We start from the raw sequence: 57,671 nt of genomic DNA, 5'->3' as shown, positions 1-57,671 counted from the left end.
ATGCTAAAATCATTGTAATTATCCTGGGTGATCAATACAGATTTTGGAATTGGAATGTGATGCTTTGTAAGGAGTAAATTGGTTTGCCACTTGTCATCAAACCTTTCTGCATCTGCGGGAATTTGCCCGACAATGGAAATCCCTTCTGCAATTACCTTTTCGATCGGATGTCCTGTAAAAAGAACAGTGTTCAGCCACAGTACATTCGCTCCCTTTTCCATTGCGTTTTGAATGCCTTCCTTTGTATCAGGAAAAACCCAATCGAGATCGTTCTCTACCGCAGGAATTTCTATAGGTGTTATGACTTCAATGCTTTGCTGATGTAACGAGTAAGCGATATCTGCACCGCTGTCGGAATATCCGCCCGGTTTCATCGGCTTTTTAATGCCATCTACTAAAGGTGGTTCTTGCGCCTGATACAAAATTGCAACACTCTTACTCATTTTTGATCTTTATTAATTATCAATTCTTCTGCAAACTTATAAACTCTTATCCTAATAACAGTTGACTTGTGTAAAATTTAAGGCATTTTTAAGATGTCATTATGCTTTTGTAATTTAATTAATGTTCTGATTATTAAATGATTGTTCGCTGTTCCTAAGTCTCGATCTCATTATTTTATAAATATAATAGGAATGCAGAAGCACACCTATCGAACATCCGATAAATACAGGAGGAGCATTCATCAAAACACCATATACAATATATATCGCATTGGCGATGAGCGAGCAAACCCTTAGATAGAGAACACTCTTCATCGACATCGAAATGAGATTTAAAGTTAAAGCGGCGTAACCAATTATCTGTACCATAAACCAAACTATTTTTTAACAGCGATCATCGTGGCGGTCATTTTAGAGATCAGTTTTTCTTCGGAACTGTCATAAACGTAGCCTTCGCAAATGGTCAAGGTTCTTCCGGACTTCAAAACCTTTCCAATGGCGATCAGTTTGTCAGTTTTAGCAGGTTTTATAAAATTGATCTTAAATTCTACTGACAATACCTCCATATCATCGGGCATCATCGTCAATGCAGCATAGCCACAGGCACTGTCTACAATGCTTGTGGCAACTCCGGCGTGGAAAAAACCGTGTTGCTGCGTCAAAGCTTCCGAGAATTCGCTGGAGATCTTCACTTCACCTTTTTCTACGCTCACTAGTTTGGCATTCAGGGTTTTCATCAAACCTTGTTTATCGAAGCTTTCTTTAATTCTGTCGTACATATCAGTCTTTCAGTTTTAGTTCCATTTGAATGTTGCAGCGTTGGTAAGGTGTCTGTCTTCCGGTTATCTTTTCAAAACCCAATTTGTGATACAAGTTGATGGCAGGTTTAAGGATCGTGTTGCTTTCCAGATACAGTTTTGATGCTCCCAATTCCTTGGCAGAATCAATGACCGCATTTCCCAACAGAGAAGCTAAACTTTTCCCCTGTGCTTTCGGAGAAACAGCCATTTTTGCCATTTCATAATCATATTCCGGGTCGTTCATTTTAATTAAAGCGCAAACGCCCAAAGGTTCATCTTTGTACAAAGCGACAAAAATTTTCCCGCCCTTATTTAAAATATATTCCTCAGGATTATTCAGTGCTTTGTAATCGGATTCCTCCATTTCAAAATAATTGGAGATCCATTCTTCATTCAGAGACCTAAATGCGGATTGATATTTTGGCTCGTATGGAACGATCATTACATCTTTACTTTCACGAAGTTTCTTCTGTTCCTGCACTCTCTTCAAAAGTGATTTCTGCTCAAGTAAAAATTCCCATTCTGCCAAGGCTTCCCAAAGATTATGGTTGGCTTCACTGATCATTCCGTCAATCGCCAGATCGATGTCTGCACATTGTACCTTAATAATTTGATGTGAGATCTGAACGCCTTTTTCAGTCAGACCCACTACATTTCTGCGTTTATCGGTGGATTCAAGGTTGTTTTCGATGATTCCTGCTGCTGCCATTTCTTTTACTATTTTGGTGACAGAAGGTTGAGAATGCCCGATCTGTTCAGCGATCTCTGAGATTGTTTTTTCGCCGTCCTCAGAAAGAATAAAGAAGACGGGAAACCATTTTGGTGAAAAATCGATATTATACAACTCGTAGATCTTTGCGGCATCTTCTGTCACTTTTGAGGTCAATAAGCGGAGTCTGCTTCCTAAAGCCATTTTGCCTGTTCTATTAAAAAAATCCATTTTAGAATATATTTATTTGATTAGTAACTTTCATTTTCATTAGGGAATTTCTGTGCTTTCACATCAGAAATATAATGTTGCGTCGCTTCGGTCATTATGGTGTGAAGGTCTGCATATCTTCGTAAAAATTTGGGAGAGAATTCTTTGTTCATTCCCATCACATCCTGGATGACCAAAACCTGTCCGTCCGTTCCTGAGCCTGCACCGATCCCGATGGTTGGGATTTTTATCTTTTCCGAAATTTCAGTTGCAAGTTTAGCCGGAATTTTCTCCAGCAAAATACCGAATGCACCGAGTTCCTCCATCAGAAGACAATCCTGCATCAACTTCTCCGCTTCCTTTTCATCTTTTCCACGGATGGCATACGTTCCGTATTTATTGATCGATTGAGGCATCAAACCTAAATGAGCCATCACAGGAATTCCTGCATCAATGATCTTCTTTACATCGTCTTTGATCTCCGATCCGCCTTCAACCTTTATCGCATCAGCACCGGTTTCACGCATCATTTTGATAGCAGATTCCAAAGATCTCAGCGGGTCACCGGAACAGGTTCCAAAGGGCATATCGACGATGACCAATGCACGCTTCGTCCCGTTTACCACTGACTTTGCGTAAAAGATCATCTGTTCAATCGTGATGGAAAGGGTAGTGGCGTTCCCTACCATTGTATTGGAAGCGGAATCGCCTACAAGGATCACATCAATTCCTGCATTATCGATGATCTGTGCCATTGTAAAATCGTAAGCGGTGAGAACACTGATCTTTTCTCGGTTTTGCTTCATTTTAGTTAACTGAACCGTGGTTACCTTTTTCTTATTTTCTGTATGGATAGACATCTCAATTATTTTTTTGTTTTATTTATGGATTTTCATCAAAGTCACCAGTGAAGTCGCAACGAGTTTTTTTGAGCCAGCATTAATGGTGAAGCAATCGGCCTTACAAATAATCAAGGTCTTTCCGTTTTTCATTACCTCACCTGCTGTTACAAGTAATTCACCTTGAGCAGGATTCAGATAATTTATTTTTAAATCGACCGTAACAAAATAAGCGTCTTCTTCCTGAAGTGTAGCAGCAGAAAAGTAGGCAGCCGTATCAACCGCCGCTGCCAAGACACCTCCATAAAAAAATCCGGCACCTCTGATCAAAGATTGCTGACGTGGAATGATAACTTCCACAAAACCATCTTCAATTTCCCCTGCATAGGCATTGTATAATTTCATCAGATTTTGTTTCTGAATTCCTTCCCTGATATATTCTGTGTGAGATGCTAGCATATCAAAATTTTTATTATAATCAATTACATAACTGATTATGCAAATATCGAAAAAAAATGATTCCCATCAAAATTTATTTTATTTGGAAACATTTTAAATAAAGATGAAGTTCAATACGAGGCTTTGATGGCGTTGAACTACAAGCTGCGAATGGATATTTGCCCAATCAGTTTTTGGCGGAAAGTTCCAACCAACGAACTGACGAATATGGAGGAAGTTTCGAGAACAAATCTCGTTTTGTGATTGAGGTAATGCAGGAATTGATCAATGCTGTTGGAGGAGAAAGAGTAGGGATCAAGCTTTCACCACTTCATCCGTATGGAGATATGATTTTGAATGATCCGGAGGGAACCTATACTTATTTGATTTCTGAACTGAACCAACTGGACTTCAATTATGTGGAATTGATGAACGCAGCCCACATTTTCCTTCTCCAGAGCATTATCCCACTGGTGATGAAATGGATCTGTTCGGGCAAAAAATTAAGCAAACGGTGATTGCCAATGCGGGTTATGACAAAATATCAGGAGAAGCAGAATTGGAAAGAGGTATTGCAAAATTAATTTCCTTTGGAACTTTGTTCCTTGCTAATCCGGATCTGCCCGAGCGTTTTGAAAATGATGCTGCTTTGAACGAACCTGACCGTACGACCATGTTCGGAGGTGGAAAAGACAGATATATTGATTATCCATTTCTAACCAAATAATATATTAACGGCTGTTTGGCTTATCATTCATCCTCAATTTGGCTTCAAATAGTCTCAATTTGGCTACAAATGCCGATAAATGAATGACCAATTTTGCAGTAGTAAATTAAATCAATTTAAAATTATGCAGACAAATGAAAATAAAGTAGCACTGGTAAGTGGTGCGAATAAAGGAGTAGGTTTTCAGATCGCTAAAGCTTTGGCAGAAAATGGATATACAGTCTATGCAGGTTCACGTGATCTTCAAAGCGGGATAACTGCTGTTGCGGAAATGGGAGGCAATGCAAAAGCCATTCAACTGGACATTACGAACATGCATTCTGTGAATAATGCAGTTCAAACAATTGAAAGTGAATCAGGATATTTAACATTGTTGGTCAATAATGCTGCGGTCTCCCATGTAGGAAAATCAGGACGTACAATGGAAGAAGTTTTGGGCGCACAACGTGCCAGTATCGTCCCGATTGATGACCTAAAAGGTGTGTGGGAAACCAATGTTTTTGCGACACTTGCCGTCACTCAGGCATTTTTACCACTATTGCGAAAAGCACCTTCTGCACGGATTGTGACAGTTTCCAGCTCTTTGGGTTCTCTCACGATCAATTCGAATCCTCATAATCCTTACCGGTCAGCGTTCGATGCGGCCTATGGTGCTTCTAAAACGGCGCTGAATGGCATTTTTATTTCGCTGGCAATCGATCTGGAAAATACAAATATCAAGGTTCATTTGGTGAGTCCAGGCTTTACAGCAACAGCCCTTAATAACTTTCAGGGAACCGACACTGTGGAAGAAGGATCTAGAGAACCCATCAGAGTAGCTTTGGCAGAAGATCTACCAAACGGAAGTTTTACAGGCCCAACGAATTCCAATGGATCAGACCATACAGTTCCCTGGTAATATCCACCTAAAAAAAACCTATGATAGTCAAATGACCATAGGTTTTTTATAAATTTATAATATGAAAAGTAAAGAAGACAAATTGATAAGGTTCATTTCCATATCTGAAAGTCATAAGGCTTTTGGATTGCCTGCACCACAGCATCCACTGATCAGTCTCGTTCACTTCTATGAAGAAAATCCATTCAATACGGAGATGGCGCCGATCTATGATGTGCTAAGTTTCTACAAAATAACTTTTATTACAAAAAACAGCGGAAAGCTGAAGTATGGTCAGAATTACTATGATTATAACGAAGGCAGTATGCTTTTTTTAGCACCCAATCAGTTGGTGGGCACGGTGGAATATAATAAAAATACGCATTGCTATATTTTGCTTATTCATCCAGATCTTCTTTTAGGACATCCTTTATCAAAAAAAATCAAGCAGTATGGCTACTTTTCTTACTCTTCCAACGAAGCTTTGCATTTATCGGAAACAGAAAGACAGATTATTCTTTCCGTTTACCAGATAATGGAACAGGAGTTGAACAGCCGTGTTGATGAATTCAGTCAGGAAGTGATCATTGCACAGTTGGAGCTGATGCTGAGCTATGTCAACAGATTTTACAAGCGGCAGTTCATTACCAGAAAAGCAGTCAATAAGGACATTCTTCAAAATACAGAACGTATCCTGGATGAATATCTTGGTCAGAAAACCTTGGAGTTAGGTGTTCCGACAGTGCAATATGTCGCGGATCAATTACATATATCATCGGGTTATTTGAGCGATATGTTACGCTCTCTCATTGGAAAAAGCGGGAAACAATATATTCACGAGAAGCTCATTGATAAAGCAAAAGAAAAACTGAGTACCACCGAATTGACCATTAGTGAGATTGCATACGAATTGGGCTTTGAACATCCGCAGTCTTTCAGTAAATTGTTCAAGACAAAAACGAATGTTTCTCCATTGGAATTTAGAAAATCTTTCAATTGAGATCTATTTGACAATTACATCGGTGATATGAAGGAAAAAAAATTCCTAAAATAAAAGATAGATTCAACGAGATAAGAAGCTGCAATTTAGTATTCATATTTTTCAATTCATCTTAATCTTTGGTAAGCTAATCTCATGTTGGTCAGGATATGGCTCTCTAAATGTTAGATTTATTTTTTCCCGAAGACCTCTCTCCATCTCCCGGGTTGTATGCTAATCCATTGAATACCGCGGATCGGCAATCAGTGGCATCTTCGCCATCTATGTAATGGTGACCGTCGGAAAGTTTAAATTTCTGCAGATCTCAAATATATTATTTACTCCGGCTGAATAATAACAAAATGAACCAAAGGAAATTCCCTTTTTATATCCTCACGAATACGCTTTATGGCTTCAGTGATCTCCTCGGTATCAAGATGGTCTTCAAAATCGATGATGAGCATCAGTACAACTTCCTCGGGTGACTGGTAGGTAGATAATATATTTTTTGTTCTGACCACGGCGACATCTTTTTCAGCCAGTTTCGCAATCTTATCTTTAGTTTCAGGGGCGATTCCTTCACCCATCAATAAGCTTCTGCTTTCCCTTGCCAGAATAAAAGAAACAAACACCAGTATCAATCCTACAATAATCGAGGCAAGCCCATCAAGTTCAGGGATCTGGAAGGTATGGCTGATTCCCATCAATACCATCACTACAATTAGACCTGCCACTGCGGCACCATCTTCAAAGACTACGAGAAAGCTTGCGGGGTCTTTGCTTTTGATGATCGCATCCCACCATTTCAGACCATTACGAGTTTTGTTGAATTCTTTAACTGCAATATATAGAGAAGTACCCTCGAAAATTAGTGAGAGCACCAATACGATGTAGTTCCAGAAAGGGTCTTTCATCACTTCTGGTTCCAGAATATGTAAGATCCCCTGATAAATGGATAATGCACCACCAAGACCAAATATCAGTATCGAAACGACAAAAGACCAGAAATACAATTCTTTGCCATAGCCAAAAGGATGATATTCATCTGCGGGCTTTTTGCTCCTTTTCAATCCATACAATAACAATAGCTGATTAGTAGTATCCACAGTGGAATGGATTCCCTCAGAGATCATAGAAGAGCTGTTGGTGAATGCTCCTGCAATAAACTTAGTCAAAGCGATGAGCAGGTTGGCGGCAAGTGCACTATAAATTGATTTTCGATTGTTGGCCATTTATGGATTTAAGATATTAGAAAGACTATTAGAACTCTTCAGAGTATGTAGAGCATTTTACAATTTTTTGTCCATTTCCCTCTTCATTCCAGAAATAATGCGTTTTCTATGTAGAAATCCCCAATCTGCTATGGTGTTTGTGAGCTGTTTAAGTGATTCTCCGTACTCGGTTATTTGATATTCCACAGCAACCGGCGCGGTGTTCAGGACTTGACGATTGATCAGTTCATTGATCTCCAGATCTTTCAACTCACGGCTGAGCATCTTGCCGGAAATGCCTTTGACTTCTTTAAGCAATTCAGAATACCGCATCGGCTTGTAGCACAAACATGCGATAATGGACATTTTCCATTTCCCGTTTAAAATTTCCATTGTATCACTGATTGCCAATATTTTTTGACTGCAATCCTTTACCAGATCAAATTCTTGTTCCATACCATTCACTTGGTTACCCGTTTGTCACTGTAACTTTTTGTCACTTGGTTACAAATATACACATTGAAGAGATAACTTTGCCATTCAATTTATAAATAACAAAATGGAATTAATTAAAAACCTGAAATGGCGTTATGCCGTCAAGAAATACTCAGAGAAGAAGGTCAGCGAAGACAAGGTGGACCAAATTGTTGAATCCATCAATCTTACCGCCTCTTCATGCGGAATACAGCCATACAGACTGTTTGTCATCACCAATCCCGAGATCAGAAAAAGATTGGGAGAAGGGTCATTCAATGCACAGATCCACGCTTCTTCCCACTTACTGGTCTTTGCAGGATTCAATGAAATCACTTCTGAATATATTGAAAGCTATATCAATATGATGGAGCAGCAAAGAAATATGGAAAAAGGAGGGTTGAAGATACTAGAAGATACCTTGATAGAATATTTCTCACCGCAAACGCCGGAACAAAATACAGTGTGGTCGGACAAACAAGCTTATATCGGTCTGGGAACAGCCTTAATCGCTGCTGCAGAGTTAAAGGTGGATGCAACGCCTATGGAAGGCTTTGACCCGAAATTGTTTGATGAGGTATTAGGCTTATCGGAAAAAGGTCTTCACGCATCGGTGATCATATCTTTAGGCTATCGGGATGCTGAAAACGACTACCTCGCATCGGCTCTGAAATCTCGTCTGCCGGTCAGTAAGTTTTCTACTAAGATCAATTAATTCTTAAAAATGGTAAACACGTTTAGCAAACAGGTTTTCAAGAATTATAATAAAAATAGAAGCTTCAACTTTTGTCGAGGCTTCTATTTTTTGTCGTAATAAATATTTCCCAACAGTGTATCTTATCACTCCAATTCTTTTGGGTTTTACAGCCAGATTGCAATATTAATCCAGCTATAAAATGGATGAATAAAAATTCAAAATAGATTGTTATTTTTAGTTATTCACATATTCCAGGCCCCATTTGTAAAGCTCATTAATGATGGGTTCCAACTTTCTGCCTTTAACTGTCAATGAATATTCAACTGTCGGCGGCACGGTTGCATAAGCTTTGCGATTCACAATATCATTTTCTTCCATATTCTTTAATTCCTTTACCAGCATTCTTGTGCTTATTCCGGGTATCATTCTTTCCAGTTCCTTGAAACGTTTCTTTTCAGGAATTAGCGCATAAATAATCGACATGGACCATTTACCTCCAATAATGTCAAGGATCATTTGGAGCTCACATTTATTTTCAGGTTTTTTAATTTTTTCTTTTTCCATAAGAATCTGATTTATAGCAAAGGTCACACTCAGGTTATTAGTTCACATTCGTGTAACTACTTGCAAAAGTAAAGTAATGGAAATAGATTTACAACTTAATTCATAAAATACAACAAATTATGTATGATTCTTTAAAAGGAAAAGTGGCTTTGGTGACCGGTGGCACAAAGGGAATAGGAAGATCCATTGCCGACAAACTTAGTTCAAGTGGAGCAATAGTCGTAACAGCTGCCCGAACAGAAGCCAAGGGTGATCACAACGGGCATCACTTTATTGCCGCTGATCTTACCCAGGCAGATAGCGCAGAAAAAATTACAAAAGAGATATTGGAAAAATACGGCAGAATAGATATCATCGTTAACAATGCCGGCGCCAATTTAGGACCTGGGGGAGGCTACAGCACGTTGGAAGATGAAAATTGGTTTAATGACTGGGAACTTAATTTTTTATCAGTCGTGCGGATCAACAAAGCATTATTACCTTCTATGCTTGAACGGAAAGAGGGTTCGATCATTAACATATCCACAGGAGCTGCCAAACAGCCGATCTGGAATATGACAATGTCCTATTCATCGGCCAAGGCGGCATTGAATGCGTACAGCAAAGCACTGGCAAGCGAGGTAGGATCAAAAGGAGTCAGAGTAAATGTAGTGTCTCCAGGAATCATTCAGACACCATTGATGAATGAGTTTGTTGAAAATATAGCCCAGCAGTCAGGAGCTAGTTTTGAAGAGACCTTTCAAAATATCATTGATACGGTTGGCGTGCCAATCGGAAGAATGGGTGAGCCCGCTGAAGTTGCTAACATTGTTGCTTTTTTAGCATCATCAGAATCTCAATATATGACCGGAGCTAACATCTCTATAGATGGTGGCGCTTCACCAACGGTCTGATGAGCTTATATTGTAAAATCTGCTAAAAATTAGCATATGTTTATTTTTAAACCAGAGAAGCATTGGAAGGATCACGGAACGATTCGACATCCTTAAAGAATAACTACGCAGATCAGTGCTTTTAGCGAATAGTATAACAAGCTGGCCGTAATTAAGAATGTAATAATTACCAAAAGTAATTTTACCAGGGGAACTTTTAGTTGTTAGAAATGGAAGGGTAGCGGTAGTTATTTATATATGGGTTTCCCAACCAAGTTCCCGTGGGGTCAGGTCTGATATCGAGATCACTGCACGAACCTTAGCCACTTCCTTTACAAATGGAGATGTAAGCTTTTCAGAAAATAAAAAGAGCTGTCTAAATTTTAGACAGCTCTTAATAAAAAAGAATTTCAATAATTCTATTTCTTAATGAATTTCGATGAAGTTATTTTAGCCTTGGATTCAACGGAGATGATATATGTTCCCTTGCTTAATTTTGAAATGTCAATTAGCGAAGTTTTTCCGCCTGAATCTGTAACGATTGCTCGTTTTCCAGTAGAGTCATAAATTGATATTTTATCCATTTTCTGATCCGATGTAATCGTAATTTTTGATGATGCCGGATTGGGGAAAATACTCAATGGTTTATTCTTTTCTCCTGACATTACAGATAAAGCACTGGTAGCAGATAAATAAATGTTGTCAACTTGAAAATTGTTAGATGAACCAACGACTGTAGAGATGGTATTCTCGCTTCTTAGTACAAAAATTTCTGAAACATTGGAAAGACTAAAGCTGGATGACTCGGGAATAAATGCAGAAAGCGGAATAGACATAAAGTGCCACTGATTGTCATTAGTGAAATTGTAACTGTTGGAGGATGGATTAATCAGTACTTTAGCAATAACATTGTTCCCACGCATCCTGATGTAAAAAGGATGAGGCGACGCAGTCTTAATGGCCAGATTGTAATAACTGTAAGCTGACAGATCCAGCACCACATCCGAAGTATTGGCTGCGTTGCGTGGAAACATAATGGCGTGGAAATATGAGCTGGTTCCATTGTAGGTCAGCAGCAGATTTTTATTTCCTTCATATGTTGCAGTGCCAGGTTCTGAAAGTGTAAATCCCGATCCATTGCTGAAGCGTAAGGAGTTGACACCTGCTCCAATAGTAGAATTCTCTGTATAGATCGAGAATGTTTGGGCATAAGTTACTGCTGAAATAAACAGCATGACCATGAGATTAATTTTTTTCATAGTGTATGATTTTTTAATGTTAACTGGTTCGAAATTAATTTTGTTTTAAAATGTAGAGGAATCAAAATGTTCTTTAATAGGGGTAGAAATGTTTGGACAATTAGTCCGTTAACTCAAATTTTACCTTCTCATTATTGATGATGATATAGAAATCCCCTGACTCTAAGTGTTTTTCACCAATGCTGTCTACGTAGGCCAGATCTTTTTCAGGATCGATTTCAAAGCGATAAATCTCCTTTTTTCCTGCTTTGATCATTTTTTTTTCGAAAAATTTGAGTTCTTTCATTGGTCGGGAAATATTTGCAACAGGATCATTGATATACCAAAGTACCGCTTCCTTCCCATCCACAGTTCCTTTGTTGGTAATTTCTATCTCTGCCACAATTTTTTCACCTTTCTGAATTTTGTTTTTCGACAGTTTTATTTTTCCATACTCAAAGTTACTATAGCTGAGTCCGTGACCGAACCAATACAATGCATCTCTTGGTATATCCTGGTAATGTCCAGCGTCTGGCCTTGCTGACTGTCGCATATTATAATAGATTGGAATTTGACCCGTCGTTTGCGGAAAAGTGGCTGAGAGTTTCCCGGATGGATTGTGTCTTCCTGACAGTATGCCCGATACAGCAGCTCCAGCCATCGTTCCGGGTTGCCAGATTTCCAATACTGCATCAGCCAGTTTGTTTAATCGAATTAATTCTAAAGGTCTTCCGCTGGAAAGCACTAGAATAATAGGTTTACCCGTTTTGGATAGTTCTTCAACAAGATCTTCTTGGATTTTTGGTAATGCAATAGTGGAGCGGGAACCATTTTCGCCACTCCAATTTCTTTTTTCACCCAGAAAAACAAGTATGATATCTGATCGATCTGCAACTTCCAATGCTTTGGAAAAACCACTTCTGTCCTCGCCTTCAAAATCGCAGCCTATAGCATAATTAATTTTTGATAGCTTACCGAATTCTTTGGTCAAACCATCAAAAATGGTATTTACATCTTTAGGATCACCCATTCCTTCCCAAAATCCCATGATGTGCACAGAATCTTTTACCATGGGACCAATAGCAGCAATGCTTTTATATTTTGAATCCAATGGAAGGAGATGGTTATCATTTTTCAATAAAACCATAGATTCCTGAGCCAATTCTTCCGCGATCTCCAGATAGTCCGGCAGCAAATATCTCTCAGCCTCCGGCACCATATCGACGTAAGGATTTTCAAACAGACCGAGATTCATTTTGACCCGCAGGATCCTTCTCACTGCATCATCAATGGTCTGCATCTTAATTTTTCCTGTAGCTACCAATTCCGGAAGATATTCCAGGTAAAGGTTATCGACCATATCCATTTCCACACCGGCAAGCAATGCTTTTTCTGCTGCTTCTCTGTGATCTTTGGCGACGCCCTGCACTACGAGATTTTTTACTGATCCCCAATCTGAGATCACAAAACCGTCGTGCTTCCATTTTTTCTTGAGAATTTCCGTAAGGGTGTAATGATTGGCTGATGCAGGAACACCGGAAATATCATTGAAACCACTCATCACAGTGGCTGCTCCTGCTTTTATGCCAGCTTCGAAAGGTGGGAGGAAGGTTTCCCAAAGGGTCTGTTGTGATACGTCACTGTAGTGATAATCCCGGCCACCCTCAGACATACTGTAACCGATGTAATGTTTCAAGCTAGCGGCAATGGTATATTTGTCTTTCAGATCCTTCCCTTGATAACCTTGGATGGCAGCAACACCAAAAGCTGAATTGGCGTAAGTGTCTTCTCCGTAACCTTCTGAGATCCTTCCCCAGCGGGCATCCCTGGCAACATCTACCATTGGCGAAAAAGTCCAGTCCAATCCAGACAGCCAGCTTTCTTTTGCGGTAATCGTACTGGATCTTTTTACCAGATCAATATTCCATGAGCAGGCTTGAGCCAGCGGAATTGGAAAAATCGTTTTGTATCCGTGTATGGCATCAAATCCAAATATAATAGGAATTCCCAGGCGTGTTTCGGTAACAGCCTTTTTCTGGATTTGGTTGCGGTATTCTGGGTTCGTACTTCGGTATAGCAAAGAACCAATTTCTGGTTTTACGGCTTTCATCTGCTCACCAATATTGTTGGGGTTGGCATTTTTCCCATACGTCCATTGGTTCATTTGCATTATTTTTTCCTCCAGGGTCATCTGACTTATCAGATCATCGATCCGTCTCTCTACAGGAGCATCTTTGTTCTTGTAAAGTGGCTGTTTTTGAGCACTGGCCGATGAGCAACTCATTACAAGAATGCTTGCTGCGTAAAAGATATTTTTCATATCGAATATTATATTTCTTTGCTAATTCCATTCTGAGGAAAAGTTTTCAGTAAATTCCAGAACGAGAAGATCAGATTGCTTTGAAAGAATATTATTTGGAGTCTAAGTATTGAGTTAAACCGTAGACATTATCGTTTATGATCTTCATATTTTCGATGAGAGGCGTATAATATTGAAAGGCACTATTTATAATACCTTTGTTAGAATCACGGTTTGAGTAGTCTGTTTTTAAATTGTCCGGGTCATTATCCTGATACCGAAACCAATGCCATCCCACACAACCTTTGCTTTTCAACAATTCAATAACGAAATTCTGGTAAAAATAGCCTCTTTCTTTTTGAGTGTGGACATTCCATCCGGCGCCAGTTTTATTGGGCAAACCTGAATCTTCACCTTTGGTGTACCATTCTGTGATGATGAATGGTTTCCCTGACCAGGCCATCCAGTTGGATAGAATAGGCTGTTCGGGTTCCCATTTTCTGTAATGATTGATGGAAATGATGTCCATATATTTTCCCGCCACCTCAAATATTTTTGGATTGTCCAATTCATCCAGCTCTTGATTGAAACGGCAGCCCAAATAGAGGTGCTTTGGATCATATTTTTTAATCGCGGCAGTCACTTTTTTCATATAGGTTTCAAAATAAAAACCTGTGAAATCCTGTCTGTCAGCATCTGTAATATCTTCTAAAGATGCATTCTTTTGTTTGCGATCGTCCAGCCATCTTTTTGCGACGATATATCCTTCCTCATCTTTGTTAAGAAATTTCAAATGTCTGTCCAAAGCATCATCTACCCAAGGCAGTTCATTGTCTGTAAAATAACCAAGAAGAAATGGATCATCTTTGTATTTTACGATTTTGGAAATTTCCTGATCCACATAACGGTCAAATGCTTTATCGAATACCATCACCAGATCATAACGATAGCCTTGCCAGCCCGCTTCTTCATATTTACCACCGTATTTTTTTATATGTTCGGCTTTGTAAGCTCCCATTGGGCTTATGATGACGGTATAGACTAAAGGTTTTGCAGATGAACGGATCAAGTCGACATTCGACCAGGCACCTGCACCGTTGAAACCATTTTTTTTAAGGAATCTTGTTTCTTTGGCAATCCAATTTTTACCGGTTTTATATTTTTTATTAAATGCAATTGCTTGATTTTCAGAGTTTCCAGGGTTGAGCACAGCAACACCTTTGTGTATAAAAGGATTACCCAAAGGATCTACGATCCACCATCTGCCATCTTTTTTCTCTGTTCTGAAGAAACCAGTTGCCTCAAGCTGAAATGTTTTGTACCCGCCAAATCTATTGATAGCCGGATCTTTTGATGATTGATATCCCGGTAGCCGGTCGATGGTTTTTGCAACATAAGGCTTCCACAAAGGATCTTCTGCATTCTGTCTGGCCAATACACTATGGTAATGATTTGCTGAAATTTCAGGTGTTGCAGCTTCCTGTGCTTTGATCTCAGAATACAGATTAATAATCAGCGCAATAAGCGCAAGGACACTTTTTTGCGTACAGTTTATTTTAATTTTCACAATTGACAGATTATAAGATTATTATTGATAAAAGAAAAATTTGAAAATATTATTTAAGCTGATCAGCTCTTGATTCTAACCAGCAATGTGGTGGATAATATCATAAGTTATACACTCCAATATTTTTATTGGATGGAATTCTACACTTTTGCGATAGGTCAGTATATTATTTTAATTCGAATTCTGTTTCTAGCAGCTCATCAGAATTAGTTCCAACAAATACTTTGAACATACCCGATTCCAAAAGATAATTGCCGTCATTGTCGTAATAACCCAGATCTTCCTTATTTAAAGTGAATCGTATGGTTTTTTGTTCGCCCTTTTTGAGAGATATCAACTCGAATCCCTTCAGCTCTTTCACCGGTCTGGAAATACTTCCGCTCACATCTCTTATGTAAAGCTGAACCACTTCCTTACCATCAACACTGCCTATATTGTTAACAGAAACTGATACGTTTACAGGCTCTCCGATAGAGAATGTCTTTTTATTGATTGTCATCCCTGTATAATCAAATTTGGTATAACTTAATCCGTGACCAAAAGGAAAAAGCGGCGTCTTGTCTACATCGGAATAGTGCGACCAGAAAACATTATTCTCTGAATTGGTAGGTCTTCCAGTGTTATAGTGGTTATAATAAATGGGAACCTGTCCAACGTTACGAGGGAATGAAATTGGTAATTTGCCACTAGGATTATAATCACCATAAAGAACTTGAGCGATAGCGTTTCCGCTCTGACTGCCTAGTTGCCAAGCTTCTACAATAGCAGGAATATGATCTGCTGCCCATTGGATAGCGAGCGGTCTTCCGTTATTCAGAACCAAAACTATATTTTTGTTGACATTAAAAACCTCTTCCAGCAACTCTTGCTGATTGCCTGGCAGATCGAGGTTTGTTCTGCTTCTCCCTTCACCACTTTGGAAACCGTGTTCGCCCAGGACCATCACTACTACATCTGCCTGTTTTGCTGTTGCGATGGCCTTTTCAAAACCGCTCTTATCATTATTGTTAATCACTAATTCTTTCGTAAAAGTTGGCTTCCCTGCAAAGACTGCTGTTCCTGGAGTGTAGGTAACGGAACTGTTTTTGTATTTTTTCATCCCTTCCAAAACGGAAACTGCTGTATCATCTTCTGCCGCAATTCGCCAGCTTCCCAAAGGACTTGTCTTATCGCTTGCCAAAGCACCAATTAATGCGATCTTTTGCCCGGACTTTTTGAGTGGCAGCAGATCATTGTCATTTTTTAAAAGGACAATAGATTTTTTGGCCATATCCAGAACACCATCGTGATTAGATATACTGCCAATCACTTCTTTTTCCCTTTTTTTGTTGCAATATTTGTAAGGATCCTCAAATAAACCCATTTCAAATTTTAACCTTAGAATTCTCCTTACTGCGTCGTTAATGACCTCAATGTCTACTTTCTTTTCCCTAACCAGGTTCGCCAGTTCGTTCACATATAAGTAAGATTCCATATCCATATCAGAGCCTGCTTCTGCTGCTTTGTGAGCTGCTTCTGCACCGTCTTTCGCATATCCGTGAGAGATCATCTCCCGTATAGACGCCCAGTCGGATACTACGAATCCTTGGAAATTCCATTTTGTTTTGAGAATATCTCTGAGAAGAAAACGATTGGCGGTGGCCGGGATTCCGTTCAATGTATTGAAAGCATTCATAAATGTCTTGACACCAGCATCATTAGCCGCTTTGAAAGGAGGCAAGACGGAGTTGTACAACCGGGATAAGCTCATATCCACGTTGTTGTACTCTTTACCGGATTCTACAAATCCATATCCTGCAAAATGTTTTGCACAAGCTGCGATAGTGTTGGTCCCGGAAAAATTATCACCTTGAAATCCCTCCACCCTGGCCACTGCGATCTTACTGGCGAGAAACGGATCCTCACCAGCGCCTTCCATCACTCGCCCCCAGCGGGCATCAGTTGTAACATCTACATTGGGAGCAAATGTCCAGTTGATGCCGCTTGCAGCAGCTTCGCTTGCAGCTATGGCAGCTGATCTTTTTATAGCTTCCATATCCCAACTGGCAGCTTCGGCTAAAGGAATTGGGCTTAGTGTTTTGTAACCGTGTATTACATCAAAACCAATGATCAGAGGGATCCCCAATCTTGTTTTTTCAACGGCTATTTTTTGCACTTCGCGCACTTTTTGAACACCCCGCACATTGAGTAATGATCCAACCAGACCTCTGTTGAGATGATCATATTTTATCTTGGATGAGCCTCCTTGAGGAGCAGGACCTGTCACTTCCCAGAAGCCATTGTACTGATTCATCTGGCCGACCTTTTCTTCGAGTGTCATTTGATCCATCAGTAATGTAATTCGCTCCTCCAGAGGTTTTTTTATATCCAGGTGCGATCTGTTCTGCGCAGTAAGATTTGTAGCACCGAAGACAGCAAAACAGAATAAAGTGGTTTTGATCATTTCTAATTTTTAATATTGATGAGTATGGGCATTTCGATACTACTTCTTTAATTTTTTGCAAAAGTTAGTTTGGCGTAAAGTAAATATCGTCAATATAATAATCGAAAGAGTTCGGCACAATACTGTAATCGCTGTCATCAGTACGTATTGTAAATTGCTTGATGCTCGACTTGGCTGCAGGAACAGTAGAAAGCGCTGCACCATTGCCATCTCTCAGAATTTGGGAAAAAGGGATTGTCAATTCATGCCATTGCCCGTCCCACAACATCCCATAAGCAGGATTTCCAGGATTAAGTGTTACCCAATAATTTCCGGAGTTGGTGTTCAATCTTATTCTTACTTTTTTTGGGGTGCTGGATTTTACAGCAACATTCAAATTGTTGTAAGCTGTTGCGTTATAAGGAGAAACAGTCAGATCCATATGAGAAAGGGCAAATCCGTTCTGTGGGCTGCCATTTCCTGCAGGATCAAAATGATACCATAAGGCCTTTGTACCGTGATTCGTATTGGTGGTAACAATTGTGATCGCCATATTTCCGCCATTCGGTGGTGGTGCTATGCCGGGATTTGAACTCACAATATCTTTTTCTGTAAAAATTCCAACGCCATCGATCGGTGGTGCAGGAACGCTGACCTTAATGTTGATCTTATCAAGATTGGTGTTAGAACCTGTAAATAATACACGAAATGTGTTTTGACCCTCAGTCAGATTAATTCCGGTAACGTTTTTGGAAATGTAGGTATTATAGCTACCTGTATTTTGGAAATTACCTGTCTGTCCTAGATCAGTCGCAACCCCTGTATTAGGATTGACCAGCTGAAGTTTAATTGATTTTCCACCAGAAGCATCACCAGACGCCACCCGGAAATCGAAATCATATATACCCGTAGCAGGAACAGTGATTGTATAGTTGCTCCATTCTCCAGCTTGTGTGTAGCTGATATTATTGATGTTATTGCCCATTTGAACATCCACACCATCGTCTGTTCTGTAACGTGGACTTCCGTTTAGCACAGCAAGATTTTGCTCTTCGGTATCGTGATAAGCTATGCCTTCACCACCAAGATTATAATTCTCTGCTTCAATTGTACCAGGGATAATCACTGCAGTTCCACCATACGGCAAAGGCGGATCAATACCTTTAACAATAATTTTAAACAGTTTTGTCTCAATTGTATTATCTATATATTTTATGACCAATTTTGCATCATAGGTGCCTGGGTTATTGTAAACAACTGTAGCATCAGGATTGACGGATGAAGCAGGACTGCCTCCAGCAAATGTCCATGTTGTAGTAAGATGTTTGAACGAGGTACTTTTGAAATCTACAGTTTCTCCAAATTTAATATCAGTACGAGAAGCACTGGCTTCTGTATGAGGCTTGTCGTAAAGGGTGACCTCTCTTATCTCTTCCTCAACACAGGAAAATAAAAGTGCAGAAAACAAAAGTAAAAGTATGCTTTTCAAAAAGTCTGTATTTTTTAAATTCATAACTCTAATGGTTTTTAATTTTGATTATATTTTATCTGCCACAAATTTTATATAAATAATAAATAAAACGGGTCTTAAACATTTTAGATTGGGGTAAGAAATGTACATTTTGGCAGACGTACCGTATAATGAATGGTTGACAGGGATATTCTACTTGGATAGATTCATTACAATAATTGGTAGTGACAAATATTCTTAACGGTTAAAAAAACCTGATGAGATTGCAATACTCAAATTTTTATATCCAAAATTTAGCGTGTAAATCTTATTATAGTGCTGTCTGAATTTGTTTGATGATATTTATGATAAAGCCCCATATTTCAAACAGATTCTTAATGATTCTACGGTCAAATGAATTTAAATTTAGACATATAATATTTTTTTTATATTTTTAATTCGGACGTCTTTACCCCTAAAAAAAGATATTTGAACTGCATCAGATTGTGGTGATAAATTACTTTTGTGAGTCTGATTATCAAAAAAATATGAAAAACAAAGTCGTTGTTATCACAGGCTCCACTGGAGTTTTGTGCAGTGTCATAGCAAAATCTTTAGCAAAGGAAGGTTGTAGAATTGCTCTGTTGGCAAGAGAAATGGGGAAAGCAGAAAGTCTGAAAAATGAGATTGAACAGGATGGTGGCATTGCTTACATTTTTGAAGCAGATGTATTAAACAAAGAGGCCTTAGAAAAAGCAAAATCGCAGATCACAGAAAAGTTTGGAACCTGCGATATTCTGATCAATGGGGCGGGAGGCAATCATCCTCTTGGAACTACATCTGAGCCTTACCTTTCACAAACAGATCTGGATCGTAATGATCCTGAATTTAGAACGATCTTCGATCTCGGATCTGAGGGCATAAGATCGGTTTTCGATCTGAATTTCTTGGGAACATTTCTTCCAACACAAGTATTTGCAAAAGATATGGTGGGTAAAACTGGCTGCAGCATTCTCAACATCTCATCTTTGAGTGCTGTAACTCCATTAACCAAAATTCCTGCTTACAGCGCTGCAAAAGCTGCTACCGCGAACTTGACTCAATGGCTTGCTGTTCATTTTTCCAAGGTTGGTATCCGTGTTAATGCTATTGCACCAGGATTTTTCCTGACAAATCAAAACAGAAGCCTGCTAACATCAGACGATGGCAGTCTGACGGAAAGAGGAAAGTCTATTATCTCGCATACACCTGCGGGAAGATTTGGAAACCCGGAAGATCTGATCAGTTCTGTATTGTTTCTATGTGATGAAAGATCTTCTTTCGTTACTGGAATTGTGATCCCTGTGGATGGTGGTTTTAGCGCATTTAGTGGTGTTTAAATATAAAAAATAAAAAAATGGAACAATCTTGGCGCTGGTATGGACCGAAGGATCCAGTTTCCTTAGCAGATATAAAACAGGCTGGAGCAGTTGGTATTGTAACCGCACTTCATCACATTCCAAACGGTTCTGTATGGACTGTAGAGGAAATCAATATAAGAAAAAAAATAATCGAAGATGAAGGACTTCGATGGAATGTTGTAGAAAGCATTCCCGTTCACGAAGATATAAAAACCCGTACTGGGAATTTTCAGAAATTTATCGAAAATTATAAGCAAAGCATTGAAAATCTGGCGCATTGCGGGATCAACATCATTTGCTATAATTTTATGCCTGTTCTGGATTGGACCCGTACAGATCTTGAATTTGAATTGCAGGATGGCTCCAAAGCCCTGCGGTTCGATCAGACAGCATTTGCTGCGTTTGACCTGTATTTGCTTCAAAGAACCGGTGCATTGTCACAATACTCACAGCAGGAAAAAGAACAAGCCAAAATATATCTTGAAAAACTATCCCAAACAGAGAAAACAAAACTGGTCAACAATATAATTGCGGGTTTACCAGGCGCGGAAGAAGGCTATAGTTTGGAGAGTTTCCAGGCAATTTTGGACAACTATGCAGGAATTGATGCAGACCAACTGAGACAAAATCTGATTCTCTTTCTCCAGGAAATTGTTGTCGTTGCCTCCAAAAATAATGCAATGATGTGCATCCATCCAGACGATCCGCCATATTCTATATTGGGGCTGCCAAGAGTAGTAAGTACAGAGGAAGATTATGCTTTGCTATTTTCAGCAGTTCCGGATCTTGCAAACGGAATGACTTTCTGTTCAGGATCACTGGGAGTTCGAGAGGATAATGACCTTGTAAAAATATTTCAGCGCTTTGCAAATAGAGTCCATTTTTTACATCTTCGAAGTACGAAGAGAGATGATAAGGGAAATTTCTATGAAGCCAATCATCTAGAAGGTGACGTCGATATGTACGGGTTGGTAAAAGAGGTGATCTTAGAAGAACGTAAAAGAGAACAGCAGGGAAGGGGTGACCGAGTGATCCCAATGCGTCCGGACCACGGGCATCAGATGCTCGATGATCTGCAAAAGAAGACCAATCCCGGATATTCTGCGATAGGAAGACTTAGAGGATTAGCCGAATTACGAGGTTTGGAATTGGGTATCGTCCGCAGCTTTGATACAAATTAGAATTGATAATAATCATTTGAGGTAATTATGAATCTGTTGAAAAAAGTAACCGATGTATTAATCTATATTGTTTTTGTTTTTATTTCTGGCATTTCACCTGCTCAGGAAGCATCACTTCATTTCGATCAGATCAATTATGACGATGACTTTTCGCCCAGTATGATCTCCAGTATGATCCAGAATAAATCCGGATTTGTGTGGATTGGGACTGAAAACGGACTATTCCGTTATGATGGTTACAGCTACAAGAAGTATGCAAGAGATAAACAAACGAATGGCAACCTGAGCAACAATCACATCAATGTGATTTTTGAAGACCGCGATCAGAACCTGTGGATCGGTACAAACCACGGACTCAATTTTTATAATAAAAATGCCAATAATTTTATATCGCTGGATGTAACCAAAGAGAAAGGTGGAAGTAATTATATCGCTGCATTTGCCGAAGATGGACAAAGCAATCTTTGGGTGGGAACGTTTGGCGGTGTCAAAAAACTTAAAAGGTCTACCAAGAAGCTGGAAAAATTCAACAAAAATTCCGAATTGTTCAAAAGCAGGGTTCTTTCTTTATTTTATGATTCAAATTATGGGATGTTTGTAGGAACTTCAAAAGGTCTGAAATGCTTTGATCCGAAAACTGGCCATCAGAAACCATTACCTGTAGAATTGTCCTCAAATCTAGAGCTTATCAATAGCAAGGTGAGAAAAATTATAAAGACCGGCAAAGGCGATCTTTGGTTTGCTACGGAAAGTTCTGGAGCGTTTTTATTTTCCTCAGGACAAAAAATCCTCTCACATTTCAAGCACGATCCTGGGAACACAGCTTCTATATCATCCAACTGGATCAATGATATCATCCAGTGGGACCAAAATACCGTTTGGTTTGCAACAAAAGGAGGATTAAGTCTCTTCAGTAATTATAATAAAACATTTAAAAGAATAAAACATAATCCAGATAATCTTTTCAGCCTAAGTGATAATGATCTGAAATGTTTTCTGAAAGATCATACTGGTTCTGTGTGGATAGGAACCTCGGGAGGAGCGATTAATATCTACAACAGATCCAATCTCAATTTTACCAAGATCTCAGAGGTTACAAAAGCAGGATTTGGTCTCAACAATGCTGCTACAAGCGCGATCCTAAAGGAAAATGATCAAAGCATCTGGGTAGGAACTTCTGGCGGAGGATTGAACTATCTTAACCTTCAAAACAAAACCTCTAATTATTTCGCAATAGATAACAATGATGAGAAAAATATTAAAAATATCATCACATCATTGGCTGCAAAAGATGCCAATACGCTTCTGTGTGGCACCTTCAATGGACTATATGAATTTAATAAAACCTCAAAAAAATTCACTCAGATTTTTCTAAATTCTGCTGAAAGAGGGGAGAGACCGATTACATCCATTCTTGTCGATGGAAGCTATATTTGGATAGGAACAGATGGCAATGGGTTAACGAAAATTCTGCCAAACGGTACAGTTTTAAACTATAAAAATGATGGGTCTGCGAATGGATTGTCCGATAATTTTGTAATGGATTTAGAAAACAGGAGCGATGGTGTTTGGATCACTACACAAAACGGGCTTAATTTTTTTGATAAGAAACTCAACAGAATTTCAAAGATTTATCGGGCAAACAATGCGAAGCCTCTGGATAATAACAGTCTGACAGTCATGTATACAGATTCAAAAAAAAGACTTTGGATTGGAGCAGATTATGATGGCCTATATTACCTCAATGAGAACAAGCAAAAGTTTTTTGCGCTTAATAAGGAAAAAGGCTTTACGGATGCCTCTGTTAAAAGTATTACCGAAGATGCCCAGGGCAATTTATGGGTAGGAGCAGAAGATTTTCTTTTTAAGATCAAAATTAAAAACGATGGAAGCAATTTGAAAGCGTCCGACTTTCAAATTACACGTTTTTCATCTGCGGACGGTCTTTCTGTAAAACAATTTTTATACAATTCTGCTGCAAAGATCAATCACAATATGATAGCTTTCGGAGCTTCCAAAGGTCTCTTGCTTTTTGATCCTCAGAAATTAATAAAAACTTCTAATAACACACCAATAGTCCTTACGAAGCTGATAGTAAATAACGAGATCGTAGAGGCAGATCAAGCAGACGGGATTTTAAAGCAGCCTATCTCTGAAACTTCGGAGATCACGATCAACTATGACCAAGGTTATATAGGATTGGAATTTACGGGTCTTAATTTTATCAATCCGCAAAAGAGTAAGTATGCCTACAAGTTGGACAATGCACTTTCTGAGGATCAATGGCATTTTATAGGTACCCAAAACAGGATCAATCTTTCCAATCTGGATCCGGGAAATTATACGTTATCCATAAAATCTACCAATGAAGACCAAAGCTGGAACAAGAATATTAAAAAACTGAAAATTGTAATACTGCCACCTTGGTATAGGACATGGTGGGCATATCTGTTGTATTTGATCATTTTTGTTGGAGCCAATTACACTGTTTATCGTTTCATAAAATACCGTCTAAAACTTAGAAGGGAAATATTTATGGAACAGGTCGAAAATGAAAGAAAAGAAGAGATTCTTACAACACAGATCAATTTTTTCACAAATATTTCACACGAGATAAGAACCCCGCTCACGCTCATCAAAGGGCCAGTGGAAGAATTGTTGTCTTATGAAAAAGATCCACAGACCAATGCTAAACTCAAAACAATAAAGCAGAATTCTGACCGTCTTCTTAAACTTGTCAACGAACTGCTGGATTTCAGGAAAGCTGAAAAGGGCTATATGAAAATCTACTGCCAAAGACAAGATGTAGTGTCCTTCTGTTTTGAAATATTTGAATCCTATAAAGGATTGGCGGCTGAAAAGAATATCGATTTCAAATTCGTACTCAACTCCAATGTCATCATTGCTTATTTTGACAAAAATCAGATGGAAAAGGTTGTTTACAACCTGCTTTCCAACGCTTTCAAATTCACTAAAAAAAATGGTAAAATAGTTTTTGCAGTGGAAAAAGGTACTCCTGATGAGAATGCTGTATTCATCAAAGTTAAAGATAACGGAATTGGCATCCCAGAGAACAATCGCACAAGTGTTTTCGAAAGATTTTTTCAAGTGGATGACAGAGGGGTACAAAATATGGGAAGCGGCGTGGGGCTGGCACTTTCGAAAAGTATTGTAGAATTGCATAAAGGTGAAATTTCTACACCGGATGAAGAAGGCACCTGGGCCAAGACTGTTTTCCTAATCAAATTGCAATTAGGTAACAAACATTTGTCCGAAGATCAGATCATTGAAAGTAATGGCGAGGATTTCCAGCAGATGATCATAGATTCTCCGACCATTGGAACCAATGATAAAATTGCATTTGCTGATTTCCCTGACAAGGATAAGAAGACTTTAATGGTTGTCGAAGACAATGAAGATGTACGCAAATTTATTGTCGATATTTTGTCCGGCGATTACAATACAGTCGAATTTGCCAACGGTAAGGAGGCCGCAAACTATTTGGAGACCGAGATCTTAGATCTTATCATCAGTGATATTATGATGCCTGAGATGGATGGCATAGAACTTTGTCGCATCGTAAAAACCAATGAAAGTACCAGTCACATACCAGTATTGCTTCTTACCGCTAAAGCATCTATAGATCATAAAATAGAAGGGCTTTCTACAGGTGCAGATGCTTATATCACTAAACCTTTTAATACGCAGGAACTTAAACTGAGTATTGCCAATTTACTGTCTGCCCAGGAGATTTTCAGAAAGAAATACAGTGGTAATTTTATAATAGACTCAGACTTGAGCAGTCTTACCACGCCCGAAGAAGCATTCATCAAAAAACTGATGCGCGTGATAGAAGAAAATCTGGAGAATTCTGAATTCGACGTCAATATGCTGGTTGATAAGATCGGTATGAGCAGAACCATACTGTACAAAAAAGTCACTGCACTTACCAACCATTCTGTGGCGAGTCTTATTAAACAGCTTAGAATGAAAAAGGCAGCTGATATTATTCTGAATACAACCCATCCAATTTCAGAAGTTGCTTTTATGGTCGGATTCAATGATCGTAAACATTTTAGCCGTGAGTTCAAAAAAGTGTACAAAGTTTCTCCTACATCTTATAAAAGTAATCCGAATTCCGGGGTATAATTGATCTACAACCTCACATATTTGTACATCTTCACCATCATTTTAGTTTTAACAAATTCAAAGCATTAAGTTAATGTATTGTTTTTCAGCACGTTGTGTTGATTCATACATTATGACCCCGCAAAAAGCATATTTATACACCCAAATAAATATGATTATCAGACATATTTGTAAAAAACAAAGCTATTAAACTAAAGAATATGAAAAAATTCGACAAGAATACTATTCCTTCCAAACACTACAATGGCAAAAAAATAGGACTCATAGCAGTTGCATTTCTACTCTCAGGGCACGTAGCTGTTCAGGCTCAGACCACTCCAAAATCTGATAAAGACACTTTGGTTGGAGCCTCCAAAGAAATAGAGCAGGTCGTGATCATTGGGTACGGCGCAAAAAAGAAAAGTGATGTCATCAGTTCTGTGGTCAAAGTCAATGCGGAGGATCTTACAAAAGTAGCTACATCGGACGTCGGTGAAATGTTACGTGGAAAGGCTGCAGGAGTGCAGGTGACACTTGCCAATGGTGCACCTGGCAGCTCATCAAATATTCAGATCCGTGGTCAGCGATCGATCTCTGGAGGAAATAATCCAATCGTCATTGCTGATGGAGTAAGGGTTGGGAGCATCAATGATGTCAATGCAAATGATATAGAATCTTTGGAGGTTTTAAAAGATGCCGCTGCACAATCCATCTATGGTGCGAGAGCATCGAATGGTGTCATACTTATTACCACAAAAAGAGGAAAAACTGGTAAAGCCAAAGTGACTTATAATGGATTTTCGGGCTTTCAAACAATCAACAGAAATTTTGATATCTACAGTGGTGAGGAATTTGCCCAATTAAAGAGAGAGGCTTTCAGAACCAACAACGCAGGCGTATACAGGCCAGACAGTGAGATTTTTTCTGCATTAGAATTGGAAAGTGTACAGACCGGGAAATATATTGACTGGGAAAAACTTATGCTCAGAACAGGTGAAACACAAAACCACGCGATCAATTTTTCATCAGGCAGTGACAAATTCAGTATATTCAGCAGTGTGAATTACATTGGAACCAAAGGTGTGATTCCCAATTCCGATTTTAACAAAACAGGAATCAGATTGAATGCTGATCAAAAAATCAGCAACACCCTGAAAGTGGGCTTGAACACTTCCTTTCAATTTTCAGAGACCAATAATCCAAATAATGAAGGCGTCATTTTAAGTTCTATTACGACATCGCCTCTTGGACGCGTTTATAACGATGATGGTTCACTCAGACTATTGCCCGGAGGTTTTGCCGAAAATAAAAATCCACTCATCGATCTATACCAGACGACCAATTTTGTACAGAACAGAAATGACATTCTCAACCTCTTTGTAGACTTTACACCTTTTAGGGGTTTTAAATATAGAATGAATGCCAGCAGAAGATCCTGGAATTACAAGAGAAAATCATATAATACGACGCAGTCCGTTGCTGGGATTGCCAATAACAACCAAGGGAGCGGCAGTATTCAATTCCAGGATGAGGTAGAATGGCAGTTGGAAAATATCTTTACCTACAATTTCAAATTGGCAGAAAAAAACCATTTCGCTGCTACCGTTGTCCAGAGTATTTCCAAAACTAACCGAAATGATTTTGAGAATGCTTCTAAAAACATCCCGAATGATATCTTAGGAATCAATGGATTGCAATCTGCATTACTCAATACACCAACCATTACAGAATATAACAGAGGAATTGTATCTGCTGTCGGACGCCTGGAGTATGATTATGATAACAAATATTATGTAACAATTGCAGGAAGAATTGATGGCTCCACAGTATTTGGTAAAAATAACAAATGGGCCTCTTTTCCGTCAGCCAATATTGGATGGAATATTCACAGGGAAAATTTTATGGAAAATTTAAATTTCCTCAATAATTTAAAACTTAGATTCAGCTACGGAAGTGTGGGCAATGAAGCCATCTCGCCTGGATTGAGTCAGAGTACAGCAGACCAGAGCAATTATGTCATAGGTGGTAATCAGGTCTCCGGATATATCCCTGGGCCAACTTTGCCCAATCCCAATTTGAAATGGGAAACTTCTACAACATTCAACTCCGCATTGGATTTTGGTTTTTTCAGAGACAGGATCACGGCAACGGTTGAGTATTACAACACAAGAACAAAAGACCTACTTGTTCAGGAGCAGTTAGATCTTTCATCCGGATACAGCAACAGGTGGAACAACCTTGGCGAAGTAGAGAACAAAGGTCTTGAAGTATCATTGAATGCGGATGTGATCAAAACTTCAGATTTTAAATTTAAAATCGGTTTAGCTTATACGAAAAACAAAAATAAGATCATCAGCTTGTATGGCAGAGATGCAGACGGTGATGGTAGGGAAGATGATGATATTCTCAACAGACGTTTCATTGGTAAGCCGATCAATGTGTACTACCAGTACGATGTCATAGGTATTTTTCAACAGGGTGAAGATATTGTGAACTCTGCGCAGCCTCTTGCTTTGCCAGGTGACATCAAGCTAAGAGATGTAAACGGCGATGGGATCATAAATGATAAAGATCGCGTGATCACATCACAGATGCCGGACTGGTATGGTACCTTATCAGTTGGATTCGAGTATAAAGGATTTGACATCAATGCAGATTTTTACACTGTGCAAGGTGTTGTGAAAAATAATCCTTTTCTATACAGCTATCTGGAAGGCGGATCCTTGAGAGGAATAAAAAATGGTATAAAGCAAGATTATTGGACGCCGGAAAATCCTGGTGGAAACTATCCAAGACCAAATGAGGGGAATGACCCGTCCAATATTTTCAATATGGGGCTTCAGGATGCTTCTTACTTCAGACTGCAAAATATCACTTGCGGTTATTCATTCAAACCTGACACAGTGGCGAAGATCGGTCTTACCAACCTCAGGATCTTTTTGACCGGTAGCAATCTATTTACCATTACAGATTATCAGTCTTACAGCCCGGAAAAAAATCCAAACGAATATCCGGAAGCGAGAACCATTGTTGCGGGAATTAAATTCGGATTTTAAAAAAAAATAATATTTAAATTTTAAGTCATTACACCATGAAAAAATTACAATGTTTATTCATTTCAATCATATCTCTGGCAGCAATTTGCATCTCCTGTGACGATTTTTTGGAAGAGCAGATCATAGATCAGGTATCTGTAGATTATATCTATACAACACCGGAAGGTCTTGATGTGGGCGTCAATGCTTTATACAACAGGATGCGACAGTATAATGCGCCTGCTGGAGATAATAGCAATCTACAGGCAAATGTGTTTTTTATGGCCGCTACAGATCTTGGCCTTCACAGAACTTGGTTTACGCCCTATGGAGCTACCACTCACACACCACAAAATTTTCCAAAGGACAAATGGGTCAATGCTTATAAAATTATAGACAGAGCTTCGGCAATTATCAGCAGTGCACGTACAGTTTCTATGGATAATAATGCTAAAAGGAAATTGGTAGCACAGGCACGCGTGATCAGAGGTGAACTTTATCTGGATCTGATAAGAATGTATGGTCATATATTATTAGATACTGTGGCAACCAATGCACAAAATATAGATGATGCAGTAATTTACAAAGCAGCTACAGAAGAAGAGATTTTCGGGGTCATCAATCAAGATCTGGATTATGCTGTTGCAAACTTGGATTGGCAGGTGCCAACAGGCAGATACGGTCAAGGAGTTGCGAGACATCTGCGTGGTAAAGCGGCGATGTGGCGCAAAGACTGGCAGAAAGCTGCAGAAGAATTTGATGCAATTATTGTCAACCCCACCCACGATTTGGTAGATATTAATCAGGTTTTCGGAGCTGATGTCAACCATAAAGAATCACTGTTTGTATACCAGCGCAACCAAAGCCTCGGACAAGGTGATGATCTTGCAGGTGGTGGTGGATTTTGGCTGGGAAGTGTTTTTACCCAAAGAATTTATGAAAAAGCATCGGGAGCATCGGCCAGTGCAGGAAATGAGATGGTTTTAGATGTTAATTACGGTGGGCAATCGTTAGGGTGGTTTTACCCTAATAATTATTTAAAATCCCTTTATGACAAGACCAATGACAAGAGGTTTTCAACTTATTACTGGCCGGATAATTATACGGCTTACATTGTTAATAATCCTGCTCACCCACGCTTTGGACAGCCTATTACGCAGCCGGAAGATAATTACAGAAGATACCACTGGAGCCTTAAAAAATATGCAGATTTCCAAACAAAGCTGGTTGGGACAGAAAACAGTTTTAAAAATTATATGTATTACCGATATGCGGAAACCTTGCTTCTTGCGTCGGAAGCGCATCATAATCTTGGAAATGATGCCTTGGCTTTATCGTACATCAATAAAGTTCGCAGAAGAGGGTATGGGCTGAATCCTAATGCAGTATCGTCATTTGATTTTACAAGCTGGACGCAGGAAACTTATCTGGAAGAATCAGCAAGGGAATTGGCCTTTGAAAATGAACGTTGGTTTTTGCTGAAGAGATTAGGCATTCTGGGTGAAAGAATTACTCTGCATTACAGAAATGGCGACAACACAAGCTCAGAAGCCTCCGATGCCATTAATAGTCTTACCCCTTGGAGAGCGCAGTATGTCAATTGCCCGGTTCCCCAAAGTCAGATCGACATTATGGGTGCTGCAGCTTCACAATTTAATATCGGATATTAGGATCATAACTTAATATTTGAATCAATCATTAATCTAAATTTTATGTTTAAAAAAAATATTACCCCGTTGCTGTTGATAGTCTTTATGTTAAATTCATTTTGCATATCGATTATGGGACAAAAAACGATTCAACACGCTTTTGCCAGAGATCATATCAACCTGAATGGTTCTTGGAAGTATATAATAGATCCGTACCAAATGGGCTACTTGGATTATAGACAAAAACCTTTCGATCAAAGTAAATCTGGAAAGGGAGGCTTTTATGACAATATTACATCCCCGGACAAAAAAACAAGAGTTGAATATAATTTTGATTTTGAGCCTTCTTTACAAGTTCCTGGTGATTGGAACTCTCAAGATCAAAGACTTCTGTTTTATGAAGGTACTGTTTGGTACAAAAGAGATTTTGTTGCAGATCCGCAAGCCAACAAGAATTACTATTTGTATTTCGCAGCGGTGAATTATGAAAGTCACGTTTATCTGAATGGCGAAAAGGTGGGCACACACAAAGGCGGATTTACGCCATTTCAATTTGATGTGACATCGAAACTAAAAAAGGGCAATAACTATGTAGTGGTGATGGTCGATAATGTGCGCAAAAAAGATGAGGTGCCAACTATTAATACAGATTGGTGGAACTATGGCGGAATCACACGTGATGTTTTATTAATAAACACACCAAAATCATACATAGAAGATTATAAAGTGCAGTTGGCTAAAAATGATGCTACTACATTAGAAGGTTTTGTAAAATTAAGTGGCAATACAGGCAAAGAGAAACTGATCATAGAAATTGCTGAACTGAAGATAAAAACCACCATTGAAACTGATGCAGATGGTTATGCGAAAATTATAATTCCTGCAAAAGATATTGCTTATTGGTCGCCGGAAAATCCTAAGCTATACGATGTCAAGATCAGTTCAAAATCAGATAAAATTAATGATAAAATTGGTTTTAGAACAATCAAAACTGTTGGAAAAGATATTTTGCTGAATAATCAATCTCTGTTTTTGAAAGGTATTTCTGTGCATGACGAAAATCCTTTGGTCGGAGGACGTTTGCGGTCGGAAGGTGATATGCGGATGATACTTGGATGGGCGAAGCAGTTGGGTTGCAATTATATCCGCTTGGCACATTACACACACAACGAAACGATGCTGCGTCTTGCAGATGAGATTGGATTATTGGTTTGGGCAGAGGTTCCTGTTTACTGGACTATCTCATGGAGCAATGCTGATACTTACAAAAACGCAGAAGATCAGTTGACCGTAGGAATCGAAAGAGATAAAAACAGAGCTTCAGTGATTATTTGGTCAGTAGGGAATGAGACGCCTATCAGTAAGGAACGTAATGTTTTTATAGGAAAATTAATTGACAAAGTTCGCAGCTTAGACGACACAAGACTTGTTGCAGCCGCACTGGAAATTGAACGTAATGGCTATGACGTAACGGTCGAAGATCCTTTAGGTGAAAAACTTGACCTTGCCAGTTTTAATGAATATGGAGGCTGGTACTGGTCTGAGCCAAAAGAATTGCCAAAATATAAATGGGAGATAAAATTCAACAAACCAGTGGTGATCTCTGAATTTGGAGCCGATGCATTAGCTGGATATCACGCAGATGAGGACACCGTCTGGAGTGAGGAGCACCAGCAGTTGTTCTATGAAAAACAATTGGAGATGCTTGAAAAAATAGATGGACTGCGGGGAATGACCCCCTGGATCCTCGTCGATTTCAAATCACCTAGACGTCAAAATCCAATTTATCAGAATTTTTGGAACAGAAAAGGTCTTATTTCGGAAACTGGAGTTAAAAAGAAAGCTTTTTATACGCTTCAGAATTATTATAAAAGTAAATCATTAAATAATAAATAAAACCTCATTCTATATGAAAAAAATATTTAGAGTACTAAGATTAAGCATGCTTTTCTTTTTAGTCTCTTGTACACACGAGGACAAAGTAGAGTTTGTTAATGGGGAAACAGGCCAAGTAGAAAATCCGGATCCATTTTCTGCTAAAAAGATAATTGCGGATATGGGACCAGGTTTTAATTTGGGTAATACCTTTGATAACGGTATCCATCCGACCAACCTGGCAGCGGTCAAACCGGTTATCGATCTGTACAAGAATGCAGGAATGAAGCATATAAGAATACCAACAACCTGGATGGATAGATTTGCATCTACTCTTGCAGATAGTAATGGCAATATCAATGTCAATCATCCAAGATTTCTGGAGCTAAAGGCAGTTATAGATTATGCACTGTCTCAGGATTTATATGTTATACTAAATACCCATCACGAGTCTTGGCTTAAGGATCATTATGATGGATCCGAGTTGTATGATAGTAAGTTTCGGACTTTGTGGACAGGTATTGCTACATATTTTAAAGATTATCCCCAAAAATTGATTTTTGAAGTTCTGAATGAGCCGGAAGGTAATTTGGGAGAAGTAGACGGAAATGGCCCGTTTCCCGAACCCACAGATGCTTTGGCTTTACAATATACTCGAAAAGTTAATCAGATCGGATATGACGCCATACGTGCAACGCGTGGCAATAATGAAAAAAGATTAATTATGGTAGGCACCAACGGTCAAGGAAATGCGCTATATATCAGTAACGTCTATCCAACTAAATCGTCTTTGCCGGGTGGCGGCAACGATGATTATTTATCCATACAGGTTCACACTTATTCTCCTTGGGCATTCTGCGGAGAGACCGGAAGTAATGCTGCTTTTCCTGGAACTGCCAGTTTTGAGACGGGCATTCAAAATGTGAAAGCACATTCGATAAAATTGAATGTTCCTGTTCATTACGGCGAATTTGGAGTAGGAAGAAGTAGCAATTCTGCGGAGAGAAATACCGATCTTGTCAGAAATTATTACCGTACAATGGCAAGAACAACGCTGGCTCAATCTATGTCATACAGTGTTTGGGATGACAGAGGTTGGTTTGCACTCATCAATACAAACGGTACATCTTTCGTAAATAATATAGTACCGTACATGTTAGAATAAAATCAAATCACATTATTATTTTCTTAATTGCTGTTTCACTATTTAATATAATTTGTGGAACAGCTTTTTTAATTTTTGGTTGGTAATACCTTTAGAGCTGTTTTCTATAGATATTGATTATTTTAATTAAGAGGGTTTTTTAGAGGTTTAAGAATCTGCGAATAATGATAATCGATTTTGATGGAGTAAGCAATGATCAAATTTTAGCTATATAAATAGAGGGTTTTAAATAGTACTGAGTTCGTAAAGAAATATTTTTTCACTATAATTATAAAATATTTTTCAATAGATATTTACAAGAATAGCAACCTAACAAGATGCCGTAAAATAACTAAAAAAACTTAATTTTTCGTTATTTAGTCATATTTGATTAGCTTTGAGGAAGTTATTATGGGTTTGATACCCTATGTCCCTCGCTTGTCCCTCAAACTTTGCTTTCTGCTTTAATCAGGGAATTCATAAGTTTTGTATCGGGAAATAAATTTGCTTTTATTTCTTTTAGTTGATTATCATTTGTTTATAGAAATTTAAAATCTTACTTGAAGCCAGATTTAAAACCATAACATTATAGTAAAGAATTTAGGAGCATTCAGTGATATCAATTAAATGACTTTCTGAACTCGATTGGTGAAAGGTTTGTTTTAGATTTAAATAATTTACTGAATGACTGTGGATAGTCGAATCCCAGATGATAGGCGATTTCTGTGGCTGTGAGATTCGTATTCAAAAGAATATTTTTAGCTCTCTGTATTATTTTTTCGTGAATGTAAAATTGGGTAGTTTGTCCTGTCGTAACTCTGAGCAGATCGCTTAAATAGTTTGCTGAGACATTTAATTTTGACGACACATAGGCAACAGTAGGCAGCCCCTGCATTTGTGGGAGATCCTCTGCGAAATACTGATCAAGTAATTTTTCTAGTTTGACCAGCAAATCGTTGTTCGATAATTTTCTGGTGATAAATTGTCGGTTATAATACCTATTAACATAATTGAGAAGCAGTTCAATATGTGAGACAATGACATCCTGACTGAAATTATCAATCGATGACATATATTCGTTCTGAATATTTTTTATAATTCCTGCAATCATCATTTCTTCATCTTCTGATAAGTGCAGTGCCTCATTCATTTCGTATTTTAAAAATCCATATTCCAGAATTTTAGAAGCTAAGGGATAAGTCTGTAAAAAATCCGGATGGAAAAGTAGCCACCAACCCTTAGGTTTGTTATTTCCTGTATCTTCCACAGAAATCAACTGTCCCGGACTGCAGAAAATCATAACGCCGTTATCAAAGTCATAAAACTGTTGTCCATATCTCATCTTTCCTTCAAAATCTTTTTTGATAAAAATAGAGTAGAATTCATTGACAAAACTACCGGGCACAGCTTGATTTGAGTGAGTTAAAGTACTCAGGTCAATTACGCTGACCAAAGGATGTTTGGGAGATGGTATTTCCAGAATGCGATGTACCTGACTGACAGAATTTACATGTTGTGGGGCATTTTTACCTTTCATAAATTGCAATTGAAGAAAAGGAGGCAGAAAATTCCGCCTCCCAAAATTAATAAATTTTTATTGATCAATACTTTCCATTCCGTGCTCATCGTATCGTGCACCAGTGTCTGTTCCCGGAGGAATGATTTCTTCGAGTCTTTTTATTTCGGAATCACTTAACTGAATGTCGGCCGAAGCATAATTTTTTTCCAGATTCGTTCTCTTAGACGTTCCCGGAATAGGAATAATCCCTTTGGAGATTACCCACGCCAATGCGATTTGCGCAGTTGTGACTTCCTTTTTGGATGCCAACCTTCCGATCTCATTAACCAGTTCAATGTTCTTTTGCAAATATTCGCCCTGAAAACGGGGAATATTTAATCTCCAGTCACCTTCAGACAGATCTTCTGCACTTTTAATGTCACCTGTAAGAAATCCCCGTCCCAATGGTGAATAAGATACAAAACCAATCCCCATGTCATTGACGGCTTTCAAGATTCCGGTGTTCTCAACTGATCTTTCAAAAAGTGAAAATTCGCTTTGAAGCGCAGATATCGGATGTACTGCATGAGCTTTTTTAATGGTGCTGACTGAAACTTCTGAAAGTCCCAAATATTTCACCTTACCTTCCTGTACCAGATCTGCCATTGCACCAATAGTTTCTTCAATGGGAACATTAGGATCCAATCTGTGAAGGTAGTACAGATCGATGCAGTCGGTTTTTAAATTTCTCAAAGAACGTTCAGCAGCTTTTTTTACATATTGTGGCGTTGCATTGATACCCCATGTCAATTCACCATTGTCATCAATTTCATGTCCGAACTTTGTTGCAATGATGTATTTATCCCGCTTGCCGTGAATTGCTTTGGCAATAAAACGTTCATTTTCCCAAGGTCCGTATTGATCTGCAGTGTCCAGAAAATTACCTCCTAATTCTAATGATCGCTCGATGGTTAACAAAGCTTCTTTTTCGTCTGCTGTTTTATAAACATCATGACCTGCAAATTTTGTCATGCCCATACATCCTAAGCCAACCTGTGAAACTTCCAGACCTTGCGATCCTAATTTTACTTTTTTCATAATACATACATTTTAATATTACAAAGTTGATCAATACAATATGCACGGTAGTGTTCTAATCTCTTGACTTTGTGTTCTAATATGGGCATTGATGATTACTATGGTTTAGGTGTGAGGCGGTTTTTTGTTAAGAAGCGCACATTCTATGATGGCGTCGATTCTTTTGATTCTCGTTTCAGAAAGTTTTGCCATTACCATCCAAAGCAGAATATTTTTTTTAGGCGTTTTACTCAGTGCACTGTAAAATTCAAAGGCCTGAGGCTCTTTTTCGAAAGCTATTTGTAAATCCGTTGGAATAATTAAGGCTTCAACATCATCAAGCAGATTCCATGATCCGTTTTTTTTGGCCTCCTGTACAGATTCTAGTCCTTGCGAAGTCATTCTGTTTTCCAACATTAGTTTTTCAATCTTATCTTTATTAATTTTAGACCACGTACCGTTTGCTTTTCTTTTACTGAAATAGTGATGAGATTTCTGGTCATCTATTTTAATTTTCTTGCTGTCAATCCAGCCAAAACATAAAGCTTCATCTACAGCATCACTCCATGAAATACTGGGAATATCACAACCTTTTTTATAAAATACAACCCAAACCGCATGCTTCATACTGCTGTTTTCAGACAGCCATTTCCTCCAGTCATTAAGCGTTTCCGGATGATAGATGTCGATTTCTGATTTCATTATTTATTTCATTAGAACCAATATAAAGCTGACAAGTATGATGCTTAACAAAAAATAACCACCACTTATTAAACTGTATAAAAATGGTTTTGGGATATTGGGATTTATGGCAATATTGGTCGTGTTTGTCACTAAATAACCAATTCCGACAATTAAAGCGAACTCCAAAGCAGTCAATAAGCTTGTTATGTTCAGAGCATATATTAAAATTGCACTTGTTACAATGTACATTATACAGCAGACAGCAGGACCAATGATATACAGAGATTTTTTCGGCAGCTCCTCGTTCTCTTTCCCCAAAGCGACTTTGTAAGCTTTGACAAACAGAAGTTGATACCATACATATCCTAGCATAAAGAATACAAAAAACGCTACCAGAATTGCAAGCCAGTTGACATTAGAAAGTTGATTTAAGATCATAATTGAGTATTTAAATTAAGTTTAATTGATTAGGTTCGATTTTGAAGCAAAAAATTACTGTTGTATCAAATGAAGAAGTGTAATTTCTGATGTTGTTCCCAATCTGAAAGGTGGTCCCCAATAACCCGTTCCCGAATTAGTATATACCCACATCTTATCACATTTTTTCAAGCCTTTTGCGAAAGGTTGAGTTAGGCTTATAAAAATATTCCACGGAAAAAACTGTCCGGCATGAGTGTGCCCGGATAATTGCAGGTCAAAGTGTGTTGAAGCTTCTTTCGCAATATTGGGTTGGTGTGCAAGCAATATCTTAAAATCTGCCTTATAATTTCCTGCTAACGATTTTTGAATGTCAGGTCCTGAACTGGGTTTTAACTCTTTCGCAGCAGGATCTATAATTCCGGCAATGAGAATAGATTTTCCTTTAAAATTTATGGTTGTATTTTCGTTCATCAAAACTTTGATACCAATGCTTTTAAAATAGCAAATCCAAAGGTCACTGTCCCGTAAGTACTCGTGATTTCCTGTAACATAGAAAACCTGAAATCTTTCGGTTAACTTTGACAATGACTGCAGATTGTGCTGATATTTTTCAAAACTGCCATCCGCGATGTCTCCTGTGAGAACAATGATGTCTGCATTTAAGTAGAGCGCTTTTTCGACAACACGATCAACATATTGCTTGTCAATCCCTGCGCCTGCGTGAAGATCACTGATCTGTAATATTGAGAAATTATGAAGTTCACCCAGAAGATCTTTTACAGGCACTTGTATATCAACCAACTCAGGACCTTTACTTGCACGTAAAAAACCGATGAGTAACAGGAAGGCAGATGAAAAAATCAGAATATACGTTCCATAGTTCGAAATAGCAAAATCTGACCAGGATGGCTTAAAATAAGAAACAGGAAAGAACAGCAAGTCTCTGATTATTATAAAAGCAAGCAATAAACTGAGCATTCCCATATCAATATGGACGATGAATCTGACAGTTCTGTCAATCTTTTCTGGTAAAACACCGTACCAGACGAGCGGATATAATAAAATCAGACCAATGCTGATCCCGGAAATGATCCACGAATAATTTCCAATCCCGGTTATTCTATATCCTAGAAAAATTAGTAAGATGATACATATTGAAATCGCTGTTACTAAAAACCAATTCATAATTGTTGTTTGATGTAAATGCAAATTTCATCTAATGCTATCGATCATTTGTATGCTAATCTCTTTTTTTTGTGTTCAGATTATTTGATGCGAAATCTGATTTTAACGTTTTGCAGTGAAGTTTTAGATATGTTTTTCGACAATTTCTCCCTGGATTCGAAAAAGAATTACTTTATCTGTTCTTCGCCTTTTTTTGTTTCAAATGTATAAATGTAATTTTCCGAAATCCATGCAATAAAACCTTCTTTTGTGATTGGATATTTATTTCCTTCATTGCAGGATTTTTCAAAATCTGTTAATAAATCAATGATTTCTCTGATAAGATTATAGTCCATTGTTGCTCTGTTATTAATTATAAAATTGTTATTGTCACTGTAAGTAACTAAGAGCCAAATTTCACAGAAATCATAAATTATTTTGTGGTTAAATCTCTGTCGTTTGTGTTCAAAAAATAAAAGAAAGTAACAGATTTTACCACTTCATCACAAATATTCTGGATGCAGGATTGATTTTCATAGTTGTTAGTTTTCAGTTTTTGATTTTAATTTTTTCATCCCAGTTTACATCAATTGGTGGTCTTAAAAATGCATTGTTCATCATCAGATCCTCCAGAATTTACGGCTAGAATCATTAATGTGTTAAATGGTTAATAATCAAATACATATACAAGAGATGGATTTGATCCACAAATTAAGCTTTAGTAATTTTGGTAGCTGTATATTTCGTAATCCCCTGTATATTGTAAAACTATAAATATATTTTCTCCGTCTGTCATTTTAAAACCAAAGTAGGTTTCGTTGTCAATGCTTGCTTTAAAACCTCCAATGCCAAATTCATAGTAGCTTCCGGTACTGTTAGGATGTTGTCCTGATAAAAAAGTATTATCGGCATTAAAGCGAATGATTGTTGAGCCGTTAACCTCTTTATAAGTAGTTCCCTTTACCGAAGAAAATTTAGATAAAGGCAAGATGCCAGCACCATCTCCTAACTTATCATTGGGATGGTTGATGTCGTAATATTTGGCAGATTTCACCAGTACAGTACCATCATTGTTTTTCTCCAGTTCGAAGGTGTACATTACCGATCCATTATTGTTGAGGTCTATTGAAAGGATGTTATTTTCTACTTTCACATTTTGTACGATTCTTCGGTTGTTAACACCATCTATCGTCGCATTAATGGTATTTCCTGCCTTCTCAAAATACATAAAACGCAGGTATGGATCTCCTCCTCCGTCAAATTGGAGTGCCCAATACATTTGATGCCCCAGCAGATCTTCTGCAGAGACATTGGTATTGATAGTTTCAGGTTCATTATTTTCTCTGTTACAAGCTGGTAAGCTTAAAATGAGTATTAAAAAAGAAATTAATTTTAATATTTTCATAACGTTGATGTTTTTGTGAGTTATATATTCTGATTTATGAGATCAATTCTGCTTATTTTTGGGTTTGTGTCACAAAAATCCCACTTGCAACTGCGGTATCAGAACCGTCTGTGAGATTTTGCGCTTGCCCGTTTTTCCAAACTTTTGCAATAGTAGTATTATTGCTTTCATAGCCGCATAAGTAGACATCAGTACCTATTACGAACATAGAAGTTACTTCTCCCTGATTGTTGTCGGACGAGATGGTGACTGCAGTATTATTTTTCCAGAATGCGGGCTTTACCACGCCATTTTTAATATCGTACCCGGCTGCATAAACATCGCTTCCTGCAACAAAAATCGCTCTGCCATAGTAATTGCCTGCCGTGCTTGGCAGTGTAGTTGCAACTCCGTTTTTCCATATTCTTGCCACGGTTTGGGTGCCAATATTTTCGGTACCAGTTGCATAAACATCGCTACCACTTACATATACAGCATTGATGCCTGCATTTTTGATCCCGGCCGAGAGTGAGGTAGAATTTCCGTTCTTCCAAATTTTGGCGACAGAAATATTGCCATTTGATTCAAAACCCCCTGCATAAAAATCGTTTCCGGAGATGAAAACCGAATTTGCTCTCGCACTGTACACGCCATTGGTAAGACTTACTGCCAAACCATTTTCCCAAATTATGGCTCTTGTAGGACCTCCAAAAGCAGGAGATTCGTATCCAGCAACATATACTTTGTTACCATTAACTGCGACAGATGTAGCGATAGATTGGTTATTGCTGCCATTAGAAAGGTCTGATGCAACTCCGTTTTTCCATAATCTTGCTTTAGTTGCACCGTTGATACTTTCATAGCCCACAACATACACATCGCTACCGGATACATAAACTGAATTTGCACTGGTCATTTTATCTGTGGTAGAAAGATGGGTGGCAATGCCGTTTTTCCAGAGTGTTGCCACTGCGTTACCATTTCTTACTTCATAACCAGCAACATATACATCGGTTATTATTTCCTTAGTTTCAATATAGTCATCTTTTCGGCAGGCTGTTATATTCAATGCTATTACTAAAAGCGTTATTATTCTTAATGTTTTCATAGTCTTAAAAATTAATGGTCAATTTTTACTGTTTTATATTTGGATATTCCTAATTATCCGAAATAGGATAAATTAAATAGTGATTATTCTTTCCATCACTATGGTTTTAGTTTTTTGAGGGCAGCATCTATGTCGATAGGAGGACCTACAAAAGCGTTATTTTTCATTAAATCTGTCAAAACTTCCGGTTCAAAGTTTTCCCGAAGCATATCATCATTCATATATCCGATTTTTGAAAATACCTGATAAAATTTTTCCAAACTCGGCGAAATTGGTTGATGGATGATCAGAAGTTCACCGGGATTATTGTCATAAGGATTGGAATAGGTATGTGCCGTACCTCTTGGTACAAATACAGTATCTCCCTTTTTGCCCATAAAAATTTCTTCATTAATCTGAAACAAAAATGCTCCGGAAATCACGTAAAAAATCTCGTCATCCTGATGATGGATATGCAAACCGGGGCCTCCTTTTTCCAGGTTAGATCTTTCTACATCCGCACCAATATATAGTTGATTTTCCGTGTCTTTTGAAGAGATGATACAACGTCCGAAATTGGCTTCCGATTTTGTGTCTTTCCCGAAGTAACGGCTTTCAGAAGCCCGTACAAATAGTGATTTTCCCATTTTTTTTCTTAAGGCAAAATCTGTCCATTTAGCAAACGACAATATCGGAAGTGCAAGCAGAGAAGTTGTTAAAAAATTACGTCTTTTCATTTTCTATAGTTTGTAATTAATCAATTAAAACAGGTCGGGTCCTGTCGTACACCGTAATGGTTTTTTCTGTCTTACCATCGCTGGCTTTTATGACGAAGCTTTCTTCAAAGCCTACATTGGTAAGATCAATATTTTCAATCTTCCAGATGCCGTAGCGATCGGACTTTAAAGAATAAGTACGGTTGAGTCTTTTTAACGGCCCTTCGCCTTTGGTAATTTTAGTTCCATTATTATTGTTGGTTTTGTAATAAGTACTAATGATGGTTAGCTTTATCACGGCGTTGGGTTCGGAACCTCCATATATTTTGTGTGCACCCCGGACTTTTTGATTGTTTTTAGGGTATGCAATCGTGACTTCTTTCTGTTTCTTGCTTTGGCTTTTGACTTCGTTACTCGTAATGAGGAATAAAAAAGCGCCACATAAGATGATGATATTCTTCATAATCATTTTAATTTTTGTTTTATGAGATGAAAAGCTTTCACCCAATCATTGTCCGCTATTTTATTGGTGGAAACATCGTCCTGAAATGTTGTTTTGGTGACATAAAATACACGTTCCACAACTTTAAAATACAACTGCAATGAGGGCAAATAGTAAATACGGGGAGCATTCATTTCTGTGGATGAAAATTTTCTGGGAATGATTTTATAGGTGTTGATCAATTTTCCTTTACGAAAATGTTTTAATCCTTCTTCTGGAGAAATTTCAATCTGGTCATCATATTCAAAACCCTTCAATTCCTTCGCTTCGTTTTTAGAAATATAAAACAATGTATTTTCTATATTCTCCAGTTTTCTATTTGGTTGTTTAGGCATTCCGAAATCGCCTGCGGTATAGCCATCCGCTACAAATTTGTCTACTCCTCTTCCAATTCCAAATCGTGCGACTTGTTTACAATGGCCGTCATAGAAGATTCGACCATTATAACAATCCATACAGCGTCTATCGCTTTTTATAGAAAATTCATAGACCGTTCTGTTTCCGCTCAGCGCAATCACTCTTTCAAATTTTATCTTGCTGAGGCTACCCACATTTTCTTTTTCAATTTCTTTTAAACAATCTGGAAGTTCCTGCGCTTGATAAAAATTGGCAATCAGGAAGAATATCAGGTTAATTAATATTAGCTTTTTCATTAGATGGCTTTGGTTTTCATTCGGGAAACTTGGATGGTTTTAAAGTGCACCGGTTGCCCTTTTTCATTGATTAGACTAGCAGTTATAGTGTACGTATTTGCCCAGTAGGAATAGTCATTTGATTTTTTAATCAGCTTGATTTCGTCTGTGATCCACATTTTCATTAAGGAATTGTAACGTACATTGTAAGTTCCCCACAGCGCATTGTTGACTGTGGTGGTATTTTTATCAATCGTCGGGATTGGAAATATTGGACCTATATTGCCAATTTTTATTTCCGATTTGGATTTGTAACCGGAAAATCGAACTTCCACTCGTACCAGCGCGCCTTCTGGAGCTTCTCCGCTAATGTAAAACCCATCATTGCCCACGTTTTTGTTATCAAAGGGTGAAATGATTTTGAAATTGGAAATAACACCGCCTTTGATAAGAGGTTCATCTTTTTGTGGTTGTCCTGAGGATTCATTCGTATCGTCTTTTTTTGCGGGAATCTTCACCGGGACGGTTTTAAGAAATAATTTTGGGGAAGTTTTGTATTCGATATTTTTACTTTCATAATATTTTGACCCTGATTTTTGAGAAACAAAGGCAAATATTTTGGTATTAATAGCTTTCGGGTCAAACAAAACCTGGATTGCCGGGCTCTGCCAAATGCCTTTTTCATCTGCTTTGATGCTGAAATCCTGTGGATCGTGCTCTTTTGTGCTTATCCGTAAGGTGGGTTTGCCTGATGGATTTGCAGGAAAATTATAGATAGGAGAAACCCTCAGATTGATGTAAGAATTGGGTTCTGCCTTTCCCATTATTACAAACGGTCCGTCGATTACAGAACCAGCCGTTGGAAAGGTAATAGCAGGTTTGTATTCTATTGCCTGACCGCTCGGTTTCGGTTTTCTTTTTAGTTTATCACCCAATTGGGCATTAACATTTACACTAAATATAATTATAAGAATTAATGAAAGTAATGCTTTGGATAGATTGAAAATATTTGTTTTCATAATGAAATTTTTTAAGATTACTTAATGATTATCTTTTTTTTAGCTGGCGTTTTCGGTGGAATGGGTTGAGGATTGAGAATGACTTTGTCCTTCGGATGTACGATGATTGGACCACTTGTAATATCCTTAGGTGTTTTCCAACTTTTGTAATCGTCTATGTCTATAGCCGCATTCCACAGTGCAGATTTTCTGCCTTGGTAGAGTTGATAGATAAATAATGAATATTCTGTTTTTCCTTTAACAAGCTTTACATTGGGTTTATGGTAAGGCAAAGGTTCTACATAGAGGTTCTTAAATTGCCAATTTCCGTAGAGGGCAAGATTCACTTTTGTGATGCTTTTATTTACGTATTGTGTCGGGTCACCTTCTCTGTAATAGGTTACTTGAAATTCACTCACAATCTCCGACTGAGGTGACCATACACTATTGCGTATTTCCGAAAATGCTATTCCTTTGATATCGAATGGCATTGGAGTCGTCATTCTTCTTCCGGAAGGCTGTCCTACAACTTCTGGGGTTGTAAGGTCTTGTGCTTGCAAAACTTGACTGATATTTATGATTAGAAGTAAACTGATTCGTAGTATGCTCCCAAAATATCCATTGAAAAAAAAGTTCGTTTTCATAAGGATTGTATTTTATTGTTTGGTAAAAGTGCCTGCAGATACTCCTGAAAAAAGTCTGGAACCCTCCAGTTTTCCATCTACTAACACCCATAGTGTACGCTTTCCAGCCGTAACTGAAAGAGCACCAATGTTTTTTATTATTTCATAGGAGGTATTTGGTTCAGGCAGATTAAGCGAACCCTCAGAAAAATGAGTATTTGTAAATTTTAATTTGGAATATAGTAAAAGATTGCTTCCGTCTTTCCTCCAACTACCAGAATAGGTGTTACCATTTAGCTGATTTGTTGAGGGGATTTTAACCAACTTGTTGATATAATCTTCGGAATTTGAAGCTGAAATAATTGATCCGTTTTCAATTTTAAATTCTTTATTACTCGTTATATTGGAGAATGTTTTTAAAACGCCATCCTGAAAAGTAAATGTATTTTTTATCACTAAGAAGGCTGAATAATCCATAGATACACCTTCAGCATCCTTTTCAAAAGTTTGGATATAGTGTATATTAGAGTTTTTTTTAGACAATGATACGATTACATATTGCGTAATATCAAATGGTTCTTCAACAACTTCTGGTTCGTTATTGTCTCTTCCGCAAGACATTAAACCAATCATCAGCAGTAATAACGAAATTATTTTAAGTGTTTTCATAATGCTTTTATTTTTAAAAAGAAACAACAAAAAGGAAATCTTGAGGCTTCCGTCGATATGATGAAAAGTTGTTGCTTATTCCGCCTGCTGAAAAACAATGCTCAAATCTCCGGTGTAGTAGTAAGCCGCCATTTGTTCGGGAAAAATTTGTGCTGTCCCATTCCGCCAATGGTAGCCGGTGATTGTAATATTTCCAGCATCTATGGGATAAACTGTATTAGTCCCATCGGTTTTCTGTCTGAAATAATAAACGTTTCCGCTGTACGTGATTAAATATTCTGTGTCCGGATTGACGGTCATTGGGTCTATCGCTGACCTCACTTCTGTATTTGCAGTAGTAACTGGGATGTAAAAAGTTCTAAGAATGCCTTTTGTGGAAACGTCCCATATCGTAACTCTCACATTAGCCGCATTGTCCGGGATTTTAAAAGTAACTGCGTTGATTTTTCCCTTTACTTTCGCTTTGAACTTGTAACCCAATTCATAAGTGACGGAATCGATAAATGGGGTAGTTTTTTGATTAAATCCCGATTTCTCCAGATAAAGCGCAAGAGGATTTTCTTCAGGATATGTTTTCAGGTTGTCGTTATCATCTTCCTTTCTGCAAGTGATTAATCCAGTGATAAGAAGTAATAACAAAATTATTTTAAGTGTTTTCATAATGGTATTTTTTAATTATTCGGATTGATTATTTTGTTAAGAAATTCTAAAGTGAATTCGAATTCTTAACTAAACTTAGTCAGGTTTTTGTCTACATAGTAAGACATTGATTAGAAGCATTATCAGAATGAGTGAAGCAGGAATTTTTTTATTTTAATCTCTTCACTGCAAGTCCGTTTATTCCCTGGTTTCTCATTTTACAAGTATCCTCAATCACAGAAAACCGCAAAGAGTCCTTAGCGAAAAATGCGATTTTATATTTCCCTTCGTATTGCTCATTACAAAGGGAATCGGAGATGGTCATAACGTCTCCGTCGATCTTATATTTACCAGTTACAAATAATTTTCCGTCGGTAAATCCTTCATAATGATTGTCTGCATCAAAATGCGCTTTCAAAACATACGGTTTTCCATTATGGCTGAGATGAGCATCCCAATCACCAATTACAGTAGTATCGGTTTTGGAATTATTATTCTGACAAGACATCAACAAACAAGTTGCAATAAGGCTAAAAATTAAAGTTTTCATAATTGTAAGATTTAAAAAGTTATTGGATATTTCTTTATTTCGATAGTCCAAAGCTACATCCAGAGACAAAAAAAAGCATTTGCTAATGTTGCAAATGCTTTTGATAATGTGCGTCTAAACGAATGATTATGATGTGTTTTGATTTTGTTGCATATTAATTTGAATTTGTTGCCAATGAAAAATCTTAAGGCACCAAATCAAGCGCTGCAACATCAAAAAGATATTTGAAAATCTAGAAATTTTGGGATTTGTGCTCAATTCTAACATATTCCAGAACTACTCTTTGCCAACAACACTTGGTGGATAGCCAAAATGTTTTGCGAAACTGGTAGAAAAATTTGCAGGATTGCCGTAGCCCACCATAAAACCTACTTCTGCAATAGAGCCTGCCTTTCTTTCCAATAGTTCGTGTGCCTTTTGCATACGAATGCTGCGCAAAAGCTCGCCTGGACTTTGATTGATCAATGCTTTGAGTTTTCGGTGGAGTTGTGTTCTGCTAAGGCCAACCTCGCTTCCCAAAGATTCTGCACTTAGCTGCACATCATCAATTCGATCATTAATAATGTCTTTTATTTTTGATAGAAAGGACTGTTCAATGGATGGTAATTCGGAAATTTCGTTTAGCCAACCTTTATTTTGAGAAAATTTCGATCTTAATTTTTGACGCGTCGTAATGAGATTTTCGATGATAGCTATCAATTCTGTTTTATCAAACGGTTTTGCAAGATATGCGTCTGCACCGGATTTTATCCCATGGATCTTGCTGTCCTGATCGGTTTTTGCCGTTAGCATAACAATCGGAATGTGACTTGTGCGCTCATCATTTTTGAGGGTATCGCAAAGTTCATATCCGTTTTTTTTGGGCATCATAAGATCGGTGATCACCAGATCGGGTATTGTATCTTGGGCTATTTGTATTCCTTCTTCGCCGTTACTGGTTGATAGGACTTGATAGTTTTTCTTTAATGTAATTTCTATAAATTCACGAAGTTGCTCATTGTCTTCCGCTATTAAAATGGTTTCTTTGGCTTGCACATTTTTTTCATCGGCAATTAATTCGATCCTGCTGTCGTTGTCGTATATTTCTGGTAAAGAGGATGTGACCGTTTCTTCATAATTTTTATCCGTAGAGAGATAGGGTAGCGTTACAGTAAAAGTGGAGCCCATATTCTCTTCGCTATTTACCTCAATGCTTCCTTCTAACAGTTCCACCAATTCCTTCACTAAGGCTAATCCGATGCCTGCACCTTCTCTATCACGAGAATCTGAAGCATCTACCTGATAAAAACGATCAAAAATATAGGGCAGCTTTTCTTTTTTAATACCAATTCCTTTATCAATGACTTTAATTCCAACATAATTTTCATTCAATTTTTGGAATATGACTTTAACAGAACCATCCTTCTCACTGAATTTTATTGCATTGGAAACCAAATTCTGTACAATTTTTTCAAGCTTGTCAAGATCCGTCTGTACCCAAAGTTCCTGTGGCTCAGTTTCAAATTTCAGTTCAAGATGATGGTGGTCGGCTAAAGAACCAAATTGCTTCACATGCAATTCCAACCATTTCACGATGTCGATATTTTGATAATCCACCTTCATTTGCCCGCTTTCGAGACGGCTCAGATCCAAAAGTTGATTTATGAGTTGCAAAAGACGCTCACTGTTTTTCAGGATATATTTGGCATACTGTTGTGCCATTTCCTTGTCTGGATTTTGCAGCAGTTCTTTCGCAGGATTAATGATCAGTGTCAGCGGTGTCTTGAATTCGTGCGTCAGGTTTATAAAAAATCTGGATTTGGCAGCATCCATCTCCTGCAATTTTTCTGCCTGATCCCGAACTTGCGCCGTTCTTTGTAAAACTGTTTTTTCCAGATGATCCGCCTGCTCGGAGATCAGTCTGATCTTTTCCTGTTCCTTCTCTATATTTTCTTCGGACAGCTTTTTGTTTTCTACCAATTGAACAGCAAGATTTCTGTTGGTTGCAGCGATATCTATCGCCAGATAAATCGAAAACATGAGAGGCATTAAAAGATTGCCCCAACCAAACAAAACCATCACTTGCTGCAGGGTAAACCATCCAAGCTGGTTAGAACCTCCTACAGTTCCCATTACTACAAATATGAACATCCCGACAAGAAGCAACCACAATTTTTTGTTTCCGTTTTTGATGGCTTTGAGTAAGAAAAATACCGCATCAGTAAAGAAAACAAGCAAGAATATATTTTGATGCCAATTCTGCAACCACCCTAATTTGCTGTCATTCCACGCATCATACCAATTAATTATAAGATAAACCGCGATTGGTACTGATGCCAAAAGCATAACAATGGTTCGCTTGATAGGTAATTTGCCAAAAGCCGCATAGTATAAAAATAAAAATCCAAACGTGAGATGAAGCGTAACAAATCCCATAAAGATCTTACAATAAAAGGCCTGCTGAGCCGGACTTGTAGTAACAAAGGTTTGATAACGTGAATACAAACCAATGGCTACGCAAGCAACAAAGAGAACATAGTAAAGGTTGATCTTTTGTTTTGGATAAAAGATAAAGATCAATAGGTGTAAAATAATTAAAATACACGCGGCAGCAACGCTCATCAGCAGTTGATCCATTACAAACTTGTCTGCTTTTTGCTTCGCATTCATTGTTTGAAAATCCTGCAAACTAGCCTGAAATCCATAAAAGTTGGGAAATGCTGCATTAAAATTGCAATACCTGATTGCGATAAGATGGGTAGTGGTATCTGTAATTGCTAGTGGAATGCTCAGGTATGGTTGCCGTGTCGCCTGCATGCTTTTTTCTGAATAACCAACTTTTCCGATGTTCATTATTTTCTTCCCGTCCAGATAGACTTCTGATGCACCATCGTGGTTGATTGACAATCCCCAGGTATCAGTTAAATTGGCTTCTGATTTTTTAACCTTAATTCTAAACCAGCCAATTCCCGTCCAGCCTTTTGGCATTGGCGCCCCGCGGTATTTATCTTTCCCGAAATTGGTATTGGAAATAATTTGCCACGACTCATCAGAAAATGCTGGACTCGCAAATTCTACTTGATCTCCTAGATGGAACCTCCAGTGGGATTTTTGTAAGCGGATTGGTTTTTCAATTTGTTGGTCTGTAAGGATAACAGTCGGAGATTGGCCAAACAGAAAGACTTGTACTAAAGAAAACAGTACAATATATATGTTTTTAAAAATCCTAAATTTCACCATTTGAGCTTTATCAACAACTAAGTTGACTTAGCTAAAATAATTTATTTTTTTTTAAGAATGTTTAAATTTTATAAAAATTATTTTTTCCAACCACTCCTCACTTTTTACATCTTAGAAGAATAGAACTCCATAGTAGTTCAGTATTATACAATATTTTAATGACAAAGTAATGGATAAGAAATATTAAACTCTGTTGTGCATAAATTCTACTGGAAGACGCTGTAGTGGAATTTTTTAAAACTCTAAGAATCAAACTTTTCTATCAAAATAAATATGAAAATAGACATCACTCCAAAACTCCGTGTTTTGATATATCGAAATATTTCAGACATAAAGTTTGGTAATTTATATTAAACCGATAATCGATTTATTTCCGATTAATTGTTTCAATCATTTTCAACTCACTCAAACTCGCTGATAATTTAAACACCAACCAATATATTCTGAATCTTAGTCGAAACATCATCCATATCAAATGGTTTGGCAATAAATCCATTGGCGCCTGCATTATTCGCGATTTCATTACCATCAACGCTGGCGGAAAGGATGATCACCGGCAGATGTTCCAGTTCTTTTGTTCCTCTGATGGTTCTTAATAATTGGTCGCCCGACAGTACTGGCATCCACAGATCCATTAATAGCAGATCTGGTAGGGTATTGTTGATCTCTTTAATGAGATTGGTGCTGTTGCTTTCTGTAAAAACAGTGTAGCCCTCTATCTCAAGCATCATTTCCAGCACTTCCAGAATGCCGGGATCATCATCGCAGATCATTATTTTTTTATTATTCATCTTTTAGTTTTGCATAATTGGCAGCGTGAAATTGAATGTAGATCCTGAACCTATTTCACTTTCCACCCAAAGTGTGCCGTTGTGGTTGGCTATGATTTCATAGCAGATATAAAGGCCAATGCCCATACCGGGGAATTTTTTCTGAATATCCCGGGCCCTGAAGAATCTTTCAAAAATCTTTGTCTGATCCTGTTGGCTGATGCCCATACCATAATCGGTAATGGAAACCTTCACAAAACTACCAACCCTGTTACAGTAAACATCAATTTTATCAGTACCTGGTGAATATTTGATCGCATTGGAAACCAGATTGTTGATGACCTGTGAGATTTGCAGTTCATCGCCAAGAATGGTTGCTTTTGTATCGCTGCTGATGCTGATGTTGTATTCTGGGGTTGCGATTGCGAGATTTTCGACAGTATCGCGAATTAACCTGTCAATCTGAAAGGGTTCTTTATGAATTTCAATATTTCCTGACTGGATTTTGGATGTGTCTAAAAGTTCTCCTATCAAATTGTTAAGACGGTCAACATACATCGAAACTTTCCCCAGTGTTGATACAAATTTGTCCGATGAATTCTCAGGAACCATTCTTTCCAGAAGCTGGACAAATCCTTTTATGGTCGTCAATGGTGTTTTTAGTTCGTGGCTGGCAATCGAGAGGAAATCATCTTTGCGGCGGTCAATCTCCTTTTTATCGGTAATATCTTCAATCGCGATTAAAATGCGGTCTTTGTATTGGCCTTCAAATTCTACACGATATGCATTCACTAGCATAATTTTCTTTCCAATGTAAGGAAAATCGTGCTCCACTTCAAAATCGATCACCGGATTATTCGTTGGTAATATTTTGGTTAATAAAACCTTCAGTGCCTCAATATCCCACTGGTGATTTCCAAGTTCAAATAATATTTTTCCAACTGTATCTTCCGCTGTTACCTTAAATGAATTTAAAAAATGGGTATTCGCGCTAAGCACCTTGTAATCGGCATCTAATACCAAAAGACTTTCTCGTACAGTCTGAATAATACTTGAAAGAAAAGCTTCGTTGTCGTGCAATTCTCTGGTTCGCTCTTCTATTTTCTTCTCTACAGATGCTTTTTCTTCGCGCAGCTCGGTTTCATATTTTTTACGGTCTGTAATATCATTCTGAACGCCGATGAAATGAGTGACATTGTTGTCCTGATTTTTTACAGGAGAAATAGTTAATTCATTCCAAAACAGAGTTCCATTTTTTCTGTAGTTTCGGATTTCCAGTTTGCATTCTTTTCCATTTTTCACAGCATCTTTTATTCTCTGTCTTTCTGGTTGTGATCTGTCCTGCGCTTGCAGAAAACGGCAATTGTGGCCAATAATTTCGTTATGAGAATAGCCTGTAATATCTTCAAAGGCTTTGTTGCAATAGATGATGGGATTGTCAGGTTGCCTGTTATCAGTGATGATAATGCCTGATTTTGCTGAGTTTAGCGCCTGCAGATAAATGTTATTATTCAAATCATCATTTAACGCGTCGCTGTCAAAATATGTTTCCAATGTTGACTGTTTTATTTTTATAATAGTCAGCGAAATTAAATTATTTCACCGTTTGATCTTTTCTTCGAGAAAATCAACTAAAATTATGCCCTTAAATTAAATATGAAATATTAAAGTCAGATCTTTAGCACAAATGCTCTTTTCATACCTTCTAAAAACAAAAATAATTATTTTTTATTTTAATGAATTGTATCACAGCTTTTTTATAATGATCTGTCTAAAATAAAATCATTCAAATTAAAATTTAGAAAAATTAGAAATTGAGCTTTTTTTATAATTTAATTAACATCTTTTATGATGGTGCAATCTTTCGATTTTTTCTACATTTGCAACGGAAATTTTTTTAAAAGGTTTTCATGGTTATTAGTTTTTATCCCCATTCATTTGGGGATTTTTTGTTTTTAACTGATAAATAATCTTTTATCAGTCTAATGACGATTGTTTTTTTCTGACAAATTCCTGCACCAGAAGTTTTGCCTGTGTTGGTCTTTTTTTCTCATCAACTTTCAATCTGTTGTACATTCCTGTCTTTACGATCACCAAATTTTCTTCCGGAATGATAATGATAAACTGTCCGAGGAATCCGTAAAAGAAACGATAATTGACGTCGTCATCATCATCTGCCCAGATTGTGTAGCAGAAAGCGGTGTTCTGTTTGGTAGGTGTCAGCATTCGTTTGCAAAATTCTTGATCTATCAGCTGTTTCCCTTCCCAGTTTCCGTTTTGCAAAATCAGCTGACCGATCCTTGCAAAATCTCTTGTGGTAGCGTGGATGCAGCAAAACGCTTTTTCCATACTTTTTTCATCGGTGCTCCATTTTGCAGATGATTCCATTTTCAGAGGTTTCCAGATCTTTTCTGAGAGGTAGTCTGCGAGATTTTTGCCTGTTGCTTTGATCAGGACCAGACCGATAAGTTGTGCTGCAACACTTTGGTATTCGTATTTTTCGCCGGGCATTTCTTTGACTTCGACACCCAGTGCCTGCGCAGCAAGATCATCTACAAAGTATTGTTCTGAGTTGGGTGCGAAAGGATGATGATATTCCTCTTCCCAGTCCAATCCGGCCTGCATCGTCATCAGATGTTTCAAAGTGAGATGCTTTCCATAATGGCTTTCATTGTATTGCGGGAAAAATGAAGAGATGAGCGCATCTTCAGAATCCAAATAACCATCGGCAATAGCGCAGCCTACAAGAATAGAAAGTATTCCTTTTGCCATAGAAAAAGAATTGATAAGCGAACTAGCATTGTGATCTTTCCAGTATTGTTCGAGGACAATTTTACCATCTTGAATCACTAACAGCGAGGAAGCTCTGGTTTTTTTGAGATCTTTTGTAAGGCGCTCAGACAGGATTTTTTGATTGTAATTTGATGCTGTTTTCCATTTTTCCGGTAAAGATTTCTGGACAACGTGGTAGGGGAATTTCTCAGCATCATCGGTGGAAGGTGTCAGTGATCCTTCTTTTAAATTGATTCCAATGGCTTTGAACAGATAGCTGTAACGTGAGAGATAAATTACTGCTGTTGCGGCAGTTCCGGCTAAAAAAATGGCTAATACTTTTTTCATCAAAATAAATGTATTTTATATAATGTTTGTATTTCACTTTATCAAAAAGGATGCTATTGGTTTTTGAATAAGGAGATTTTTTATTTCATTAAAACGGCGTATTTATAAGTTGACGATAAATTATATGAAGCGATAATTATTTTTAGCATACAATTTGCAGAGTGAAATTTATCTGATGATTTTATAAATAAATGGCACAAATGATTGCGTTGTATCATTGCATTAAGCGAAACTGATATTAATTTTTTATCGATAGTAGTTTACTCTTGTTTTATCCATTTTTTAATAAGCCGTTAGTACCAGGAATGGAGCAGCAATAATTAGAGTAATAAGCAATGTCCCAAAAGAATAGCCAAATAATAACTGACACGGATCTGTATTTGTTAATCAAGAAAAAAGATAAAGCAGGTTTTCAATATATGTATTCAAGATACAGCTGTACATTATACGGATTGGCTTTGAAATCTGTAGAGTCAAAAGAACAGGCTGAGGAAATTGTAGAACTTACTTTCCTGAAAATCTGGAATTCCATCGACCTTTTTATCAATCAAAAATCGTCGATGAATGTCTGGATAATACAAAATCTTATCTGCACCGTAAAGGAATTTCTCGCTTCCAAAAATATCAGTTATGATTTGAAAACGAGCAATTTCCCCTCTTTTAATTTTGAAATAACGGAGGAAAAGTCGGACAGCTACCAATCGCCGGATTTGAATACACTAACTTTAAACATTCTCTGAAATGAAAAATATTCTCACGAGTTGTTTGATTCTGGGAGTTATCTCCTGCAATTCTCCAAAAGCAGAAGATTTCAGGGAAAAAATTGACGGGCAGGAACGTGTGGCTTTCCATATTGTCGCAGGCAAAGATGGTTATGAATCCAGGAAACTAAAAAGTCTTTTGGATGAAGACTATGATGGCGCCTTAAAAGCTGTGGACCGAAAATCTAAGGCTTTTGATAAGATTATTTTCGATATTAAAAAAATGCAGACGCTGAATGTTGACGAGGCTTCAGCTTTGAAAGGCGCTGCGATCAACTATTACGAGGCTCTCAAAAAACTCCACGCTTATGACAGGAAGGAGATCATTCAGCAGTTAAAAACTAAGAATGTAGATTCCAGTCAATTGCCATCAGAACAAAAAACGTTACTCAATATCTATCGCGAAAAGAAATCATTTTACGAGGACGTTTACGAGCGGGAATCATTATATAGTGAGGCAAAACGGAAATTTGATGAAGCGAATGGTTTATAATTCTGTAAATCTTTAAATTTATTTCACATAGAAAATCGGAATGTGATTTAAACGAACCAATTTATATTTTTTTCAATGCTGATGATTTATGTACAGCCGTTTTCCCGGTTTTCTCACTCATCACTTCATATTGCGGATTTTCCTCAGAAGCTCGTCGCTGTTTTTCCATAAACATAAAATCAGCGGTATGTATTTTTGTAATGATCCCGTGCGTTTCGCCGTACCGAAATTTCCATTGCACTCTGTCTCCTTTTTTTAGCATTATCTTAAATTTTAGCGGTAAACAATTATATAACCAAAATGATTTGATGATTCACAGATCTCCAAATATCATACCTTCAAATAATCGAAATCAAAACTCATAAGCACGATTTTATATTTACCTTAATAATAATCGTTTATTGTTTGCATAAAAATATTTGATAATATTTTAGGAAATGATTGAAGTCATAAGAAAAGGGTCTTTGTTTTGCTAATTTCGTTTTGTAGCATCTGGAAAATCAAATGCTGTCCTAAAGATTATTTAATTTATGATTCTAAAATCATCGCAGATAGGTGTCAGTTCTGATGAGCTGTCCGTTAGATCGCTTATTTTTTTTATTGTTGAACTTCAAAACTTACTCAATTATATTGGAAGCCGTATGCTGAAGAATGACGAAACGATTTCTGTTGCAGAAAGTGTGACTTCGGGATTTTTACAGTTTTCATTTTCGCAGATGAAAGATTCGTCGAAGTTTTTCACGGGTGGAATGACGGTTTACAGCCAGGAAGAGAAATCAAGACTTCTAAATGTTGATCCTCAGGAAGCACAGGAAGCGAATGGCGTATCTTCTCTCATTGCAGAAACGATGGCGCTGAATGTCGCTAAACTGTATAAAACCGACTGGTCCATTGCAGTAACAGGTTATGCGACGCCGGTGGAGGAATCAAAAGGAAAACTCTACGCTTATTTTTCAATCACCTATAAAGGAAACGTGATTCTATCAGAGCGATTGGATTTGCATTCCAGGACAAAAGCTGTGAACGCTCAGCTTTACTACACTGAATTCATTCTTGGATGCTTCAAACTGGAACTGGACAAGTTAAAGCAGGAACGGATTGTGAGCAAGTAAATCTCGGCATTGCTTCAATCAACTTAATTTTTAACACAGAAATTTTAAAGTATCAAACAATAAATCCCGCAATGAAAATTCATACGGGATTCTGTAAAACATAGATTTGATTATGAATAGGTAAAATTTGGTTTCCTGATAAGTATATTTTTGATTGTAAATATTGATTAAAAATTAAACTACTTTATCGCCATTACAATTCGGCTGGCGGCTGTATCACAAAAATCCAAACCAGAATAATCGGGATTGAGTCCGCCAATGAATGGTACTGCCATTATAAAAAGATTGTCCACAGCCTGTCCGTATGTGTCGAGCGACTGAAAATAATCATTGATTTCCAAACCGTGAACTTTCATATAATAATTATCGTTTTGCCCTTTTATTACTGAGACTTCACTGTTTTCCTGTAGTTCTAAAGCATTACTGTTTTCCTTAAAATTAAGATACGCAGCGCTGACCAACTCACTTGATCTTAAACTAGCAAAAGGTAAATCTGATACTTCCAAAGGCTGTTGTCCGACCGCATCGATGTACAACTGATAATGTTTCTGAAATTGTTCATTTTCCGCTGATTTGTAGTGATAAATTCCTCCGGCCTCTGTATGCGGCTCTACAAAACTTTCCTTATCAACCTGAATCAAATCAATAATTCCGGCGTCATACAAAGCAATAATCTCTTTATAAGATGACTGCGGAAGGGATGCAATGATAATGGATATAAGCGGTAAAAGTGTTTTCCTAAGGCGCGTCATATCTTCTGCAGAGAAATGCTTTGCGGGATAATTCATAGAGTAACTGAAAGCAGAAAGTGCCTCTTTCCAACTTACAGACTGATGTCTTTTTATCGATTTTTCTGCCTCGGTGTATTCTGCTTTGAAAAGCTGGAAACTGTCAAGTTCTTTTCGGATTGTCATCATCTCAGCCACAAATTCTTCAATGCTGAGGTCTTTTATTTTTTGATGAAAATCGGGATCTTTCTGTTTAAGAGGCTTTTTGAAATTGATTTCAAAAACATAATCAAGATCAACAAAACCATTGTGATTTTTCTTGTAATCATAGATTTCATCCAGTGACATTGTCCACTCATTAGAATATGCTTCATCTTCAGAATGAAATCTTAAGGCAGGCAAAAATCCGCCTGTCGAGAACATATCGATTCGAAAGTTTTCAGAACCTTCGTTCAATGTATATTTCAATTGGCCATCCGGCATTGCTTCGTACTTGCCATTTAGTCTGGAATGTGTTTTCACGGCATCTACAGCCGTCAGCGAAGTTCCGCGAATTGCAATGGGATGATTGGAATAAGACTGGAATTTTGACGGCGGATACGGAGAATCATACCAGCCTGTTTTGTCATCTTCGTGTTTTTTAGGCCAGTAATGTCCGGTGCACAGAATGACTTTATGAGTTACATATTCTTCGGTCTGATTGACAATGATTTTAAATTCCTTTCCATCATTGATTTTAATAATATCATCAACAATACTGTTTGTTTTGGTAATGACCTTGATTCCTTTTTTCTTCGCTATTTTGGTGTAATGCTTAAAATTGAATTCCAAATAATTTCCCAAAAGAAGTCTTGGAATGACCTGATACGGATTACACTTTCCGTCCCTAGAGAAATCAGGAAAGTCAGCAGTCGGATTTTGACTCAAATATTCTTCAAAACTAATTTCAAAATGGGGAAGTTCATTTGCTGAAACATTGGCAACGTGTTCTTTGGAAGCTCCCAGTTTTCCGTAAGGCATGCCAACGCCCAGTCGGTCATTTTTCTCAAAGATGTGAACCGTTGTCGCCGTGATGTTGCTGTCAAAAATATTCTTCAAAACCAGTAGCGCAGCTGGCCCTCCGCCGATAAGCGCAATAGTATTTGAGTCTATATTTTTCATATATAAAGTTTGATTATTCTCATCATCTCAAATTGTGTACCTACTTTATAATTACATAAGCACAAAATAAATATTAATTTATGTTTTAGATCATAAAACAGAAAATTCGCAGATTACTGATCTCGTTTCTTTGTCAACGGGCAATATTAATTTTTTACAGCATTGCGAAACACAGAATGATGGTAAGTTCCGAAAATTATATCTTTACTGCGTAATACACATCAATGCAGATATCCTCCTTCAAAATTGCAAGTTCTATCGCTGCAGTTTGCCTTAGTACCGTCGTTTTTGCACAGCAGAATTATTCGGTGAGCGGTACCATCAAAGATCAGAGAAATGGCGAAATACTGATAGGCGTTGCGGTCAGAATTGCAGAAGATCCTACAATTTCTATCAATGCCAATGAGTATGGTTTTTACTCACTTTCTCTCCCGAA

The 57,671-nt window shown here is 37.7% G+C and carries 53 protein-coding genes (2 of these 53 cut by a window edge); 17 read left to right on the top strand and 36 right to left on the bottom strand.

Features of this window, described 5'->3' with window-relative positions; all coding sequences use genetic code 11:
• The 6 genes from LUD75_RS07265 to LUD75_RS07240 form a co-directional block, all read right to left on the bottom strand.
• Window positions 1-443: the 5' portion of an ATP-grasp domain-containing protein gene (locus tag LUD75_RS07265; protein WP_232705020.1), read on the bottom strand. It extends 613 nt beyond the left edge of the window; the window shows 443 of its 1,056 coding nt (coding positions 1-443); the start codon lies at window positions 441-443; the stop codon falls past the left edge of the window.
• A 114-nt stretch (window positions 444-557) separates the two neighbouring features.
• On the bottom strand, window positions 558-812 hold the full coding sequence (locus LUD75_RS07260; RefSeq protein ID WP_232705019.1) for a hypothetical protein: 255 nt from the start codon (window positions 810-812) through the stop codon (window positions 558-560).
• Window positions 813-820: 8 nt separating this feature from the next.
• Window positions 821-1,222: a PaaI family thioesterase gene (locus LUD75_RS07255; RefSeq protein WP_232705018.1), complete on the bottom strand. Its 402-nt coding sequence runs from the start codon at window positions 1,220-1,222 to the stop codon at window positions 821-823.
• Between the two features lies 1 nt (window position 1,223).
• Complete coding sequence (locus LUD75_RS07250) at window positions 1,224-2,183, bottom strand: helix-turn-helix domain-containing GNAT family N-acetyltransferase (protein ID WP_232705017.1); 960 nt, start codon at window positions 2,181-2,183, stop codon at window positions 1,224-1,226.
• Window positions 2,184-2,203: 20 nt separating this feature from the next.
• Window positions 2,204-3,022, bottom strand: coding sequence for a 3-methyl-2-oxobutanoate hydroxymethyltransferase (gene panB / locus LUD75_RS07245; RefSeq protein ID WP_232705016.1), 819 nt, complete (start codon window positions 3,020-3,022; stop codon window positions 2,204-2,206).
• 18 nt (window positions 3,023-3,040) lie between these two features.
• Window positions 3,041-3,460, bottom strand: coding sequence for a PaaI family thioesterase (locus LUD75_RS07240; RefSeq protein WP_232705015.1), 420 nt, complete (start codon window positions 3,458-3,460; stop codon window positions 3,041-3,043).
• A gap of 158 nt (window positions 3,461-3,618) precedes the next feature.
• Here LUD75_RS07240 and LUD75_RS07235 point away from each other — a divergent pair, with 158 nt between their 5' ends.
• From LUD75_RS07235 to LUD75_RS07220, 4 genes are all read left to right on the top strand, one after another.
• Window positions 3,619-3,957, top strand: coding sequence for a hypothetical protein (locus LUD75_RS07235; protein WP_232705014.1), 339 nt, complete (start codon window positions 3,619-3,621; stop codon window positions 3,955-3,957).
• On the top strand, window positions 3,954-4,166 hold the full coding sequence (locus LUD75_RS07230) for a hypothetical protein (protein WP_232705013.1): 213 nt from the start codon (window positions 3,954-3,956) through the stop codon (window positions 4,164-4,166). Before LUD75_RS07235 ends, LUD75_RS07230 begins: the two co-directional genes overlap by 4 nt.
• Window positions 4,167-4,290: 124 nt before the next feature.
• Window positions 4,291-5,064: an SDR family NAD(P)-dependent oxidoreductase gene (locus tag LUD75_RS07225; RefSeq protein WP_232705012.1), complete on the top strand. Its 774-nt coding sequence runs from the start codon at window positions 4,291-4,293 to the stop codon at window positions 5,062-5,064.
• Window positions 5,065-5,125: 61 nt separating this feature from the next.
• A complete protein-coding gene (locus LUD75_RS07220) occupies window positions 5,126-6,043 on the top strand; it encodes a helix-turn-helix transcriptional regulator (protein WP_232705011.1) in 918 nt (305 codons plus the stop codon).
• Window positions 6,044-6,360: 317 nt separating this feature from the next.
• Here the strand turns inward: LUD75_RS07220 and LUD75_RS07215 are convergent, their stop codons facing one another.
• Both LUD75_RS07215 and LUD75_RS07210 read right to left on the bottom strand, forming a co-directional pair.
• Window positions 6,361-7,254: a cation diffusion facilitator family transporter gene (locus LUD75_RS07215; RefSeq protein WP_232705010.1), complete on the bottom strand. Its 894-nt coding sequence runs from the start codon at window positions 7,252-7,254 to the stop codon at window positions 6,361-6,363.
• A 57-nt stretch (window positions 7,255-7,311) separates the two neighbouring features.
• Complete coding sequence (locus LUD75_RS07210; RefSeq protein ID WP_232705009.1) at window positions 7,312-7,689, bottom strand: helix-turn-helix domain-containing protein; 378 nt, start codon at window positions 7,687-7,689, stop codon at window positions 7,312-7,314.
• Window positions 7,690-7,792: 103 nt separating this feature from the next.
• Here LUD75_RS07210 and LUD75_RS07205 point away from each other — a divergent pair, with 103 nt between their 5' ends.
• Complete coding sequence (locus LUD75_RS07205) at window positions 7,793-8,422, top strand: nitroreductase family protein (RefSeq protein ID WP_262908181.1); 630 nt, start codon at window positions 7,793-7,795, stop codon at window positions 8,420-8,422.
• A gap of 216 nt (window positions 8,423-8,638) precedes the next feature.
• Here LUD75_RS07205 and LUD75_RS07200 read toward each other — a convergent pair whose 3' ends face one another.
• Window positions 8,639-8,968: a helix-turn-helix domain-containing protein gene (locus LUD75_RS07200; protein ID WP_232705007.1), complete on the bottom strand. Its 330-nt coding sequence runs from the start codon at window positions 8,966-8,968 to the stop codon at window positions 8,639-8,641.
• A gap of 119 nt (window positions 8,969-9,087) precedes the next feature.
• Between LUD75_RS07200 and LUD75_RS07195 the strand changes: the two genes are divergently transcribed.
• On the top strand, window positions 9,088-9,861 hold the full coding sequence (locus tag LUD75_RS07195) for an SDR family oxidoreductase (protein WP_232705006.1): 774 nt from the start codon (window positions 9,088-9,090) through the stop codon (window positions 9,859-9,861).
• Between the two features lie 398 nt (window positions 9,862-10,259).
• Here LUD75_RS07195 and LUD75_RS07190 read toward each other — a convergent pair whose 3' ends face one another.
• The 5 genes from LUD75_RS07190 to LUD75_RS07170 form a co-directional block, all read right to left on the bottom strand.
• The gene (locus LUD75_RS07190; protein WP_232705005.1) at window positions 10,260-11,099 is read right to left on the bottom strand and encodes a T9SS type A sorting domain-containing protein; all 840 of its coding nucleotides are present in this window, start codon (window positions 11,097-11,099) and stop codon (window positions 10,260-10,262) included.
• Between the two features lie 100 nt (window positions 11,100-11,199).
• Window positions 11,200-13,398, bottom strand: a complete 2,199-nt coding sequence (locus LUD75_RS07185) for a glycoside hydrolase family 3 N-terminal domain-containing protein (protein WP_232705004.1) — start codon at window positions 13,396-13,398, stop codon at window positions 11,200-11,202.
• A gap of 91 nt (window positions 13,399-13,489) precedes the next feature.
• Window positions 13,490-14,944 carry a hypothetical protein gene (locus LUD75_RS07180; RefSeq protein WP_232705003.1) on the bottom strand — a complete coding sequence of 485 codons (1,455 nt, stop codon included), beginning with the start codon at window positions 14,942-14,944 and terminating at the stop codon, window positions 13,490-13,492.
• Window positions 14,945-15,110: 166 nt separating this feature from the next.
• A complete protein-coding gene (gene bglX / locus LUD75_RS07175) occupies window positions 15,111-17,387 on the bottom strand; it encodes a beta-glucosidase BglX (protein ID WP_232705002.1) in 2,277 nt (758 codons plus the stop codon).
• A 64-nt stretch (window positions 17,388-17,451) separates the two neighbouring features.
• Entirely contained in the window at window positions 17,452-18,879 is a 1,428-nt protein-coding gene (locus LUD75_RS07170) for a carbohydrate-binding protein (RefSeq protein ID WP_232705001.1), read from the bottom strand.
• Window positions 18,880-19,364: 485 nt separating this feature from the next.
• Between LUD75_RS07170 and LUD75_RS07165 the strand changes: the two genes are divergently transcribed.
• From LUD75_RS07165 to LUD75_RS07135, 7 genes are all read left to right on the top strand, one after another.
• The gene (locus LUD75_RS07165) at window positions 19,365-20,195 is read left to right on the top strand and encodes an SDR family oxidoreductase (protein ID WP_232705000.1); all 831 of its coding nucleotides are present in this window, start codon (window positions 19,365-19,367) and stop codon (window positions 20,193-20,195) included.
• A gap of 17 nt (window positions 20,196-20,212) precedes the next feature.
• Window positions 20,213-21,397: a mannonate dehydratase gene (uxuA, locus tag LUD75_RS07160; RefSeq protein ID WP_232704999.1), complete on the top strand. Its 1,185-nt coding sequence runs from the start codon at window positions 20,213-20,215 to the stop codon at window positions 21,395-21,397.
• Window positions 21,398-21,424: 27 nt separating this feature from the next.
• On the top strand, window positions 21,425-25,546 hold the full coding sequence (locus LUD75_RS07155; protein WP_232704998.1) for a two-component regulator propeller domain-containing protein: 4,122 nt from the start codon (window positions 21,425-21,427) through the stop codon (window positions 25,544-25,546).
• A 200-nt stretch (window positions 25,547-25,746) separates the two neighbouring features.
• Entirely contained in the window at window positions 25,747-28,581 is a 2,835-nt protein-coding gene (locus LUD75_RS07150) for a SusC/RagA family TonB-linked outer membrane protein (RefSeq protein WP_232704997.1), read from the top strand.
• Window positions 28,582-28,616: 35 nt separating this feature from the next.
• A complete protein-coding gene (locus tag LUD75_RS07145) occupies window positions 28,617-30,230 on the top strand; it encodes a RagB/SusD family nutrient uptake outer membrane protein (protein ID WP_232704996.1) in 1,614 nt (537 codons plus the stop codon).
• Between the two features lie 111 nt (window positions 30,231-30,341).
• Window positions 30,342-32,105, top strand: coding sequence for a glycoside hydrolase family 2 TIM barrel-domain containing protein (locus LUD75_RS07140; protein ID WP_232704995.1), 1,764 nt, complete (start codon window positions 30,342-30,344; stop codon window positions 32,103-32,105).
• Between the two features lie 13 nt (window positions 32,106-32,118).
• Entirely contained in the window at window positions 32,119-33,249 is a 1,131-nt protein-coding gene (locus LUD75_RS07135; RefSeq protein WP_232704994.1) for a glycoside hydrolase family 5 protein, read from the top strand.
• Window positions 33,250-33,847: 598 nt separating this feature from the next.
• Here the strand turns inward: LUD75_RS07135 and LUD75_RS07130 are convergent.
• From LUD75_RS07130 to LUD75_RS07035, 20 genes are all read right to left on the bottom strand, one after another.
• Window positions 33,848-34,765: a helix-turn-helix domain-containing protein gene (locus LUD75_RS07130; RefSeq protein WP_232704993.1), complete on the bottom strand. Its 918-nt coding sequence runs from the start codon at window positions 34,763-34,765 to the stop codon at window positions 33,848-33,850.
• A gap of 57 nt (window positions 34,766-34,822) precedes the next feature.
• On the bottom strand, window positions 34,823-35,824 hold the full coding sequence (locus LUD75_RS07125; RefSeq protein ID WP_232704992.1) for an aldo/keto reductase: 1,002 nt from the start codon (window positions 35,822-35,824) through the stop codon (window positions 34,823-34,825).
• A 105-nt stretch (window positions 35,825-35,929) separates the two neighbouring features.
• Entirely contained in the window at window positions 35,930-36,505 is a 576-nt protein-coding gene (locus tag LUD75_RS07120; protein ID WP_232704991.1) for a YdeI/OmpD-associated family protein, read from the bottom strand.
• Between the two features lie 3 nt (window positions 36,506-36,508).
• Window positions 36,509-36,925 carry a DUF1761 domain-containing protein gene (locus LUD75_RS07115; RefSeq protein ID WP_232704990.1) on the bottom strand — a complete coding sequence of 139 codons (417 nt, stop codon included), beginning with the start codon at window positions 36,923-36,925 and terminating at the stop codon, window positions 36,509-36,511.
• A 54-nt stretch (window positions 36,926-36,979) separates the two neighbouring features.
• The gene (locus tag LUD75_RS07110; protein ID WP_232704989.1) at window positions 36,980-38,092 is read right to left on the bottom strand and encodes a metallophosphoesterase; all 1,113 of its coding nucleotides are present in this window, start codon (window positions 38,090-38,092) and stop codon (window positions 36,980-36,982) included.
• A 167-nt stretch (window positions 38,093-38,259) separates the two neighbouring features.
• A complete protein-coding gene (locus LUD75_RS07105; RefSeq protein WP_232704988.1) occupies window positions 38,260-38,427 on the bottom strand; it encodes a hypothetical protein in 168 nt (55 codons plus the stop codon).
• Between the two features lie 362 nt (window positions 38,428-38,789).
• Window positions 38,790-39,476 carry a hypothetical protein gene (locus LUD75_RS07100; protein ID WP_232704987.1) on the bottom strand — a complete coding sequence of 229 codons (687 nt, stop codon included), beginning with the start codon at window positions 39,474-39,476 and terminating at the stop codon, window positions 38,790-38,792.
• A 52-nt stretch (window positions 39,477-39,528) separates the two neighbouring features.
• Complete coding sequence (locus LUD75_RS07095) at window positions 39,529-40,563, bottom strand: hypothetical protein (protein ID WP_232704986.1); 1,035 nt, start codon at window positions 40,561-40,563, stop codon at window positions 39,529-39,531.
• 98 nt (window positions 40,564-40,661) lie between these two features.
• Entirely contained in the window at window positions 40,662-41,279 is a 618-nt protein-coding gene (locus LUD75_RS07090) for a cupin domain-containing protein (protein ID WP_232704985.1), read from the bottom strand.
• 16 nt (window positions 41,280-41,295) lie between these two features.
• Window positions 41,296-41,721, bottom strand: a complete 426-nt coding sequence (locus LUD75_RS07085) for a hypothetical protein (protein ID WP_232704984.1) — start codon at window positions 41,719-41,721, stop codon at window positions 41,296-41,298.
• A gap of 2 nt (window positions 41,722-41,723) precedes the next feature.
• On the bottom strand, window positions 41,724-42,413 hold the full coding sequence (locus LUD75_RS07080; protein ID WP_232704983.1) for a hypothetical protein: 690 nt from the start codon (window positions 42,411-42,413) through the stop codon (window positions 41,724-41,726).
• A complete protein-coding gene (locus LUD75_RS07075; protein WP_232704982.1) occupies window positions 42,413-43,411 on the bottom strand; it encodes a hypothetical protein in 999 nt (332 codons plus the stop codon). The genes LUD75_RS07080 and LUD75_RS07075 overlap by 1 nt, the downstream gene beginning before the upstream one ends.
• Window positions 43,412-43,428: 17 nt before the next feature.
• A complete protein-coding gene (locus LUD75_RS07070; RefSeq protein ID WP_232704981.1) occupies window positions 43,429-44,034 on the bottom strand; it encodes a hypothetical protein in 606 nt (201 codons plus the stop codon).
• Between the two features lie 12 nt (window positions 44,035-44,046).
• Entirely contained in the window at window positions 44,047-44,682 is a 636-nt protein-coding gene (locus LUD75_RS07065) for a hypothetical protein (RefSeq protein WP_232704980.1), read from the bottom strand.
• 75 nt (window positions 44,683-44,757) lie between these two features.
• On the bottom strand, window positions 44,758-45,342 hold the full coding sequence (locus LUD75_RS07060; RefSeq protein WP_232704979.1) for a DUF4082 domain-containing protein: 585 nt from the start codon (window positions 45,340-45,342) through the stop codon (window positions 44,758-44,760).
• 148 nt (window positions 45,343-45,490) lie between these two features.
• Entirely contained in the window at window positions 45,491-45,871 is a 381-nt protein-coding gene (locus LUD75_RS07055; protein WP_232704978.1) for a hypothetical protein, read from the bottom strand.
• A 276-nt stretch (window positions 45,872-46,147) separates the two neighbouring features.
• Window positions 46,148-49,090, bottom strand: coding sequence for an ATP-binding protein (locus LUD75_RS07050; RefSeq protein ID WP_232704977.1), 2,943 nt, complete (start codon window positions 49,088-49,090; stop codon window positions 46,148-46,150).
• 422 nt (window positions 49,091-49,512) lie between these two features.
• Window positions 49,513-49,881 carry a response regulator gene (locus LUD75_RS07045; protein ID WP_232704976.1) on the bottom strand — a complete coding sequence of 123 codons (369 nt, stop codon included), beginning with the start codon at window positions 49,879-49,881 and terminating at the stop codon, window positions 49,513-49,515.
• Window positions 49,882-49,884: 3 nt separating this feature from the next.
• Complete coding sequence (locus tag LUD75_RS07040) at window positions 49,885-51,414, bottom strand: PAS domain-containing sensor histidine kinase (protein WP_232704975.1); 1,530 nt, start codon at window positions 51,412-51,414, stop codon at window positions 49,885-49,887.
• Window positions 51,415-51,837: 423 nt separating this feature from the next.
• Window positions 51,838-52,980, bottom strand: a complete 1,143-nt coding sequence (locus tag LUD75_RS07035; RefSeq protein ID WP_232704974.1) for a serine hydrolase — start codon at window positions 52,978-52,980, stop codon at window positions 51,838-51,840.
• A gap of 419 nt (window positions 52,981-53,399) precedes the next feature.
• Here LUD75_RS07035 and LUD75_RS07030 point away from each other — a divergent pair, with 419 nt between their 5' ends.
• Together LUD75_RS07030 and LUD75_RS07025 are read left to right on the top strand one after the other, a co-directional pair.
• Window positions 53,400-53,720, top strand: a complete 321-nt coding sequence (locus tag LUD75_RS07030; RefSeq protein WP_232704973.1) for a sigma factor — start codon at window positions 53,400-53,402, stop codon at window positions 53,718-53,720.
• 1 nt (window position 53,721) lies between these two features.
• Window positions 53,722-54,234 (top strand): hypothetical protein, encoded by a 513-nt coding sequence (locus LUD75_RS07025; protein WP_232704972.1) that lies wholly within the window; start codon window positions 53,722-53,724, stop codon window positions 54,232-54,234.
• A 61-nt stretch (window positions 54,235-54,295) separates the two neighbouring features.
• Here LUD75_RS07025 and LUD75_RS07020 read toward each other — a convergent pair whose 3' ends face one another.
• The gene (locus LUD75_RS07020) at window positions 54,296-54,496 is read right to left on the bottom strand and encodes a DUF2945 domain-containing protein (protein WP_232704971.1); all 201 of its coding nucleotides are present in this window, start codon (window positions 54,494-54,496) and stop codon (window positions 54,296-54,298) included.
• A gap of 268 nt (window positions 54,497-54,764) precedes the next feature.
• On the opposite strand from LUD75_RS07020, the gene LUD75_RS07015 reads away from it, so the two are divergent.
• Window positions 54,765-55,346, top strand: a complete 582-nt coding sequence (locus LUD75_RS07015; protein ID WP_232704970.1) for a nicotinamide-nucleotide amidohydrolase family protein — start codon at window positions 54,765-54,767, stop codon at window positions 55,344-55,346.
• Between the two features lie 179 nt (window positions 55,347-55,525).
• Here the strand turns inward: LUD75_RS07015 and LUD75_RS07010 are convergent, their stop codons facing one another.
• A complete protein-coding gene (locus tag LUD75_RS07010) occupies window positions 55,526-57,235 on the bottom strand; it encodes an FAD/NAD(P)-binding protein (RefSeq protein ID WP_232704969.1) in 1,710 nt (569 codons plus the stop codon).
• A 224-nt stretch (window positions 57,236-57,459) separates the two neighbouring features.
• On the opposite strand from LUD75_RS07010, the gene LUD75_RS07005 reads away from it, so the two are divergent.
• Window positions 57,460-57,671: the 5' portion of a TonB-dependent receptor gene (locus LUD75_RS07005; protein ID WP_232704968.1), read on the top strand. 2,122 nt of this gene lie beyond the right edge of the window; 212 of the gene's 2,334 nt are visible here — the first part of the coding sequence; it begins with the start codon at window positions 57,460-57,462; the stop codon falls past the right edge of the window.

It is taken from the genome of Epilithonimonas sp. JDS (assembly GCF_021261315.1).
Classification (GTDB): Bacteria; Bacteroidota; Bacteroidia; order Flavobacteriales; family Weeksellaceae; genus Epilithonimonas.
The sequence above is the reverse complement of the archived record's forward strand: the minus strand, read 5'-3'. Positions and strand labels throughout refer to the sequence as shown.

Bases quoted from the DNA above. Each gene is read 5' to 3' on its own strand.
- LUD75_RS07045 (WP_232704976.1), bottom strand. From the start codon at position 49,881: ATGAATAATAAAAAAATAATGATCTGCGATGATGATCCCGGCATTCTG.
- LUD75_RS07050 (WP_232704977.1), bottom strand. From the start codon at position 49,090: ATGGTGAAATTTAGGATTTTTAAAAACATATATATTGTACTGTTTTCT.
- LUD75_RS07125 (WP_232704992.1), bottom strand. From the start codon at position 35,824: ATGAAAAAAGTAAAATTAGGATCGCAAGGTCTGGAAGTTTCACAGGTT.
- LUD75_RS07075 (WP_232704982.1), bottom strand. From the start codon at position 43,411: ATGAAAACAAATATTTTCAATCTATCCAAAGCATTACTTTCATTAATT.
- LUD75_RS07085 (WP_232704984.1), bottom strand. From the start codon at position 41,721: ATGAAGAATATCATCATCTTATGTGGCGCTTTTTTATTCCTCATTACG.
- LUD75_RS07255 (WP_232705018.1), bottom strand. From the start codon at position 1,222: ATGTACGACAGAATTAAAGAAAGCTTCGATAAACAAGGTTTGATGAAA.
- LUD75_RS07100 (WP_232704987.1), bottom strand. From the start codon at position 39,476: ATGAAAATATTAAAATTAATTTCTTTTTTAATACTCATTTTAAGCTTA.
- LUD75_RS07030 (WP_232704973.1), top strand. From the start codon at position 53,400: ATGTATTCAAGATACAGCTGTACATTATACGGATTGGCTTTGAAATCT.
- LUD75_RS07060 (WP_232704979.1), bottom strand. From the start codon at position 45,342: ATGAAAACACTTAAAATAATTTTGTTATTACTTCTTATCACTGGATTA.
- LUD75_RS07210 (WP_232705009.1), bottom strand. From the start codon at position 7,689: ATGGAACAAGAATTTGATCTGGTAAAGGATTGCAGTCAAAAAATATTG.
- LUD75_RS07090 (WP_232704985.1), bottom strand. From the start codon at position 41,279: ATGAAAAGACGTAATTTTTTAACAACTTCTCTGCTTGCACTTCCGATA.
- LUD75_RS07165 (WP_232705000.1), top strand. From the start codon at position 19,365: ATGAAAAACAAAGTCGTTGTTATCACAGGCTCCACTGGAGTTTTGTGC.
- LUD75_RS07170 (WP_232705001.1), bottom strand. From the start codon at position 18,879: ATGAATTTAAAAAATACAGACTTTTTGAAAAGCATACTTTTACTTTTG.
- LUD75_RS07150 (WP_232704997.1), top strand. From the start codon at position 25,747: ATGAAAAAATTCGACAAGAATACTATTCCTTCCAAACACTACAATGGC.
- LUD75_RS07020 (WP_232704971.1), bottom strand. From the start codon at position 54,496: ATGCTAAAAAAAGGAGACAGAGTGCAATGGAAATTTCGGTACGGCGAA.
- LUD75_RS07155 (WP_232704998.1), top strand. From the start codon at position 21,425: ATGAATCTGTTGAAAAAAGTAACCGATGTATTAATCTATATTGTTTTT.
- bglX (WP_232705002.1), bottom strand. From the start codon at position 17,387: ATGATCAAAACCACTTTATTCTGTTTTGCTGTCTTCGGTGCTACAAAT.
- LUD75_RS07225 (WP_232705012.1), top strand. From the start codon at position 4,291: ATGCAGACAAATGAAAATAAAGTAGCACTGGTAAGTGGTGCGAATAAA.
- LUD75_RS07215 (WP_232705010.1), bottom strand. From the start codon at position 7,254: ATGGCCAACAATCGAAAATCAATTTATAGTGCACTTGCCGCCAACCTG.
- LUD75_RS07025 (WP_232704972.1), top strand. From the start codon at position 53,722: ATGAAAAATATTCTCACGAGTTGTTTGATTCTGGGAGTTATCTCCTGC.
- LUD75_RS07070 (WP_232704981.1), bottom strand. From the start codon at position 44,034: ATGAAAACGAACTTTTTTTTCAATGGATATTTTGGGAGCATACTACGA.
- LUD75_RS07140 (WP_232704995.1), top strand. From the start codon at position 30,342: ATGGGACAAAAAACGATTCAACACGCTTTTGCCAGAGATCATATCAAC.
- LUD75_RS07240 (WP_232705015.1), bottom strand. From the start codon at position 3,460: ATGCTAGCATCTCACACAGAATATATCAGGGAAGGAATTCAGAAACAA.
- LUD75_RS07010 (WP_232704969.1), bottom strand. From the start codon at position 57,235: ATGAAAAATATAGACTCAAATACTATTGCGCTTATCGGCGGAGGGCCA.
- LUD75_RS07035 (WP_232704974.1), bottom strand. From the start codon at position 52,980: ATGAAAAAAGTATTAGCCATTTTTTTAGCCGGAACTGCCGCAACAGCA.
- LUD75_RS07055 (WP_232704978.1), bottom strand. From the start codon at position 45,871: ATGAAAACTTTAATTTTTAGCCTTATTGCAACTTGTTTGTTGATGTCT.
- LUD75_RS07190 (WP_232705005.1), bottom strand. From the start codon at position 11,099: ATGAAAAAAATTAATCTCATGGTCATGCTGTTTATTTCAGCAGTAACT.
- LUD75_RS07145 (WP_232704996.1), top strand. From the start codon at position 28,617: ATGAAAAAATTACAATGTTTATTCATTTCAATCATATCTCTGGCAGCA.
- LUD75_RS07105 (WP_232704988.1), bottom strand. From the start codon at position 38,427: ATGGACTATAATCTTATCAGAGAAATCATTGATTTATTAACAGATTTT.
- LUD75_RS07130 (WP_232704993.1), bottom strand. From the start codon at position 34,765: ATGAAAGGTAAAAATGCCCCACAACATGTAAATTCTGTCAGTCAGGTA.
- LUD75_RS07135 (WP_232704994.1), top strand. From the start codon at position 32,119: ATGAAAAAAATATTTAGAGTACTAAGATTAAGCATGCTTTTCTTTTTA.
- LUD75_RS07185 (WP_232705004.1), bottom strand. From the start codon at position 13,398: ATGAAAAATATCTTTTACGCAGCAAGCATTCTTGTAATGAGTTGCTCA.
- LUD75_RS07120 (WP_232704991.1), bottom strand. From the start codon at position 36,505: ATGAAATCAGAAATCGACATCTATCATCCGGAAACGCTTAATGACTGG.
- LUD75_RS07110 (WP_232704989.1), bottom strand. From the start codon at position 38,092: ATGAATTGGTTTTTAGTAACAGCGATTTCAATATGTATCATCTTACTA.
- LUD75_RS07205 (WP_262908181.1), top strand. From the start codon at position 7,793: ATGGAATTAATTAAAAACCTGAAATGGCGTTATGCCGTCAAGAAATAC.
- LUD75_RS07015 (WP_232704970.1), top strand. From the start codon at position 54,765: ATGATTCTAAAATCATCGCAGATAGGTGTCAGTTCTGATGAGCTGTCC.
- LUD75_RS07250 (WP_232705017.1), bottom strand. From the start codon at position 2,183: ATGGATTTTTTTAATAGAACAGGCAAAATGGCTTTAGGAAGCAGACTC.
- LUD75_RS07260 (WP_232705019.1), bottom strand. From the start codon at position 812: ATGGTACAGATAATTGGTTACGCCGCTTTAACTTTAAATCTCATTTCG.
- LUD75_RS07065 (WP_232704980.1), bottom strand. From the start codon at position 44,682: ATGAAAACACTTAAAATAATTTCGTTATTACTGCTGATGATTGGTTTA.
- panB (WP_232705016.1), bottom strand. From the start codon at position 3,022: ATGTCTATCCATACAGAAAATAAGAAAAAGGTAACCACGGTTCAGTTA.
- uxuA (WP_232704999.1), top strand. From the start codon at position 20,213: ATGGAACAATCTTGGCGCTGGTATGGACCGAAGGATCCAGTTTCCTTA.
- LUD75_RS07080 (WP_232704983.1), bottom strand. From the start codon at position 42,413: ATGAAAAAGCTAATATTAATTAACCTGATATTCTTCCTGATTGCCAAT.
- LUD75_RS07095 (WP_232704986.1), bottom strand. From the start codon at position 40,563: ATGAAAACATTAAGAATAATAACGCTTTTAGTAATAGCATTGAATATA.
- LUD75_RS07220 (WP_232705011.1), top strand. From the start codon at position 5,126: ATGAAAAGTAAAGAAGACAAATTGATAAGGTTCATTTCCATATCTGAA.
- LUD75_RS07195 (WP_232705006.1), top strand. From the start codon at position 9,088: ATGTATGATTCTTTAAAAGGAAAAGTGGCTTTGGTGACCGGTGGCACA.
- LUD75_RS07200 (WP_232705007.1), bottom strand. From the start codon at position 8,968: ATGGAAAAAGAAAAAATTAAAAAACCTGAAAATAAATGTGAGCTCCAA.
- LUD75_RS07115 (WP_232704990.1), bottom strand. From the start codon at position 36,925: ATGATCTTAAATCAACTTTCTAATGTCAACTGGCTTGCAATTCTGGTA.